The sequence below is a fragment of the Pantoea sp. CTOTU46764 genome, assembly GCF_031974595.1.
Classification (GTDB): domain Bacteria; phylum Pseudomonadota; class Gammaproteobacteria; order Enterobacterales; family Enterobacteriaceae; genus Pantoea; species Pantoea trifolii.
In genome coordinates, this window is record NZ_DALYOQ010000019.1 from 1 (window position 1) to 57,480 (window position 57,480).

Annotated in this window: 51 protein-coding genes (1 of these 51 only partly in view); 29 read left to right on the top strand and 22 right to left on the bottom strand. The window is 56.7% G+C overall.

The window, feature by feature from the left end; all coding sequences use genetic code 11:
- Positions 1-18: 18 nt before the first annotated feature.
- Complete coding sequence (gene sbmA, locus RTM06_RS09170; protein ID WP_312181596.1) at positions 19-1,254, bottom strand: peptide antibiotic transporter SbmA; 1,236 nt, start codon at positions 1,252-1,254, stop codon at positions 19-21.
- A gap of 297 nt (positions 1,255-1,551) precedes the next feature.
- Between sbmA and RTM06_RS09175 the strand changes: the two genes are divergently transcribed.
- The 3 genes from RTM06_RS09175 to RTM06_RS09185 are packed head-to-tail and all read left to right on the top strand — an operon-like array spanning position 1,552 to position 5,404.
- On the top strand, positions 1,552-2,286 hold the full coding sequence (locus RTM06_RS09175; RefSeq protein WP_101762365.1) for a gluconate 2-dehydrogenase subunit 3 family protein: 735 nt from the start codon (positions 1,552-1,554) through the stop codon (positions 2,284-2,286).
- Positions 2,287-2,288: 2 nt separating this feature from the next.
- Positions 2,289-4,073 carry a GMC family oxidoreductase gene (locus RTM06_RS09180; RefSeq protein ID WP_256698180.1) on the top strand — a complete coding sequence of 595 codons (1,785 nt, stop codon included), beginning with the start codon at positions 2,289-2,291 and terminating at the stop codon, positions 4,071-4,073.
- Between the two features lie 11 nt (positions 4,074-4,084).
- Positions 4,085-5,404, top strand: a complete 1,320-nt coding sequence (locus tag RTM06_RS09185) for a cytochrome c (RefSeq protein WP_312181601.1) — start codon at positions 4,085-4,087, stop codon at positions 5,402-5,404.
- 176 nt (positions 5,405-5,580) lie between these two features.
- Here RTM06_RS09185 and RTM06_RS09190 read toward each other — a convergent pair whose 3' ends face one another.
- The 4 genes from RTM06_RS09190 to RTM06_RS09205 all read right to left on the bottom strand — a co-directional run bounded on the left by RTM06_RS09190 (position 5,581) and on the right by RTM06_RS09205 (position 11,630).
- Positions 5,581-7,008, bottom strand: a complete 1,428-nt coding sequence (locus tag RTM06_RS09190) for an MFS transporter (protein ID WP_312181603.1) — start codon at positions 7,006-7,008, stop codon at positions 5,581-5,583.
- Between the two features lie 190 nt (positions 7,009-7,198).
- Entirely contained in the window at positions 7,199-8,719 is a 1,521-nt protein-coding gene (gene abgT, locus RTM06_RS09195; RefSeq protein WP_256698186.1) for a p-aminobenzoyl-glutamate transporter, read from the bottom strand.
- 158 nt (positions 8,720-8,877) lie between these two features.
- Positions 8,878-10,320 (bottom strand): M20 family metallopeptidase, encoded by a 1,443-nt coding sequence (locus RTM06_RS09200; protein WP_312181605.1) that lies wholly within the window; start codon positions 10,318-10,320, stop codon positions 8,878-8,880.
- Complete coding sequence (locus RTM06_RS09205; protein ID WP_312181608.1) at positions 10,317-11,630, bottom strand: amidohydrolase; 1,314 nt, start codon at positions 11,628-11,630, stop codon at positions 10,317-10,319. Before RTM06_RS09205 ends, RTM06_RS09200 begins: the two co-directional genes overlap by 4 nt.
- Positions 11,631-11,743: 113 nt before the next feature.
- On the opposite strand from RTM06_RS09205, the gene RTM06_RS09210 reads away from it, so the two are divergent.
- Together RTM06_RS09210 and yjdN are read left to right on the top strand one after the other, a co-directional pair.
- Positions 11,744-12,646, top strand: a complete 903-nt coding sequence (locus RTM06_RS09210) for a LysR family transcriptional regulator (RefSeq protein ID WP_258144392.1) — start codon at positions 11,744-11,746, stop codon at positions 12,644-12,646.
- Between the two features lie 78 nt (positions 12,647-12,724).
- Entirely contained in the window at positions 12,725-13,156 is a 432-nt protein-coding gene (gene yjdN, locus RTM06_RS09215) for a VOC family metalloprotein YjdN (protein WP_312181610.1), read from the top strand.
- Positions 13,157-13,311: 155 nt separating this feature from the next.
- Here the strand turns inward: yjdN and RTM06_RS09220 are convergent, their stop codons facing one another.
- From RTM06_RS09220 to RTM06_RS09230, 3 genes are all read right to left on the bottom strand, one after another.
- Positions 13,312-14,178, bottom strand: a complete 867-nt coding sequence (locus tag RTM06_RS09220; RefSeq protein WP_008105602.1) for a nucleoside-specific channel-forming protein Tsx — start codon at positions 14,176-14,178, stop codon at positions 13,312-13,314.
- A 334-nt stretch (positions 14,179-14,512) separates the two neighbouring features.
- The gene (locus RTM06_RS09225) at positions 14,513-15,871 is read right to left on the bottom strand and encodes a sensor histidine kinase (protein ID WP_008105600.1); all 1,359 of its coding nucleotides are present in this window, start codon (positions 15,869-15,871) and stop codon (positions 14,513-14,515) included.
- A complete protein-coding gene (locus RTM06_RS09230) occupies positions 15,868-16,527 on the bottom strand; it encodes a response regulator transcription factor (RefSeq protein ID WP_008105599.1) in 660 nt (219 codons plus the stop codon). Before RTM06_RS09230 ends, RTM06_RS09225 begins: the two co-directional genes overlap by 4 nt.
- Before the next feature lie 165 nt (positions 16,528-16,692).
- Between RTM06_RS09230 and RTM06_RS09235 the strand changes: the two genes are divergently transcribed.
- The 3 genes from RTM06_RS09235 to RTM06_RS09245 all read left to right on the top strand — a co-directional run bounded on the left by RTM06_RS09235 (position 16,693) and on the right by RTM06_RS09245 (position 19,349).
- On the top strand, positions 16,693-17,058 hold the full coding sequence (locus tag RTM06_RS09235; protein ID WP_008105596.1) for a helix-turn-helix domain-containing protein: 366 nt from the start codon (positions 16,693-16,695) through the stop codon (positions 17,056-17,058).
- 76 nt (positions 17,059-17,134) lie between these two features.
- Positions 17,135-18,025: a LysR family transcriptional regulator gene (locus RTM06_RS09240; RefSeq protein WP_312181614.1), complete on the top strand. Its 891-nt coding sequence runs from the start codon at positions 17,135-17,137 to the stop codon at positions 18,023-18,025.
- 112 nt (positions 18,026-18,137) lie between these two features.
- Positions 18,138-19,349 (top strand): MFS transporter, encoded by a 1,212-nt coding sequence (locus tag RTM06_RS09245; RefSeq protein ID WP_312181616.1) that lies wholly within the window; start codon positions 18,138-18,140, stop codon positions 19,347-19,349.
- A gap of 136 nt (positions 19,350-19,485) precedes the next feature.
- Here RTM06_RS09245 and RTM06_RS09250 read toward each other — a convergent pair whose 3' ends face one another.
- Both RTM06_RS09250 and RTM06_RS09255 read right to left on the bottom strand, forming a co-directional pair.
- Positions 19,486-21,876 (bottom strand): glucose/quinate/shikimate family membrane-bound PQQ-dependent dehydrogenase, encoded by a 2,391-nt coding sequence (locus RTM06_RS09250; RefSeq protein WP_312181618.1) that lies wholly within the window; start codon positions 21,874-21,876, stop codon positions 19,486-19,488.
- Positions 21,877-22,160: 284 nt separating this feature from the next.
- Positions 22,161-22,760 carry a hypothetical protein gene (locus tag RTM06_RS09255; protein ID WP_312181620.1) on the bottom strand — a complete coding sequence of 200 codons (600 nt, stop codon included), beginning with the start codon at positions 22,758-22,760 and terminating at the stop codon, positions 22,161-22,163.
- Between the two features lie 409 nt (positions 22,761-23,169).
- Here RTM06_RS09255 and RTM06_RS09260 point away from each other — a divergent pair, with 409 nt between their 5' ends.
- Positions 23,170-24,408, top strand: a complete 1,239-nt coding sequence (locus tag RTM06_RS09260; RefSeq protein ID WP_312181622.1) for an MFS transporter — start codon at positions 23,170-23,172, stop codon at positions 24,406-24,408.
- Positions 24,409-24,524: 116 nt separating this feature from the next.
- Here the strand turns inward: RTM06_RS09260 and RTM06_RS09265 are convergent, their stop codons facing one another.
- Entirely contained in the window at positions 24,525-25,685 is a 1,161-nt protein-coding gene (locus tag RTM06_RS09265; protein WP_312181624.1) for a Gfo/Idh/MocA family oxidoreductase, read from the bottom strand.
- A gap of 279 nt (positions 25,686-25,964) precedes the next feature.
- On the opposite strand from RTM06_RS09265, the gene RTM06_RS09270 reads away from it, so the two are divergent.
- Positions 25,965-26,831: a BadF/BadG/BcrA/BcrD ATPase family protein gene (locus tag RTM06_RS09270; RefSeq protein ID WP_312181680.1), complete on the top strand. Its 867-nt coding sequence runs from the start codon at positions 25,965-25,967 to the stop codon at positions 26,829-26,831.
- An 18-nt stretch (positions 26,832-26,849) separates the two neighbouring features.
- Positions 26,850-27,968, top strand: a complete 1,119-nt coding sequence (locus RTM06_RS09275) for an ROK family transcriptional regulator (RefSeq protein ID WP_312181626.1) — start codon at positions 26,850-26,852, stop codon at positions 27,966-27,968.
- 47 nt (positions 27,969-28,015) lie between these two features.
- Here RTM06_RS09275 and RTM06_RS09280 read toward each other — a convergent pair whose 3' ends face one another.
- Both RTM06_RS09280 and RTM06_RS09285 read right to left on the bottom strand, forming a co-directional pair.
- On the bottom strand, positions 28,016-29,107 hold the full coding sequence (locus RTM06_RS09280; protein WP_312181628.1) for a sn-glycerol-3-phosphate ABC transporter ATP-binding protein UgpC: 1,092 nt from the start codon (positions 29,105-29,107) through the stop codon (positions 28,016-28,018).
- Positions 29,108-29,120: 13 nt separating this feature from the next.
- Entirely contained in the window at positions 29,121-29,720 is a 600-nt protein-coding gene (locus RTM06_RS09285; RefSeq protein WP_256698200.1) for a GNAT family N-acetyltransferase, read from the bottom strand.
- Between the two features lie 527 nt (positions 29,721-30,247).
- On the opposite strand from RTM06_RS09285, the gene RTM06_RS09290 reads away from it, so the two are divergent.
- The 4 genes from RTM06_RS09290 (at position 30,248) to RTM06_RS09305 (ending at position 34,746) form a co-directional block, all read left to right on the top strand.
- Entirely contained in the window at positions 30,248-31,591 is a 1,344-nt protein-coding gene (locus tag RTM06_RS09290; RefSeq protein ID WP_008105576.1) for an ABC transporter substrate-binding protein, read from the top strand.
- Between the two features lie 59 nt (positions 31,592-31,650).
- On the top strand, positions 31,651-32,523 hold the full coding sequence (locus tag RTM06_RS09295) for a carbohydrate ABC transporter permease (protein WP_061718332.1): 873 nt from the start codon (positions 31,651-31,653) through the stop codon (positions 32,521-32,523).
- Complete coding sequence (locus RTM06_RS09300; protein ID WP_256698201.1) at positions 32,523-33,338, top strand: carbohydrate ABC transporter permease; 816 nt, start codon at positions 32,523-32,525, stop codon at positions 33,336-33,338. Before RTM06_RS09295 ends, RTM06_RS09300 begins: the two co-directional genes overlap by 1 nt.
- A gap of 79 nt (positions 33,339-33,417) precedes the next feature.
- A complete protein-coding gene (locus tag RTM06_RS09305; protein ID WP_312181632.1) occupies positions 33,418-34,746 on the top strand; it encodes a glycoside hydrolase family 28 protein in 1,329 nt (442 codons plus the stop codon).
- A 26-nt stretch (positions 34,747-34,772) separates the two neighbouring features.
- Here the strand turns inward: RTM06_RS09305 and RTM06_RS09310 are convergent, their stop codons facing one another.
- The gene (locus tag RTM06_RS09310; RefSeq protein WP_312181634.1) at positions 34,773-35,843 is read right to left on the bottom strand and encodes a tartrate dehydrogenase; all 1,071 of its coding nucleotides are present in this window, start codon (positions 35,841-35,843) and stop codon (positions 34,773-34,775) included.
- Between the two features lie 85 nt (positions 35,844-35,928).
- Here RTM06_RS09310 and RTM06_RS09315 point away from each other — a divergent pair, with 85 nt between their 5' ends.
- The 4 genes from RTM06_RS09315 (at position 35,929) to RTM06_RS09330 (ending at position 40,379) form a co-directional block, all read left to right on the top strand.
- A complete protein-coding gene (locus RTM06_RS09315; RefSeq protein ID WP_179452016.1) occupies positions 35,929-36,834 on the top strand; it encodes a LysR family transcriptional regulator in 906 nt (301 codons plus the stop codon).
- A gap of 254 nt (positions 36,835-37,088) precedes the next feature.
- Complete coding sequence (locus tag RTM06_RS09320; RefSeq protein ID WP_154154614.1) at positions 37,089-38,510, top strand: sodium:solute symporter family protein; 1,422 nt, start codon at positions 37,089-37,091, stop codon at positions 38,508-38,510.
- Position 38,511: 1 nt separating this feature from the next.
- A complete protein-coding gene (locus RTM06_RS09325; RefSeq protein ID WP_312181637.1) occupies positions 38,512-39,699 on the top strand; it encodes a sialidase family protein in 1,188 nt (395 codons plus the stop codon).
- Positions 39,696-40,379, top strand: coding sequence for an SDR family oxidoreductase (locus RTM06_RS09330; protein ID WP_312181639.1), 684 nt, complete (start codon positions 39,696-39,698; stop codon positions 40,377-40,379). The genes RTM06_RS09325 and RTM06_RS09330 overlap by 4 nt, the downstream gene beginning before the upstream one ends.
- 109 nt (positions 40,380-40,488) lie before the next feature.
- Here RTM06_RS09330 and RTM06_RS09335 read toward each other — a convergent pair whose 3' ends face one another.
- Complete coding sequence (locus RTM06_RS09335) at positions 40,489-42,444, bottom strand: sigma-54-dependent Fis family transcriptional regulator (RefSeq protein ID WP_312181640.1); 1,956 nt, start codon at positions 42,442-42,444, stop codon at positions 40,489-40,491.
- Positions 42,445-42,641: 197 nt separating this feature from the next.
- Between RTM06_RS09335 and RTM06_RS09340 the strand changes: the two genes are divergently transcribed.
- The 5 genes from RTM06_RS09340 to RTM06_RS09360 all read left to right on the top strand — a co-directional run bounded on the left by RTM06_RS09340 (position 42,642) and on the right by RTM06_RS09360 (position 47,855).
- Positions 42,642-43,661, top strand: coding sequence for a Gfo/Idh/MocA family oxidoreductase (locus RTM06_RS09340; RefSeq protein ID WP_312181642.1), 1,020 nt, complete (start codon positions 42,642-42,644; stop codon positions 43,659-43,661).
- The gene (locus RTM06_RS09345; protein WP_312181644.1) at positions 43,661-44,440 is read left to right on the top strand and encodes a TIM barrel protein; all 780 of its coding nucleotides are present in this window, start codon (positions 43,661-43,663) and stop codon (positions 44,438-44,440) included. Before RTM06_RS09340 ends, RTM06_RS09345 begins: the two co-directional genes overlap by 1 nt.
- A gap of 85 nt (positions 44,441-44,525) precedes the next feature.
- Positions 44,526-45,440: a substrate-binding domain-containing protein gene (locus tag RTM06_RS09350; RefSeq protein ID WP_312181646.1), complete on the top strand. Its 915-nt coding sequence runs from the start codon at positions 44,526-44,528 to the stop codon at positions 45,438-45,440.
- A gap of 198 nt (positions 45,441-45,638) precedes the next feature.
- On the top strand, positions 45,639-46,607 hold the full coding sequence (locus RTM06_RS09355) for a glycosyltransferase family 8 protein (protein WP_312181647.1): 969 nt from the start codon (positions 45,639-45,641) through the stop codon (positions 46,605-46,607).
- Positions 46,608-47,855 (top strand): O-antigen ligase family protein, encoded by a 1,248-nt coding sequence (locus RTM06_RS09360; protein ID WP_312181649.1) that lies wholly within the window; start codon positions 46,608-46,610, stop codon positions 47,853-47,855.
- A 44-nt stretch (positions 47,856-47,899) separates the two neighbouring features.
- Here RTM06_RS09360 and RTM06_RS09365 read toward each other — a convergent pair whose 3' ends face one another.
- Entirely contained in the window at positions 47,900-48,829 is a 930-nt protein-coding gene (locus tag RTM06_RS09365) for a glycosyltransferase family 2 protein (RefSeq protein ID WP_312181651.1), read from the bottom strand.
- 231 nt (positions 48,830-49,060) lie between these two features.
- Between RTM06_RS09365 and RTM06_RS09370 the strand changes: the two genes are divergently transcribed.
- Positions 49,061-49,294: a hypothetical protein gene (locus RTM06_RS09370; protein ID WP_312181653.1), complete on the top strand. Its 234-nt coding sequence runs from the start codon at positions 49,061-49,063 to the stop codon at positions 49,292-49,294.
- 87 nt (positions 49,295-49,381) lie between these two features.
- Entirely contained in the window at positions 49,382-49,615 is a 234-nt protein-coding gene (locus tag RTM06_RS09375) for a hypothetical protein (protein ID WP_312181655.1), read from the top strand.
- A 45-nt stretch (positions 49,616-49,660) separates the two neighbouring features.
- Here the strand turns inward: RTM06_RS09375 and RTM06_RS09380 are convergent, their stop codons facing one another.
- From RTM06_RS09380 to RTM06_RS09395, 4 genes are all read right to left on the bottom strand, one after another.
- Positions 49,661-49,951: a DUF1330 domain-containing protein gene (locus RTM06_RS09380; protein WP_265300767.1), complete on the bottom strand. Its 291-nt coding sequence runs from the start codon at positions 49,949-49,951 to the stop codon at positions 49,661-49,663.
- Positions 49,951-50,832 (bottom strand): glutathione-dependent disulfide-bond oxidoreductase, encoded by an 882-nt coding sequence (gene yghU / locus RTM06_RS09385; RefSeq protein WP_256698219.1) that lies wholly within the window; start codon positions 50,830-50,832, stop codon positions 49,951-49,953. Before yghU ends, RTM06_RS09380 begins: the two co-directional genes overlap by 1 nt.
- A 101-nt stretch (positions 50,833-50,933) precedes the next feature.
- Positions 50,934-51,953, bottom strand: a complete 1,020-nt coding sequence (locus tag RTM06_RS09390) for a LacI family DNA-binding transcriptional regulator (RefSeq protein WP_312181659.1) — start codon at positions 51,951-51,953, stop codon at positions 50,934-50,936.
- A gap of 123 nt (positions 51,954-52,076) precedes the next feature.
- Positions 52,077-52,958, bottom strand: coding sequence for a sugar phosphate isomerase/epimerase family protein (locus RTM06_RS09395; protein ID WP_256698220.1), 882 nt, complete (start codon positions 52,956-52,958; stop codon positions 52,077-52,079).
- A 319-nt stretch (positions 52,959-53,277) separates the two neighbouring features.
- On the opposite strand from RTM06_RS09395, the gene RTM06_RS09400 reads away from it, so the two are divergent.
- The 3 genes from RTM06_RS09400 to RTM06_RS09410 all read left to right on the top strand — a co-directional run bounded on the left by RTM06_RS09400 (position 53,278) and on the right by RTM06_RS09410 (position 56,557).
- The gene (locus tag RTM06_RS09400) at positions 53,278-54,306 is read left to right on the top strand and encodes a LacI family DNA-binding transcriptional regulator (RefSeq protein ID WP_179451866.1); all 1,029 of its coding nucleotides are present in this window, start codon (positions 53,278-53,280) and stop codon (positions 54,304-54,306) included.
- Between the two features lie 147 nt (positions 54,307-54,453).
- Positions 54,454-55,377 (top strand): TIM barrel protein, encoded by a 924-nt coding sequence (locus RTM06_RS09405; RefSeq protein ID WP_312181663.1) that lies wholly within the window; start codon positions 54,454-54,456, stop codon positions 55,375-55,377.
- A 10-nt stretch (positions 55,378-55,387) separates the two neighbouring features.
- On the top strand, positions 55,388-56,557 hold the full coding sequence (locus tag RTM06_RS09410; protein ID WP_312181665.1) for a Gfo/Idh/MocA family oxidoreductase: 1,170 nt from the start codon (positions 55,388-55,390) through the stop codon (positions 56,555-56,557).
- 95 nt (positions 56,558-56,652) lie between these two features.
- Here RTM06_RS09410 and RTM06_RS09415 read toward each other — a convergent pair whose 3' ends face one another.
- Both RTM06_RS09415 and RTM06_RS09420 read right to left on the bottom strand, forming a co-directional pair.
- Positions 56,653-57,390: an amino acid ABC transporter ATP-binding protein gene (locus tag RTM06_RS09415; RefSeq protein WP_008106948.1), complete on the bottom strand. Its 738-nt coding sequence runs from the start codon at positions 57,388-57,390 to the stop codon at positions 56,653-56,655.
- 9 nt (positions 57,391-57,399) lie between these two features.
- A protein-coding gene (locus tag RTM06_RS09420) for an amino acid ABC transporter permease (protein WP_154193197.1) crosses the window boundary here: on the bottom strand, positions 57,400-57,480 show its end. It continues 675 nt past the right edge of the window; only the last 81 of its 756 coding nucleotides appear in the window; its start codon lies off the right edge, out of view; the stop codon is at positions 57,400-57,402.

The following is a 57,480-nucleotide window of genomic DNA, read 5'->3' on the forward strand; positions in this document are numbered from 1 at the left end:
AGGGCATCAGACCGCACCTTACTCCGCCGCTTCGCGCATCATCTCTTCGTGCGGAATATCCTGCAAAATCTGCTCGAAACTGCGCAGACGTTTGTAGATCGACATCAGCGTAATCAGCGTTGACCACGAGGTGATCAAATACTGGAACGACGAACGCACCTGATCAAACACGTTGGTAATCTGGTTCAACAGGCCGAGCGTAATGGTGCCCGCCACAATCGACGGGAACAGCACAAACAGCCCGAACACGTTATCCACCTGCAGATACATAATGCGGGTGATGTTGAAGTACAAATAGTGGAAATAGAGGCGGAAATAGTTCTGACGCACGCGGCTAAACAGCTCATGTACCGTCGGCGGTGAAGCGCGTTCGGGATCGTCTTCGCCGTACACCAGCTCTTTACGATAGGCCGCTTCCACCCGCTGATTACGGAACTCCAGCCCCGGCAGTTTAATCCCCACCAACGCCAGCAGCGCGGTACCAAACAGCGACCACAGCAGCGCGGCAATCACCAATGCATACGGAATGCTGCCGAGAATCGGCACCTCTTTGACATGGTGCGACAGCGTGACCAGCACCGGCAGAAACGCCACCAGCGTCATAATCGCCTGAATAAAGTTGATGCCCCAATCCTGCAACGTACCCGCGAAGCGCATGGTGTCTTCCTGCACACGCTGTGCCGCACCCTCAACCAGACGCAGACGCTGCCAGTTGTGCATGTAGTAATTGTTCATCGCAGTACGCCAGCGGAACACCCAATGGCTGACGAAGAACGAGTTCATCACGCCAATCACCACCGCGATCAGCGCGATACCGAGAAACGCCAGCACTTGCACATAGAACTGGTGGATGGCGACGGAACCGGCTTTGGTCAGTGCCTGCTGAATCATGTCGTAGAACGGGCCATACCAGGCGTTGACGCCCACGCCGACCTGCACACCAAACCAGGTGACAAAGATGATCAGAATCGATCCCCAAACCGACCAGCGCTGCCACGGATGGTTATCAATCACACGCCAGGTGAGCGCGAAGATGCCGGCAATAATCCAGTAATAGGCGTAAAACCACAGTTGGCTGATATGAATAAAACGGCTGGCATTGGTTGGCAAAGGTTCGTGCATCGCCGCCTGGAGCGCAGGCCAGCGCGCCGGGAAATCACTGAAAAAGCCGAACCAGGCAAAAATTGCTACTAAACTCCAAATCGCAGCTGAGCTGAAAAACAGCGTTGGCCGCGGAAAAAAGGACTTAAACATAGGCACTCCGCTGTTGTGTGTACTCTTTTATACCGCTTCAGACCTCTATCTGTCTGTTGTCGGTTGTATCTGACGATGACAGCTTCGCCGCTGCGATGTAAAGCGACAGCGGCAATTGTTAAGTAATTAGTGCGAATTTGTTTCTAAGAACTAAATTATCCACAGCAATGGTGTTACAATATTTGCACTGTTACCGGTAACAGTGCTGCTGTATCCCTTAAGCTATCAATTAAAAAAACAATACAACGCAACTACTTAACTTTCATGCCGCATTATATGTGGTACTGAGGCAATGTCATGTCAGAACAAAAAAATGGTCACACTCGCAGGGATTTTCTGCTGAGAACCATCACCCTGGCGCCGGCAATGGCGGTGGGCAGTACGGCGATGGGCGCGCTGGTGGCACCGATGGCCGCTGGGGCAGCAGAACAAAACGCATCACCACAACAGGCGCGTAGCTACCAGCCCACCTGGTTCACCGCCGAAGAGTTTGCCTTTATCACCGCGGCCGTGGCGCGCCTGATTCCCAACGATGAACGCGGTCCTGGCGCACTTGAAGCTGGCGTGCCGGAGTTTATCGATCGTCAAATGAACACGCCGTATGCCACCGGTAACAACTGGTATATGCAAGGCCCGTTCAATCCCGATCTGCCGAAAGAGTTGGGTTATCAGCTGCCGCTGGTGCCGCAGCAGATCTACCGTCTCGGCCTCGCCGATGCCGATGGCTGGAGCAAAAAGCAGCATGGCAAAGTGTTTGCTGAGCTGACGGGCGAGCAGCAGGACGCGCTGCTGACCGCGTTTGAAAGCGGCACCGCCGAATTCCCGCAGCTGCCAGCGAAAACCTTCTTCTCCTTCCTGCTGCAAAACACCCGCGAGGGTTATTTCAGCGATCCCATCCACGGCGGCAACCAGGGCATGGTGGGCTGGAAGCTGATTGGCTTCCCCGGCGCGCGCGCTGACTTTATGGATTGGGTGGAACGCGGTGAACGTTATCCGTTCCCGTCAGTGGATATTCGCGGGGAGAGGACGTAAGCGTGGCAAATGAATTGAAAAAAGTGGATGCGGTCGTCGTCGGTTTCGGCTGGGCGGGCGCCATTATGGCGAAAGAGCTGACTGAAGCGGGCCTGAATGTGGTGGCGCTGGAGCGCGGTCCGCATCGCGATACCTATCCGGATGGATCTTATCCGCAGTCGATTGACGAACTGACCTATAACATCCGCAAAAAGCTGTTCCAGGATCTGTCGAAAAGCACCGTCACCATCCGTCACGATGCCTCGCAAACCGCCGTACCTTATCGCCAGCTGGCGGCGTTCCTGCCTGGCACCGGCACCGGCGGCGCCGGTCTGCACTGGTCAGGCGTGCATTTCCGCGTTGACCCGGTTGAGCTGAACCTGCGTAGCCATTACGAGCAGCGTTACGGTAAAAATTTCATTCCGGAAGGCATGACGATTCAGGATTTCGGCGTCAATTATGACGAGCTGGAACCCTTCTTCGATCAGGCCGAGAAAGTGTTCGGCACCTCGGGCAGCGCCTGGTCAATTAAAGGCAAGCTGCTGGGCAAAGAGAAGGGCGGCAACCCATACGCGCCGGATCGTTCCAGCGACTTCCCGCTGCCGGCGCAGAAGCGCACCTACTCGGCACAGCTGTTCGCGCAAGCGGCGGAATCCGTGGGTTATCACCCTTATGATATGCCGTCGGCCAACACCTCTGGCCCGTACACCAACACGTACGGCGCACAGATGGGCCCGTGCAACTTCTGCGGTTTCTGCAGCGGTTACGCCTGCTACATGTATTCCAAAGCCTCGCCGAACGTCAACATCCTGCCCGCGCTGCGCCAGGAACCGAAGTTCGAGCTGCGCAACAACGCCTACGTGCTGCGCGTTAATCTCACCGACGATAAAAAGCGCGCCACCGGCGTGACCTATCTCGATGGTCAGGGCCGAGAAGTGGTACAACCTGCGGATCTGGTGATTCTGTCGGCATTCCAGTTCCACAACGTGCACCTGATGCTGCTCTCCGGCATCGGCAAGCCGTATAACCCGATTTCCAACGAAGGTGTGGTCGGTCGTAACTTCGCCTATCAGAACATTTCGACGCTGAAAGCGCTGTTCGACAAAAACACCACCACCAACCCGTTTATCGGTGCCGGTGGCGCAGGTGTGGCGGTGGATGATTTCAACGCCGATAACTTCGATCACGGCCCGCACGGCTTCGTTGGCGGTTCGCCATTCTGGGTCAATCAGGCCGGTACCAAGCCAATCTCGGGTTTGCCAACGCCGAAAGGCACGCCAAACTGGGGCAGCCAGTGGAAATCCGCGGTCGCGGATACCTACAATCATCACATCTCGATGGATGCGCACGGCGCGCACCAGTCGTATCGCGCCAACTATCTCGATCTCGATCCGAACTACAAAGATGCCTACGGCCAGCCGCTGCTGCGTATGACCTTTGACTGGCAGGATAACGACATCAAGATGGCGCAGTTCATGATCGGCAAAATGCGCAAAATCACCGAAGCGATGAACCCGAAAATGATCATCGGCGGCGCGAAAGGACCGGGCTCGCACTTCGATACCACCGTCTATCAAACCACGCACATGAGCGGCGGCGCGATCATGGGTGAAGATCCGAAAACCAGCGCGGTGAACCGTTATCTGCAGAGCTGGGATGTGTCGAACGTGTTTGTGCCAGGCGCTTCGGCGTTCCCGCAGGGACTCGGCTACAACCCAACGGGCATGGTCGCCGCGTTGACCTATTGGTCTGCCAAAGCGATTCGTGAACAGTATCTGAAAAACCCCGGCCCGCTGGTACAGGCATAAGGAACACGGCGATGATCAAAAGCATTTTAGCCCTGTTTCTGGGCACGATGACGTTCGCCGCAGTGGCGGACGAAGCAGGTTCGGACGCGCTGGTGAAGCGCGGTGAGTATCTGGCGCGCGCGGGCGACTGCGTGGCCTGTCACAGCACCGAAGGCGGTAAACCCTTTGCCGGTGGACTGCCGATGGCGACGCCGATCGGCACCATCTACTCCACCAACATCACGCCGGACAAAGCCAACGGGATTGGTGATTACAGCTATGACGACTTCCAGAAAGCGGTGCGTCACGGCGTAGCGAAAAACGGCGACACGCTCTATCCGGCGATGCCGTATCCGTCTTACGCGGTGGTCAGCGATGACGACATGAAGGCGCTATACGCCTACTTCATGCACGGCGTGCAGCCGGTGGCGCAGGCGAACAAAGAGAGCGACATTCCGTGGCCGCTGTCAATGCGTTGGCCGTTAGCCATCTGGCGCGGCATCTTTGCGCCGGACGTGAAAGCGTTCAAGCCGGCGGCACAGGAAGATCCCCAGTTGGCACGCGGTCGCTATCTGGTGGAAGGTCTCGGCCACTGTGGTGCTTGCCATACGCCGCGTAGCATCACCATGCAGGAAAAAGCGCTCAACAACGGCGAAGGCAACAACTATCTTTCCGGCAGCAGCGCGCCGATTGATGGCTGGACCGCCAGCAACCTGCGTGGCGACAACCGCGATGGTTTAGGCCGCTGGAGCGAAGAGGATCTCAAGCAGTTCCTGCGCTTTGGCCGCAACGATCACACCGCGGTGTTTGGTGGCATGACCGATGTGGTGCAGCACAGCCTGCAGTATCTGAGCGATGACGATATCAGCGCGATTGCTAAATATCTGAAATCCCTCGGCGCGAAAGATCCAAATCAGGCGGTGTTTAAGCAGGATGATGCGGTGTCTCAGGCGTTGTGGAAAGGTGACGACAGCCAGCCTGGCGCATCGACCTATGTCGATAGCTGTGCGGCGTGCCACAAAACCGACGGCAGCGGCTATCAGCGCTTCTATCCCGCGCTGCGCGGCAATCCGGTGGTGATGGCGGACGATCCAACCTCGCTGATTCATATCGTATTGGTCGGCGGCACTTTACCTGGCGTCAAAGGCGCACCCACGGCGATCACCATGCCGGCGTTCGGCTGGCGCCTGAACGATCAGCAGGTGGCGGATGTGGTGAACTTTATCCGTGGCAGCTGGGGCAATGGCGTGAAGTCGAGCGTGTCGGCGAAAGATGTGGCCGAACTGCGTAAAGACGAAACCGTGCAGCCGAAGCAGGGTAATGCGGATATTAAGGTGTTGGAAGGGCAGTAACCCGTTCTGTGCTCGCTGTCCCCCATCCCGGCCTTCCCCCGCTAGCGGGGGAAGGAGACGCTGCCACATGCAGTATCAGTACTCACATTTTGCAGCATCTTCCTCCCCCACTCGTGGGGGAGGACCGAGGAGGGGGGCAGCCAGCACGATCTGGGGTAAAGCCAGCACGGTCAGTACTAAATATTCTCCAAATCCATCCCACGGGTTTTCGGCCCGTAAATTCCCACCGATAGCATCACCATCAGCATACTCAGCACGATAAAGGCGATCACGCCCTGGCTGCCGGCATACTGCAAAATAATGCCAATCAAAATACTGCTGAACACCGTCGACAGGCGGCTAAACGAGTAGCAGAAACCCACCGCGCGGGCGCGAATGTGCGTCGGGAAAATCTCGGTCTGATAAGCGTGATAGCTGAAAGTCAGCCATGCGTTGCTGTAGGTGATCAGGAAGCCGCAGATGATCATCAGCACCGGATTGGTCATAAACGCAAACAGCGTGCCGAACACCACCGTCATCAGCGATGAAAACACGATCTGCCATTTATTCTCGAGCTTGTCGGCGTAGCGACTGCAAATCAGCGAGCCGAGCGGGTAGGCCAGCGTAATGAAAAACGCATACAGCAGGCTATGCGTGACGGTCGCGCCTTTGCCCGACAGCAGCGCGGGCAGCCAGTTGCCGAAGCCAAAAAAGCCAATCGCCTGAAAGAAGTTCATCACCACCAGCATCAGCGTGCGCTTGCGATAGGCGGGTGCCCAAATCTCACTGAAACGCCCTTGCTTAGGTTGCTCAGGTGCGAACTGTCCCCCATCCCGGCCTTCCCCCACCAGTGGGGGAAGGGGAGAAGAAATACCACAGCGCTTTTCCATTGCGCTCAAAACCTGATGCGCTTCCTGATGCCGTCCTTGTTGCGCCAGCCAGCGCACGGATTCCGGCAGGTTTTTACGAATCAGCCAGATCACCAGCGAGCAAACCGCACCGGCAATCACCACCCAGCGCCAGCCTTCAAGGCTGAGAATGGTTTGCGGCACCAGCCACCACGACATCAGCGCCACCGCCGGTACCGACAGGAACTGGATAAAGAAGGAGAAGGCGAACGCGCGGCTGCGCAGATGCGCCGGTACCCATTCGGAAAGATAGGTATCGATGGTCACCAGCTCAACGCCAAGGCCAATGCCGACCAGGAAGCGGAACAGGATGATCATCTCCGCGCTTTGCTGGAACGCCATTAGCAGCGAAAACGCGCCGTACCACGCCAGCGCACACATAAAGGTCAGGCGGCGGCCAAAGCGGTCGGCGTAGGGCGCAAGCAAACTCGCGCCGACAAACAGGCCAAGGAAAGTCGCGGAGGCAAATGCCGCCTGATCGGCGACGCCGAACACGCCGGCAGAACCGGTATGAAACACGCCCGCTGCCACCAGGCCGGAGCTGATGTAGCCGGTTTCAAACAGATCGTAGAGCTCAAAGAAGCCGCCCAGCGCCAGTAGCGTGATAAAGCGCCACAGACCGGCAGAAGAGGGCAGCGCATCAATGCGCCCGGCTAAGGTGCGGCGATCCGCACTGATGTGGTCGTTCGCCATCCCTGTCGACGTGATTGTTGTCATTGTTGTGTAAACCTCGGTGTTTGCAGAACCCGCTGACGGCTGAGATGGGTTTTAAAAATAATTAACCGTTAGCAAGCGAAGGAATAGCAGGATAATAAATTCGCTGAGCGTTGCCGAGAGGCGGGACGGTGACATTTTGGCAACATACGTTGCAGTTCACAGAAAAGGAGTCGCCATCCGTGGCGCAGGCTTAGTGCAGGCTCGGATAGACGCCCGGACCGATCGGTAAACCGAGCGCGTACCACGCCAGCAGCAGCACAATCCAGGTGGTGAAGAACACCAGCGGATAGGGGAAGATCAGCACGTAATAGGTGCCCAGCTGTGCATCTTTTTGATAGCGCTGCAGGAAGCCGAGGAACAGTGGGAGGAACGGCGACATCGGTGCCAGCGGCAACACCGCAGAATCGGCGATGCGGAAAATCATCTGCGCAAACGCCGGATGGAAGCCCAGCAGCATAAACATCGGCACAAATACCGGTGCCAGAATCGACCAGATGGCTGAGCCGCTGGCGATAAACATGCACAGGAACGCCGAGAGGAACATCAAGCCCATAAACGCCGGTGCACCGCTAATGCCCGCGCTTTCCAGCACATCGGTCAGGCCGATAGCCATGAACTTGCCCATGTTGCTCCAGTTGAAGAAGGCAACAAACTGCGACAGCGGAAACACCATCACAATAAAGCCCGCCATGCTCTTCATCGGATCCACCAGCAGCTGCGGGATATCATCCGCGTGGCGAATCTGCTTTGTCACCGCGCCATAGGCAATCGCTACCACAAAGAAGAACAGGATGATGATCGGCACAATGCCCTGAATAAACGGCGACGGAATGATACCGCCGGTTTTCGGATTGCGCAGCGGCGCGTGTTCCGGCACCACCAGCAGCGCCATCAGCGCGATAAACACTAGCGCGGCGATACCGGCAGCTTTCAGGCCACGATTCTCCAGCGCAGTGAGCGGCGGCAGGCGATCATTGTTGCCGCCGTTCCACGCGGGCAGGCGCGGCTCGACAAATTTGTCGGTCAGCAGCGCACCGGCGATGGTCAGCACAATCACCGAGCTGGCCATAAAGTACCAGTTGTCGATCACGCTAACGTGGACGGTATCGCTCACCGCTTTGGCGGCTTCGCTACTGATGCCGGACAGCAGCACATCGGTGGTGACAATCAGCAGGTTGGCGGTAAAACCGGACGCCACGCCGGCAATCGCAGCCATCAATCCCGCCACCGGATGACGTCCCACCGCGAGGAAGATCAGCGCGCCGAGCGGCGGCATCACCACCAGCGCGGCATCGGACGAAATGTGGCTGAAGAAGGCGATAAACAGCACCATGTAGCTGGCGTAGCGACGACTCACACGCGACGCCATTTTCACCATCAGTGATTGCAGCAGGCCGACTTTTTCCGCCAGGCCCGCACCAATCACCAGCGCCAGAATCGATCCCAACGGCGTAAAGCCGCTGAAGTTTTTGATGATGTTGGGCAGGATCCACTGAATCCCGGCGACGCTTAGCAGGTTGTTTACCCGCACCAGTTCGCCGTTGGCCGGATTTTTCACCGCCACGTCGAGGCTGCTGAGTATGGCGGTGGCCACCATCAGCACCACGATCAAATAGACGAACAGTAAGAATGGATTCGGCACTTTGTTGCCGACGCGTTCAATCCAGCTAAACAGCTTTCCGGGGCTGCGGTTCTCCGTGGTCACTTCCATTGCAGGTCCTCATCTCGTCTTGTTATGTTTGCATGCCCGTTGGGGGCTATATTTTTTGTATTTTTTTGGTATTCCAGTGGTCGCCATAAATGGCGATTTGTTTCGTGCGTTCATGGTGACGGTCGCCATTCATGCGCACCGTGTTACGAATCGCACGATTACTTCAACTTCGACGGTGTGACATCCGCTGGAATCGGGCAGACGTAAGGCTGCTCGCGGCGCACGCGCTGGAACTCATCGCGGCAGCGCGCCAGCGCCTCGTCATCCTGCAACAAGGTTAACGCTGTTGCAGCCATCACTTTGGCGGCCAGACACATGCCCTTGTGCGCAATGGACGTGCGGCCCTGCGCCACCAGCTGCCAGGTGTGCAGCGGCGTGCCGAAGGCGAAGCAGGGCGCAAAACACTGCGCGGTGGGCGTCACCCAACTCACATCGCCGACGTCGGTTGAGCCGTAAAGGATCTCGCGCGTCACCGCATAAGGCGCTACTTCATCCATCAAAATCTTGTCGCCTAACGCTTCGGTCCAGGCAACGCCCGCTTCACCGCCGGTGCGCGCTGCATTGAGACGCGCGTTGCGCAGATCGTCTTTGCTTAGCGTGGATCGCATCTCGGCGGCAAACGCCTGTTCCGCTTCACTGTAATCGGGCAAACCAAACTGATGCAAATAGCGCTCCATCACGCTTTCCAACGCGCGATTCGGCACGTAATTGGAGCAGGCTTTATCGAAGCGCACCGTCATCTGCGTATCGGTCATCAGGGCCGCGCCTTTGGCGATGTTAATGACGCGCTGATAGATATCCTGCGCCTGATCGAGCTGTGGCGCGCGAATCAGGTACAGCACTTCGGCGTCGGCTTGCACCACATTGGGGGAGACGCCGCCGGCATTGGTCACCGCGTAGTGCAGACGCGCTTCCTGCACGATGTGCTCGCGCAGGAAGTTGGCGCCGGTGTTCATCAGCGTCACCGTATCCAGCGCGCTGCGTCCTAAATGCGGTGAGTTGGCCGCGTGCGCCGCCACGCCTTTGAAGCGGAAGGCGGCCTGAATATTGGCCAGCGTGCTGAGGTTGAACATGCCGCTGAAACCTTCGGGATGCCAGGTCACGGCCGCATCAACATCGTCGAATAAGCCTTCGCGCACCATAAAGGTTTTGCCGGAGCCGCCTTCTTCACCCGGACAGCCGTAGAAGCGCAGCGTGCCGCGTTGGCCGTGCTCGGCCCACCAGGCTTTGATGGCGAAGGCGGCAGCCAAACCGGCGGTGCCGAGCAGATTGTGGCCGCAGCCGTGGCCGTTGCCGTTTTCCACCAGCGGCTGCGGCGTGGCGCACCCCGATTGCTGGCTCAAACCGGCCAGCGCATCGAACTCGCCGAGAATGGCGATCACCGGTTTGCCGCTGCCAATGCTGGCGATAAACGCGGTGTCGATGTTGCCGACGCCGCGCTCAACGCGAAAACCTTCTTGCTCCAGCGCATCGGCCAGCAGCGCGGAAGACTTTGTCTCTTCAAAGCGGGTTTCCGGTACGTCCCAGATGGCATCGCTGAGGGCGGTAAAACGCGGCTGGTTTTGGTTGATGTAGTGATCGATAAATTCGCTGTGGCTCATCGCTGGCCTCCAAACTGCGCTTGATTGAGGGCCAGCGTCGCCAGCGTCTGTACGGCGGTCGCCATGATCGCTTCGTCGAAATCGAACTTCGCGTTGTGATGGCCTGCCGCCAGATCGCAACCGAAAATCACGTAGGAGGATTGGCCGCCGCGCTGCTGCACGCGCTCCAGCATGTAGGTGGCATCTTCCGAGCCCGCCGCCTGCTGTTTGGTATCGATCACCGAGTTGAAAATGCCCAGCCCCTCGGCCTGCTGGTGGATGAATTCCACCCACGGCGGGCTCGGCGTGCAGCTGCGCGCGCCGCCCATCAGCTTGACGTCATACTCCACGCCGTACATCGCTGCCGCACCGGCAATCACACGCAGCGCCTGCTGATAGATATCGTCGTTAACCTGATTGCTGACGCCGCGCGTTTCCACCTTCATCAGCGCGCAGTCGGGCACCACGTTGCGTCCGGTTCCGGCTTGCAATACGCCGACGTTAACGCGCGCCACGCCGCCGCTGTGCTGCGGCAGATTGTGCAGCGCCAGCGTAGCCTGCGCCGCGGCCAGCAGGGCGTTGCGACCCTCTTCCGGTTTGCCACCGGCGTGCGCGCCGACGCCGGTGAAATTGACGTCGAGTTTGGTGGTGGCGAGGAAGCTATCGCTGCCACAGACGATTTCTCCAGCGGGCACGCCAGTACCAAGATGGATGGCGGTGAACAGATCGACATCATCCACCACACCGGCCCCGACCATCGCTTTCGCCCCGCGCACGCCTTCTTCGGCGGGCTGGAAAATGAGTTTGATGGTGCCGCTCAGCTGCGCTTGCATCTCCATCAACACGCCCGCCAGCGCCAAGCCGATAGTGGTGTGGCCGTCGTGGCCGCAGGCGTGCATCATGCCGGGATTGCAGGAGGCAAAGCCTTCGCGCGTTGGCAGATGATCGGCGGCGCGGCTTTCGTTCTGATCGAGCGCATCCATATCCACGCGAAAACCCATCACCGGGCCCGGACGACCGGTTTCCAGCGTGGCGACCACGCCACAAAATCCGCCGGAGAAGTGCTTAATCCATTGCGGCAGCGCGCCTTGCGCCAGCGCGCGCGCTTCCTGCTGCACCAGCACCTCAGCAGAGGGCAATCCCATGCGCGAGTCGGCATCGATCACCTCGCGGCCCAGTTTGAGTTGATAACCAAGACGATGCAGCTCTTCAGCCACCAACGTGGCGGTGCGGAACTCCAGCCAGCCCGATTCGGCAAAGTGGTGCAGATCGCGTCGCCAGGCCTGCATCTGCGGGATGCGCGCGTTGACGAGGTCAGAAAGGGTTTTCATCGGCATGTCCTTAGTGTTGGTTTTTTATGCATTCATCCGAATCTACACATTGGTTTTGCCGCGCATAAGATGCGAATATCTTGCTACTGATAAACAACGGTTATCATCAAACTATGTCTGCCAATCTTAAACTTCATCAACTGCGTGCGTTTGTTGACGTGGCGCGCCAGGGCAGTATTCGCGCCGCCAGCCGCTTGTCCGGGCTTTCACAGCCTGCGCTGACCAAAGCGATTCAGGAACTGGAGCTGGCGCTGGGCGCGCGGCTGTTCGAGCGGCGACAGCAGGGCGTTACGCTGACCGATATCGGTGATAACTTTTTTAAGCATGCCAGCCTGGTACTGGAAGAGTTGCGGGTGGCGCAGGAGGATATTCAGCAGCGGCTGGGATTGGCTGGCGGGCGCGTCAACATCGGCGTGGGCGGCAGTATTGCGCGCACCGTCATGCCGCAGGTGATTAACCAGTTTCATCGCGAGTATCCGTTGGTCAAGGTGCGAATTGTTGAAGGTCAGCTGGTTTCGATGGTGCATGAACTGCGCCAGGGCGAGCTGGATTTCACCATCAATACCTACGATAAAAACCATCTCGATCAGGAATTGGTGTTTGAACGGCTGATGGAGCGTGATTATCAGGTGGTGATGCGCAAAGGACATCCGATGGCGCACGCGCGCACGCTGGCTGAGTTGCAGCACTGCGACTGGACCATGCCGACGCCGCAGGGCAGCTATTATCGGCTGCTGCACGATCTGTTTGGTGAGCGCGGCATGGCGCCGAAAATCGTCGTCACCTGCGAGACCTTTATGGCCTGCACCAGCCTGGTGGCGCAGAGCGATTTCGTCAGCATTATTTCTCGCGATGTGATTGAAGACCCGACGCACGGCGGCCAGCTGATCTCCCTCGAACTCGACGAACCCTTACCGAAAGCCACTTTCTACCTTATCCAGCGTAAAGACACCGCGCTGACACCGATGAGCGCCTACATGGCGCAGCTGTTTCGGCGCTACTGTCAGCAAAGGTAAGAGTGCGGCCTGGCTCGCAACGGTATAAATAATGCGCACTACACTTGCTGGGGACGTTCCCTTTATGGAGTGCAGACCATGCAAGTTACCCCGTATGTGTTTTACAGCGGTCGCTGCGAAGAGGCGATTACCTTCTACCTCGACGCCACCGACGGCGAGCTGCTGTTCAAGATGACTTATGGCGATATGCCGGATGAAACGCCGGTGGAGGACGAAGGTTGTATCTCGGGCGTGAGCTTTTCGCCGGAGCAGATTATGCATGCCCACCTGCGCATCGGTCAGGGCGAATTGATGATGAGCGATGGCGCACCGCAGGCGGCGTATGGCGGTTTTGCCGTGAGTTTATCCACGCCGGATGAGGCGCAAGGCAAGCGTTGGTTTGAGGCGTTGTCAGCGGGCGGTGAAGTGACGAAAAGCTGGGCACCGACGTTCTGGGCCAATGGCTTTGGCATGTTGACCGATAAGTTCGGCGTACCGTGGATGGTGAATGCGTATAAGCCGCAAATTTAGGTGGGTGCGGTGTTCAACCAGATGCGCATAAATGCGTTGGATTTGGTCACCGTCATTAAAACGGTGCGCATTAATGCGCACCCTACACCGTAGGGTCGCCATTCATGGCGACCGTTTCACCAACCACACCATCCCATGGCGACCGTTTCACTCGATTAGAAGTTGTAACCCACCACCAAATAATAACCCCATCCAGTCGATTTCACTTCAAACGGACCGTTACCGAAGTTCACCTCCTGGCCGTCAGCCCACTGGCCGCCGTTGTGGAAATAACGCGCCACGGTTGAAACATGCCAGTGATCGTAGTTCAGCGACAGAATGTGGCTCGATGCAATCGAGTTGCTGGTGCGTGAACGATCGGACTTATCACGCAGATCGGAACCCCAGTCGAAGTTGGTGAAGCCGATGTAGCTCAGCTTGCCGCCCCACAGATCGGTAATCGGCACAAAGTATTTCACCTTGAAGCGGTAACCATCCCAGCTGTTTTCGTTCGCCGCACCGTAGTTTTCCCACTGGTATTTCGCGTAAACGTTCAGCGACAGGCCGATATCGCTGTGCGTATCGATGTCAGTGCCGAGACCCATGTACCAGGTGTTCTGACGGCTATCGCTGTTGCGACCCATGTCATAGATGTAGTTGTTGGCAAAGTACCACTCTTTAAACGGACCGAAAGAGAGGTCGGTGCCGGTCAGCTTATCGATGGAGAAACGTGGCTCAATTTCCATGAACATCGGCGAACCGTGGTCGAACACGCCGTTAGCGTTGCTGTTGCCCACGCCGAAGAAGTTGGTCAGATCGAGGTAGCCGTAGAAATCGAACCAATCCTTTTTAGCAAAGGCTTCGTATTCCAGATACACGTCGTTGTTGAACTGGGGTCCAAAACGGGTGTGGTAGCTGCCCACCACGTTCACGCTCTGATGCCACCAGTCAGAAACGTACTGCGGATCGCTGTCTGCCGCTTGTGCCGCACCAGTCCAGCTGCTGGCCAATAAGGCCCCTGCTATCAACGCTTTATATTTCATTATTGTTAACCACATGCTTTTGATCGCCGGGCCGTCGCCGCGATCGGGTGAAATTGATCCCAGGGGATGGGCAGTGAGTTGTCGTATCCGGTCTGCATCGCCAGATTTTCAAGCTTGCGTAATGTGCCTGTAACAGAGGCATAGAAAATAGATTTTGGTCACGTTTGTCAAAAAGTGTTGCAGTTTGATTCACTGGAAATGTGATCGTTATCACATAAATACCGTGAGGCGAACGGAACCCCGCAACCGTTTACGTGTCGCGTTCGTCGGGAAAAAGGGGTTGAGAGAATGGTGCGATAGGTTACAAGGTCGCCATGAATGGCGACCCTACGGGTTATGGGAGGGTAACGCGTACCTGCAGGCCGGCAATCTGGCCCTGTTGATCGTGGCGGTTCGACAGCGCAACCTGCATCTGATGCTTTTGCGCCACACTGCGCACAATCGATAAGCCCAAGCCGCTGCCTTGCGCCTGCACGTCCGGCGAACGGGTGAAGCGGTCAAAGGCGCGTTCGATAAAGGATTCCGCCATGCCGGGCCCGTTATCGACAATATCCACCACGGTGTGATTGCCGACGCGATGCAGCAGCACGTCAACCAAACTGCCTTCCGGCGTATGCAGCATCGCATTGCCGATCAAATTATCAAACAGGCTTCGCAGATCGGAGCGGCTGGCGTGCAGGCGATAATGGGTGGTGCCGTTAAAGCCGATATCAATGCCGCGCTTATCTGCCACCACCATCAACTGCTCAATGCTCTCTTTCAGCAGGTCGTCCAGCTCGATGCTTTCCACCGTGGCGACCACCGATTGATCTTCCTGACGCGAGATATTCAGCAGCTGCGTCACCAGATGGCGCGTGCGCGTTACACCCGCTTCCAGCTGATCGAACTGGCGGCTGGCTTCTCCGGGTTGAATATGTTGCCGCAGATTCTCCAGCTGCAAGGTCACTGCGGTGACCGGCGTACGCAGCTCATGCGCCGCATCTTCGAGGAACTGACGCTGCGATGACCAGGCCGCGCGCAGTCTATCCAGCAAGGCGTTGTAAGCTGCCACCAGCGGCAGCACTTCATCCGGCAAGCCATCAGGTGAAACGCTATGCGGATGCAGGGTTTCCTGGGCTGCGATATGGCGCGACGCCACGCGTAAATCGCGCGTTATCGCCCGTACCACCAGCCATATCACGATCAGTGAGAGCGGCATCATCAGTACCAACGGAATGATGGCGGAGAGCGCTCGCTTGACCATGATACTTTTCATGTAGCCGATATTATGCAGCACCTGAATATTGCCGATTTCACTGCCCAGCTCGCCGGGCCGCGTGTAAACACGCCATTCGCAGTCGTCGCCACAGTCACCGACTTTCAAATCGGTCCAGCCTTTTTTCAGCTGCAATGGCGCATGCAGGCCCGGCCACGAGCTGGCGCGCAGATGGTTGCTTTCGTCCCACAGCTGAACGATATAGGTGCTTTTGAGTTTCTCTTCATGCATCACCATCGGCATCAGCGCCGGCATGCGTTGGCTGCTGGCCCAGGCATCGGCGATCTTGGCGAGCTGATCGTCCTTCATGGTGCCCATCATGTCGCCGTAGCAGTGATAGAAATACCAGGTGACGCCGCCAATCATCGCCAGATGCAGAATCACCAGCGTGGCGAGCAGTTTGTTACGCAGCGAGCGCATAAAGGTGAAAGGTTTCATATTGCCGGTACCCGCCAGCCAAGTCCGCGTACGTTGCGGATCACTTCGTTATCCAGTTTGCGACGCATACCGTGAATCAGTACATCCACCGCGTTGCTGCTGACCTCTTCGCCCCAGCCGTAAATGCGGTTTTCTAACTGTTCGCGTGAAAGGATGGCGCCGGGCCGCTCCAGCAAGGCGTAGAGCAGGGCATATTCGCGTGCGGTGAGCTGTTCGCGCTGGCCTTTATACAACACTTCGCGCGTCATGATGTCGATCTGCACGTCGCCGCTGCCGAGCAGAGAATCTGCCGCACCGTGGCGACGGCGGGTAATGGCGCGCATACGTGCCAGCACCTCTTGCAGATCAAAGGGTTTCAGCAAATAGTCATCCGCGCCGCTGTCCAACCCCTGAATGCGCTGCTGCACGGTATCGCGGGCGGTGAGCACCAGCACCGGCGTCATGTCGCCGCGCGTGCGCGCTCGTCGCAGCACCTGCAAGCCATCTTCACGCGGCAAGCCAAGATCCAGCAACACGCAGGTATAGCCGCCTTCGGCCCAGGCATTGCTGGCATAGACGCCGTCGCGTACCCAATCCACTGACCAACCTGCCGCTTCCAGCGCTTGCTGCAGATTCGCGCCAATCATTTCGTCATCTTCTACCAGCAGCACACGCATGATGCCCTCCAACTTAACTGAACGCAGTGTAGCGACAGATAATTAGGCCAGAATTATACCCGTTTTCCCGCTTGCTAATTCTGCGCTAATTTTCTGCTAATTAAGGGATAAATTTAACGCGCTATTGTGGCGGCACTGGACACATTGCCAACGCAGGAGAATCCCATGAATCAGCGCGAATTTATCCGTAGTTTGCTGGACTGGATAGAGAATAACTTAGGGCACGATCTTCATCTGGATGAAGTAGCACGCCGCTCGGGATACTCCCGCTGGCATCTGCAACGTCTGTTCCGTCAGCACACCGGTTTTTCGCTGGCCGAATACATTCGCCAGCGCCGCTTAACCGAATCGGCATTGACGCTGATTAACAGCGATGAGGCGATTTTGCAGGTGGCGATGAGTTACGGCTTCGATACGCAGCAGGCTTATACTCGCACCTTCAAAAACTACTTCATGGTTACGCCAGGCCAGCTGCGTCGCCAGCGTCGCGTCGAGCCGGATCGTTTATTGTTCCCATTAGCCGTCGCGTAGGGTCGCCATTTATGGCGACCAGGATCGGGGAATTTGTTATAAGCTTCTGTTCTCACTCTCTTAACTGCCAGAGAACATGGACAACAGCGACAATCTCTCCGCCATGATGCTGTTTGCACGCGTAGTGGAACGGCAAAGCTTTAGCGAAGCCGCACGCACCTTAGGCGTTTCCAAATCCCACGTCAGCCGCGAAGTGGCGCGACTGGAAGTGCGGCTCGGCATCAAACTGCTGCAGCGCACCACGCGCAAAGTGGTGCTGACCGAGCTCGGCCAGGCTTACTATCCGTTCTGCGTGCGCATGCTGGAAGAGATGCATCGCGCCGACGCCTTTGTACAGCAGGTGCATCAACTGCCCGCAGGCAACGTGCGCTTGCAGGCGCCGGTCACCTACGGCTGCCAATGCGTGGTGCCCACGCTGAATGACTTTATCCGCCGCCATATTCACATCAACGTTGATCTCGAACTCACCACTAGCGATGACCCGCAACCCAGCGCCGACGTGGCGATTGTCATCCGCGCACGTGCGCCCGATGCCGCTAACTATCGTGAACTCGCCAGCATTGATTGGGGCTTGTACGCTACGCCGGATTATCTGGCGGCGCATGCGGCCATCGATCATCCCGACCGCCTGACGCGCCACGACTTGCTGCTGTTTCACGGTCCGGCGCACACCGCCGCGCTGCCGTTTCGCCGTGATAAACAGCGGCTGGCGCTGGATGTACATAGCCGTTTCCGCGCTAACAACAGCATGGCGCTGCTCAATGCGGCGCTGGCGGGGACCGGCATCGCTTATCTGCCTGCTTATATGACGCAGGACGCTTTAGCGCGCGGCGAAATCCAGCAGGTGCTACCAGAGTGGCAAATGGATCGCCTGCACAGCTATCTGTTGCTGAAAGAGCAGCCGCAACCCTCTTCGCCGGTGACATTGCTGTGCGATGCCTTAATCAAGGCGCTCGGCATGGCGTAATTGTTGTTATCTGGCAACAATGCTACGCCGCCTGGCAATTATCATAACAACCCTGTTTTCTCTGATTGCTCGCTGTTAGCCTGCTAAAAAAGCAAAAAACAGGGATATCACCATGCAGCAACCTCCACTCGCGTTAGCGCCCGAACAGCAACACTGGAAGCGAAATTTATGTGTCTGCGTGCTGGGTTCGTTCAGCACCATCGTGGCGATGACACTACTGTTGCCGTTTCTGCCGCTCTACGTGCAGCAACTCGGCGTGCAGGAACCGGCGGCGATTGCGCGCTGGTCGGGTGCAGCCTACGGCGCCACCTTCCTCAGCGCCGCCCTGACCGCGCCGTTGTGGGGCAAACTGGCCGATCGCTATGGCCGCAAACTGATGTTGATTCGCGCCAGCCTCGGCATGGCAATTGCGATGTCGCTGATTGGCATGGCCACCGCGCCGTGGCAACTGGTGGCGCTGCGTTTGCTGGCGGGTTTGCTCGGCGGTTACGCCTCGGGATCGACCATTCTGGTGGCGGCGCAAACGCCGAAAGAGCAAACCGGCTGGGCGCTCGGCGTGCTGTCGTCCGGCATCATGGCGGGCAACGTGGTGGGGCCGCTGCTGGGCGGCGTGTTGCCGCCGCTGATTGGTATTCGTCACACCTTTTGGCTGACCGGCGCGGTGATTTTCCTTGCCTTTCTCGCAACTACTTTTCTGCTGAAAGAGGTGCCGCGCTCCTCCGGTAAGAAAACCGTGCAAAGCAGTGCAGCCGATGAGGCACCGCCGAATCTGCCGGTGGTGCGCCTGATGTGGCTGTCGGGCATGCTGCTGATTTTCGCCAATATGTCGATTGAGCCGATCATCACGCTCTATATCGGCCAGTTTGTCAGCGGCGATCGCGCCATCACCGTCACCGCCGGTTTGGTGATGGCCGCCGCCGCGCTCGGCAGCATTCTCTCCGCACCGCGTCTGGGACGGCTGGCCGATCGCGTTGGGCATGGTCGCGTGCTGATTTACGGATTGATAGCCTGCGCGTTGCTGTTGATCCCGCAGGCGTTTATCAGCGAAGCGTGGCAATTGGTGGTGCTGCGTTTTCTGATGGGCATGGCGCTGGGTGGATTGATGCCGTGCGTCACGGCGCTGATTCGTCACAGCGTGCCGCAGTCGCAGGTGGGTAAGATGCTGGGGTATTCCACTTCGGCGCAGTATGTCGGCCAGGTTTCAGGTCCGCTGTTTGGTGGCTTTGTTGGCGGCGCGTTTGGTATGCGTCCGGTGTTTCTGGCCACCTGCATAATTATGGCGCTGTGCGCGCTGTTAAACGCCCGCGTGCTGCGTAACCGCTAACTCGTAGGGTCGCCATTCATGGCGACCTTCATGATGGGCGCACCGCAAGTTTGTGCGGTTTTTGCAAAGGTCGCCATAAATGGCGACCCTACGAAAAAGCGGGCCTAAGCCCGCTTTATTACTTCAACGCAAAAACTTACTTCGCATCTGGCAGTGCATAAGCAATCACATAATCACCCAGCTTGGTACCAAACGAACCGTGACCACCTGCCGCGATAACAACGTACTGCTTGCCATCCACTTCATAGGTCAGCGGCGTAGCCTGGCCGCCCGCTGGCAGTCGTGCTTGCCAGAGCATTTCACCGGTATTGGTATCGAATGCACGCAGATAGTTATCTGCGGTAGCACCAATGAAGAACACGTTACCTGCAGTGGTGATTGGGCCGCCCAGCATTGGCATACCCATTTTGAACGGCAGTGGAACTGGCGCGCTATCGCGAACCGTACCAATGCGTTTTTTCCACACGGTTTCGTTGGTCTTCAGGTCAACCGCTGAGACATAGCCCCACGCCGGTTGTTTACATGGCAGACCAAACGGTGACAGGAACGGATTCAGCTCCACGCCGTACGGTACGCCGTACTGTGGCTGGATGCCGGTTTCAGTACCTGAACCGCCTTTGTCGTCAGCCGGTGGCTCGATCGGGTTGCCCGGACCGCGCGGAACCAGCTTGGAAACAAACGGCAGCGCCATTGGGTTAGCAATCGCAATCTGACGATGTGGATCCACCGCGATACCGCCCCATTCGAACATGCCGAGGTTGCCTGGGAAGACCAGCGTACCTTGCTCAGACGGCGGGGTGAACGGACCTTCATAGCGCAGACGCTTGAAGATCACGCGGCACACCAGCTGGTCGTACATCGTCGCGCCCCACATGTCCTTGTCCGTCAGATTCTGTTTCGGACGGAAGGTCAGTTCGGAGTACGGCTGAGTTGGTGAAACGTGGTCACCTTTGGCGGCGCCCTGTGGAACCGGGGTTTCCGGCGCAGGGACAACCGGCTCGCCGGTGCGACGATCCAGTACAAAGATGTTACCGGTTTTCGCCGGTGCATAAATCACCGGAACGGTTTTGCCATCTTTGGTGGTGATATCGGCCAGCGTCGGCTGCGACGGCAGGTCCATATCCCACAGATCGTGATGCACGGTCTGATACGACCACACCAGCTTACCGGTAGTGGCGTTCAGTGCCAGTACGCTGCTCGCATAACGTTCCTGCTCTGCGGTGCGGTTGCCACCCCAGATATCCGGCGTTGACACACCCATTGGCAGGTAAACGATATCCAGCTTCGGATCGTACACCGCCGGTGCCCATGAGTTCGGTGAATTCATGGTGAAGGTGTGTTCATCCTGTGGAATCGCGTTTGGATCTTTCGCGCCCGGATCGAACACCCACAACAGTTTGCCGGTGTTGACGTCGAAGCCACGGATGGCGCCAGACGGCTCACGGGTTGAGTAGTTATCGGTGACCGCGCCCGCTACCACGATGGTAGTGTCGGTGATGACCGGCGGTGAGGTTGGCTCGTACTGACCTGGAGTCAATACGGGCTGCTTGTGCTGCAGATCCAGTTCACCGTTGTTGCCAAAGGCAGCGCAACGTTCACCGGTTTCCGCATCCAGCGCGAACATGCGGCCATCATTTACCGGCAGGTAAATACGGCGTGAGCACAGCGCAGGTTGGGGATTGGCCGCATCAGCTGCAGCAGGGACTTCGTGATAAGAAACGCCACGGCAGGTCACGTGCTGGAAGGTTGGATTCGGCTTCAGGCCCGGATCAAATTTCCACTTCTGCTTGCCAGTTTTGGCATCCAGCGCAAACAGAATCTGATGCGGTGAGCACAGATACAGGGTGTCGCGGATTTTGATTGGCGTGACTTCATCGGTGATTTCGCCCGGATCGTTTGGCGTCTTCAAATCGCCGGTCTGGAACTGCCAGGCAACCTGCAGCTCTTTAACGTTACCGGTGTTGATCTGCTTCAGCGGCGAGAAGCGGGTGCCTTGCTGGTCACGTGCATAGGCAGGCCAGTCAGCATCATTGATGTTGCTCAGCGGCTGCGCCTGCGGAGCATTAGAGGCTGCCGCTGGAATTTCACCGTTCAGCTCTTGTGGATCGTGGAACACTGCCCACGCCAGCACCAGCACGCTAGCAAGCAGCGCCACTGACAACAGCGCCAGAGCGCCTTTGCCGGCATTATTCAGACCGCGATACACAAACGGCAGAACCAGCCAGATGCCGAAGATCACCAGCACATCGGTACGCGGTGCCAGCGCCCAGAAGTCGAAACCGACTTCCCACACGCCCCACACCAGCGTTGCCAACAGCAGCAATGCGTACAGCAGTAATGCTGAGCCGCTACGGCGCCACAGCAGAATAGCGGTGATCAACATGACCACACCGCCAATAACGTAGTACCAGGAACCACCAATGGCGGCTAACCAAACGCCACCAACCAGCATAAACGCGCCCGTCAGCAGTGCAAAAAGCACTGTGAGAAAACGGATTACGCCAAAAGATGAGGAAGCTTTCCCCATAATATTGACCTCTTTCTTTGCCATTAAAAACTAAAAAGGAAACAACGCGTTGGGCTGCTTCCCGACATAGAGTACGAAATAACGAAACGGTTCGAACGACGCTTTCCATGCGGCGAGATGTTCCCTTTGCGTTAAATTTTATCTTAAAAACGTTAAAGGGTTTGATATTTTTAGTGCTTTGCACGCGTGGAGAGGAAGTAGTGCGACATTTTATGGGGGAATAACGGTGTTATGTCCGGTTAGATCGGGCCATAACACCTAAGAGCAACACTTTGTGTAAACGTTTACCCTTCGAGCAGTATGCTGCTGGTACGTTGCTCTTGCCAGCCGCTCAAATTAAGTTGCGCATAATGTTCAGCAGGCAGCGTTAACTGCTGGGTACGTAATATTACCTCCGCTTCTCTTTCGCGACAGGACTCCAGCAGAAAAGGAAAGCTGAACTTGAGGTAATTATCGTTAAAAAACTCATCGGTCAGCACAATACCGCGAAAAGGAAAGGTGGATATATTCTTCCAGCAAGTGCCGGGTGGTGCCAAATCATATAGCCAAAATGAGAAACGCTCTGCGGCCTGGCGTAATGCACTATCTTGCTGAACTAAGTCGGCATAATCGATCGCCAGTTGTACATTCTCATTCTGCAGGCAGGAATAATTATCCGTTGCCTGTAAAAAACGCACAAGGTTATTTCCCGTTAACGGGATGATTATTAATTCGGGTGCATCCGGCAACTGGTTATGCAGCGAAATTATGTTGCCTCCATTAAGTGTTGTCGTGCTTTCCTGTTCGCAATGCATAAAAGGTGCTGAATAACACACGCCAGCTAGCGCACCGTCGAAACGGCGAATGCGCTCAGTAACATAAGGATTATAAGATCTGTTTTCCATTTATCTCTGTGAATAAATTAATTGGATGCAACGTCTTAATTATTATAAGAACGGGCGACTGGTGAAATCTTAACCCCGACAATATAAACCCTTTGCTGAATAAAGTTGATCTTTTTTAATTTTCTCTGATAGAGAGATATTAAGTGAAGCGGTAGCGATAATTCGCCATCATCTTATGTGTGTTGATATTTTCAAACTACAACCATCAGCCCGCTAATATTAAGAGCGCTATGCTTAGCTTAATTCTGGATAAGCTTCTGTTTTTAAACAGCACGGCTAGCCATTGCCTGGCTCAACAAGATGCCGCACTCTGTGGCCTGAAAAAATAAAGCGGAAGCCATGATGTGGCTTTTCACCAGGTTGGTGCAACGACGCTAACCGATGTAATGATTTAGGATGGGATAAAACTATGGGTTCTCCAGTATCCGCAGCAGAGGATTCATTGCTGCGGCACAGGTCGTTTGTCGCCTTTTGGCTGGCGCGCACCTGTTCATCGTTTGGTTTTCAAATGTTCTCGGTCGCGGTCAGCTGGCAAATCTACGCGCTGACCCACAGTGCGATGGCGCTGGGCATGATCGGTCTGATGCAATTTCTGCCTTCCGTGCTGTTGGCGCTGCCCGCCGGACATCTGGCGGATCAGCTCGATCGTCGCCGCATCGTGTTGCTCGGGCAATGCATTGAGTGGTTGGCGCTGCTGGGGCTGGTTGCGCTCACGCTGATGAACTGGGCAGGCAAGATTGAGATTTGGGGATTGGTGTTCCTGATCTCCGTCGCCAAGGCGCTTGAGTGGCCAGCGATTACCTCGATGCTGCCCGCGCTGGTGCCGCCGCCGATTCTGGCACGCGCCATGGCCGCCAGTTCGGTGGGCGGACAGGCGGCGGTGATTATCGGCCCAACGCTTGGCGGCTTCCTTTATGTTGCGGGGCCGGAAGTGGTGTATGGCGTCTCGGCACTGTTCTATCTGTTCTCCATCGTGCTGGTGAGTCGACTGCGCTATGAGCGGCCGCCGCAGGCGCGCTTGCCGATGAATCTGCCAAACCTGTTTGCCGGCGTGCGCTTTATCCGCGATCGCAAAGATGTGCTCGGTGTGATTTCACTCGACCTGTTCGCGGTGCTGTTGGGCGGCGCGACTGCGCTACTACCGATCTTCGCGCAGGATATTCTGCATACCGGGCCTTGGGGATTGGGCATCCTGCGCGGCGCGCCATCGGTCGGCGCGCTGCTGGTTGGCGTGTGGCTGAGTCGTCACAAGCTGGAAAAGAACGTCGGTATGATCATGTTCGGTTCGGTGGCGGGTTTTGGCGTGGCGACGTTGGTGTTCGCGCTCTCCACCCAGCTTTGGCTGTCGGTGATCGCGCTGGCAGCGCTTGGCGGCTTCGATATGGTCAGCATGGTGATTCGCGGCGCGCTGGTGCAGTTGGATACGCCGGATGACATGCGCGGCCGCGTCAATGCGGTCAACGCCATTTTCATTAATACCTCGAATCAGCTCGGCGAGTTTGAGTCAGGTTTGCTGGCCGCGTGGATGGGCGCAGTGCCCGCAGCGGCAATTGGCGGCATCGGCACGCTGATCGTCGTGGGGGTGTGGATGACGATTTTCCCGCATCTGCGTAAGCGGCAGAAGCTGGAAAACGAAACCGTGGTTTGATGGATTGGCTGTCATGACTTCGTTCGTCCATTTTGACGGTCGCCATGAATGGCGACCCTACGGCGTAAGGTGCGCATTTATGCGCACCGTTTCACAACCCGCACGATCCCCCAACATCACACGTTGATTGCTTTCCCCAGGCTAGCATCAAAGGTTTTCCAGCTCTCGGTCATATCCACCACGGTTTTCGATTTTTGCGCTTCATCGATTTTGATCGCGGTAAGTCCCGCTTCCAGCGCATCCACCACGGAAACCTTCAGCGGCGTTCCTTGCGTAATGTGTTTCACAATCTCTTCTGCCATCAGCGCATCGGCGCCGTAATGGCCGTCATAAGCGTTGCCGTCATACTCGGTATCCACTTCGCGCTCGCCGGTGCGGGCGTTGTGCACGCGGAAGTAGTTACGCACAAAGTCACCTTCGGCCATGCCATCGGTGCCCATCACGCAGAAGCGGCGGAACTCATCCGGCACGTTAAGGTTGGCGTGGAAGGCGAGGGTGGCGCCACCGGCATACTCAATCAGCGCGGTTTGGTAATCGACGATATCGGCATCGCCGTCAAACACCGCATCGGTGCTCGACCAGCCGCTCGGCTTAACGTGATATACCTCAGACTGCGGCGTTACCGCACCTTTAGGCGCATGCTGCGGCGTGAAGTTTTTGCGTCCGCCGAAGCTGGCAACGCGCACCGGACGCTCGCCGACCAAACCCTGATAGAGATCGATATCGTGGCAGCATTTTTCCAGAATGTACGGACCAGCGTACTTCTCCAGACGACGCCAGTCGCGCTGGAAGAACGCACCGTGATAGGGCTTGATGTGTTCGGTGGCTTCAATTGAGGTGATTTCGCCGAGGCGATTTTCATCGCGCGCGGTGAGCAGGTCGCGATAGAGCGGCGAGTAGCGCAGCACCAGGCCGACCAGAATGCGCTCGTGACCATATTGCTGTACCAGCTGTGCCATCGCCATGGTCTGCTCTTCGTTGATCACCACCGGCTTCTCGGTGAATACCGTGTAGCCCGCCGCTAAGCCCTGACGAATATGTTCAAGGTGCATAAAGTTCGGCGAACCGACCAGCAGCAGATCAAAGCCGCCGTGTTGTAGCAGCGCATCCACGCTGTCAAACGCGGTGCCCGCATCGATGCCAAAGCTGTGCAGGTTCGGTAATCCTGCCGGAGCCGGATCGACATAACCCACCACGGAAAACGCTGTGTCGGCTTTGTTGAACTCTTTCACCACATGGGAAAGACGAAAGCCCAGACCAATAATGCCCACTTTCATGTTGTACCCCTGAAGCCCGTTGCCTGTAAGCCGCCCGACCCGTCAGGCTGCTGATAATCTGACCGCTAACTTATTACGACAGAAAAACTAATGTCAATCCGTGTGGCGGATCTCAATTGGTGAAAAATTGTTATTTGTATGATTTATATCTATTTTAATTAACTATACGGATTGCCTATTTATTTGTTATTGCGATTTAAGTTTTTTTCCCCTATCTTTCGCACATCTATAAGCGTCATACCGTTTCGGGCTGGCAGGAGGAAGCGCGTGCATTCACTAATGCTGGGTATTGATGGCGGTGGTACGCACTGTCGTGGACGCCTGACCGACAGCGCCGGACGGCTGCTGGCGGAAGCCAAAGGCGGTCCTGCTAACGTCTGGTCGCAGTTTGATGCCGCCATTGCGGCCATCGAGCAGGTGATCGACGATCTGTTTGCGCAGGCGAATTTACCCGCTGAAGCGCGCGACCGCACGGTGATCGTCGCCGGGCTGGCGGGCGCGAACGTCGCCTCAGTGCAAACCCGTCTCGCCAGCTGGCAGCCACGCTGCCAGGCGCGCTATCTATTTACCGATGTCGAAATCGCCTGTGCCGGTGCGCACGCCGGTGCGCCGGGTGCGGTGTTTATTATTGGCACTGGCAGCCAGGGCGCGGCCTGGGATGGCGCGCACTTCACGCTGCTCGGCGGCTGGGGTTTTGCCCTGTCAGATGCCGGTTCGGGTGCGATTCTCGGCCAACGCGCGCTGCGGCTGGCGCTGCTGGCGCACGAAGAGATTGTGCCCGCCTCGGCGTTAATGCAGCGCATCATGGCAAGCTATCAAAACAGCCCGGAACAGCTGCTGATGTGGTCGAAACAGGCGACGCCCGCTGATTGGGGCCGCGTGGTGCCTGAGGTTTTCGCTGCCGCGCAGCAGGGCGATGTGCACGGCACAGCGCTGGTGCAGCAATGCGCCGCGGATATCGTGCAGATGGTACAGCCGCTGCTGGCGCGCAGCCACGGCAAGCTGGCCTTGATGGGCGGATTAGCCGAGCCCATTCAGGCGTGGCTGCCGGCGGATATCGCTGCGCTGCTGGTGCCGCCGCAGGGCGATGCGCTGAGCGGTGCGATTCGCCTCGCCACGCAGTTCAGCCTGACACTTCCCGCTTAACTTCAGATAAAGAGGCTCATGAGCGCTCCCAACGTAACCGCGCGCATTCTGCGGCTGATTGTCGAAAATGCGCCTATTAGTCAATCCGATCTCAAAGTGCGCAGCGGCCTGAGCATGTCGACGGTGTCGCAAGCCACCAATCGTCTGCTGACCGGCGGCATCGTGCAGGAGTTGGGGCTGCGCCGCGTCTCGATGGGGCGACCCAAAACGCTGCTTGGCCTCAATCCGGATCACGCCAGCGTGGTGGGGATTCAGCTTAACGCCGAACGCAATCTGATGGTGCTGACCGATCTCAGCGGCAACATCATCGGCGAGCAGCAGATTCCTTCCGGCGCGATGACGCCTAAGCAGCTCGGCGATGCGCTGGCGAAGTTTTTGCGCGGCGTTGAAGGCAAAAAGGTGGGGGCGATTGGTCTGGCGCTATCGGGTTTAGTCGATGCCAGCAACGGCGTTTGCGTGCTGTCGCGCGCGCTGGGCTGGGATAACGTGCCGATTGCCCGGCTGCTGGAAGAGCGTTTCTCGCTGCCGGTATTTATTGAAAATGATGCTAACGCGTTGGCAATGGCGGCGCTGGTGTTTGGTCAGCTCGGTCACGCGCAGTCGGCGGTGATTGCTACCTTCGGCAAAGGCATCGGCGCGGGGATTCTGCTCGATCGCCAGCTCTATCGCGGTCGTCACGGCAAAGCCGGTGAGATTGGCGTGTCGCTGCTGGGCGATGGTTCTGAGCGTTTGCTGGAGGATGTGGCATCGTCGCAGGCGATTTTACAGCGCGTGGCGGCCACCGCGAAAGAAGAGGCGCCGCTCACGCTGCGCGATCTCGATGTGCGTCCAACGCCAGAGGTGCTGAGTGCGCTGGCCGAGGCCGGGCAGCATTTAGGGATGTCGCTGGCGAATCTGTCGGTGGCTTACGATCCGGACGTGGTGTATCTGGCGATGGAGCCGCAAATGGCCTCGCGCATTTTGCTTGATCACATTACGCAGAGTTTCCAGACCTACCGTTTGAAGCTGACGCCGCACATGACGCCGCTGCAATTCCTCACCGAATCCAACCGCATGTGGGCGCAGGGCGCTGCCGGGTTCGCGGTGAATAAGTTGCTGGATTTGTTGGCCGCGCAGGCCGATGAGGATATTGCGTAGTAGGGTCGCCATTTATGGCGACCGCCACCATGAACGCACCGCACCCCTTAACGTAACCGCAAACCCTGCTCATCAAACAGCAAACAATGCTCGGCGCGCAGCTGGTAACTCATCCTCTCGCCAATCGCGTGTTCCGCCACGTTACGCTCTTCAATCACCAGCAGCTTCTCTTCGCCGATATCGAGATAGAGATAATTGGTGTGTCCCAGCATCTCGCTAAACGACAATTCGCCGCTGAAACTCACGGCATCTTCATTGCTGCTCACCGGCTGGAAATGCTCCGGACGCACGCCCAGCGTGATTTTCTGCCCTTCGCGGCACGACGCAGCGATCGGCAGCGTAAGCTGATTGATGCCCAGCGCTGGCACGCGCAGCTGCACCGCGCCCGGCGCGATCGCCGCCACTTCGGCACTGAGGAAATTCATCTTCGGCGAGCCAATAAAACCGGCGACAAACAGGTTGTCGGGATCGCGATACAGCGCCATCGGTGCGCCAACCTGCTCAATACGGCCCTGACGCAGCACCACAATGCGATCCGCCAGCGTCATCGCTTCCAGCTGATCGTGCGTCACGTAGATCATGGTGTTGCCCAGCGAGGCATGCAGGCGAGCAATCTCAATGCGCATCTGCAAACGCAGCTCAGCATCGAGGTTCGACAGCGGCTCATCAAACAGGAATATACGCGGATGGCGGATAATCGCGCGGCCAATTGCCACGCGCTGCCGCTGCCCGCCGGACAATGCACGCGGTAAACGGTCAAGGAATTCAGTGAGATGCAGACGTGCCGCCGTCTTTTGTATCGCCTGCTCAATTTCCGCTTTCGGGCGCTTCATCACCTCCAGCGGATAGGCCAGATTGCCGCGCACCGTCATGTTCGGGTAGAGCGCATAGGACTGAAACACCATGGCGATGCCGCGCTCGGTGGCGTGCTGATCGGTCATGTCGGCACCTTCAATCAGCAACTTACCGTCGGTGATCTCCTCCAGTCCGGCAATCATGCGCAGCAGCGTGGATTTCCCGCAGCCGGAAGGGCCGACAAACACCACGAATTCGCCGCTGTTAATGGTGAGATCGATGCCGTGAATCACGTTCACATTCTCGTAGGACTTCTTAACGTTTTGCAGATGCAGGCTGGTCATGCGATGCCTCGAATCAGAGAAGTTGGCCCATATAAATGGCGTTGCTGCGCATAATCGGCGTGAAGCCGAGGCGCTGATAGAAACCGCACACCTGCTCATTCTGCAGGCTGACGCCGAGGTACACGCCCGGCACGCCTGCGGCACGCAGATCGTTTAGCAGCTGTTCAATCAGCTTGCGCCCCCAGCCGCCTTGTTGTGCGGCTGGCAGCAGATTGATGTGCAGATGCGCAGGCCACTGTGTCACCAGCTGATCCGCCGCCGCATCGGGCTGATGAATCGCTTCCAGCACTTTGCTGTCGAGCGCCGCCTGCGGCGCGTAATCGCGATACTGCTGTTGCAGCTGTGGCCACCAATCGCTATTCAGCTTTGCTTCGAAGGCGCGCGTATCGGGCGCGGCGACCGCGTAACCCACCACCTCGCCATGCTGTTCCAGCACATAAGCAAATTCGGGCGCAAAGCGCGCGTAGGGAATGACAAAGCGCAGGCCGGGCAGTGCGGGATCGGAGTAGAGCGCACTGGCATCGGTCCCGGCATTGGCGGTCTCTAAGCAGATGCGCGACAAGGCGGGGAAATCAGCCTCGCTGGCGCGACGAATAACACCTTCAGCCGTCATGGTGGAGCCTCTTGGTCAGGAGATGAACAGATTTTACGGTAAAGAAAGCCGACTTAGTTTTCAAGGTGTAATAATTGCGCTGGCGCACAAAGCTGATGCGAACTATAACCACAATGCATGACGGCGCGCCTGACAAACTCACACGCCACGCCGGTTTACGCGCCAGATGACAACACATTGCCTTTGGCTCTCGCAGCGTAATGATAATAACGATAGGATTTTCATATGCTCTATCAGTAAGTTAAAGCGCTTCACTTGCCTGAGTGATTTATACTGATGCTCAGGCTTTAATCCTCAGTGCCGTCTTGTTTGCGCGCGGAATCGCAGCATCCTCTGCTGTTCCAGTGGCTTTTCTTCTTACTCTTTGCACTGTATCACAGAGCAAAAATTCCGCAGTGGCGATGTTTGACTTTCTTTTGTGCATAAAGTAAGTATGAATTATGTACGTTGTCGCTGCTGAATCAACCTGCCGGGAATCGCAGGTGTCGAGATGAAGGGATGCCAGTCATCTGTTGGAGAAACCGAGCATGATGTGTGATTCAACCAATCGTCCTTCCCGTTTGCAAAGCTCACTGCGCACCGTGTCGCGTCTGGTATCCGCCGGGATTTTGCTCGGTGCGACCATGGCAGCTGCGCAGGCCGTCACCCTGAATGAGTGGGACATTTACAACTATCCGCAGCAGACCGAAGCGGTGGATGAAGCGGTAAAAGCGTTCCAGCAAAAGAATCCGGGCATTGTGATTCAGCGTTCGGTGCACTCCTTCGAAGACACGCGCATTCCGCTTAAGCTGGCGCTGACCGCCGGTGACGGCCCGCAAATCGCCCAGGTGAATCAGGGCGGCGGCGATATGGGCTCGCTGGTGAAAGACAAGCTGCTGTGGCCGCTGGATGATTACGCCAAAACTTACGGCTGGACCACGCGCTTCCCGGATTCAATCCTGAAACGTAACCGCTGGTCAGATAAACAAGATTTCGGCAGCGGCAAACTCTACGGCGTAGCGAGCCTCGGCGAGATGGTGGGTTTGTACTACAACAAAGCGCTGCTGGATAAAGCCGGTGTCGCGGTGCCTAAAACCCTGCCGGAACTCGAACAGGCGATGGAGAAACTCAAAGCCGCTGGCACACCGCCGATGATGCTCGGCCTGCTCGACGGCAACATGGGCCAGCAGCTACTCAGCACCTTGTGGGAAGCGCAGATTGAGAGCAGCGACCGGAAAAAACTCGACGATCTGATTTACGACGTGGGCGGCACGTTCAAAGACGACAAGCTGGTGAAAGCCGCCAACCTGATGAAGGGCTGGAACGACAAAGGCTATCTGTTCCCCGGCTTCCAGGGCATTGGGCATGACGATGCGGCGACCCTGTTCCAGAACGGTCAGGCAGCGTTCCTGGTGAGCGGAACCTGGTATCTCGGCCAGTTTAAAGACAACAAAGATCTGCACTTCGCCGCGATGCCAGCGGGCGAAGGCGTGCAGCATCCACTGATGGTGGGTGGCACCGATCTGGCGTTCTCCATCACCAGCACCGCCAAAGACAAAGCGCAGCAGGATGCCGCAGCGAAGTTCATCGATTACATCGTCTCAGATGAGATGGCGAACCGCTGGCTGAAAGTGGGCTTCCTGCCGGCCGGCACCAGCAAAAATGCGCAGATTCCGGCGGATAACCCGCTGCTGGCGGAAGCCTATCAGGTGTGGGTGACGCTGAATGACAACGATGGTCTCGGCCATTATCTCGACTGGGCCACGCCAACCATGAACGCCGAGCTGAATCAGAATGTGCAGCTGCTGCTGGCGGGACGTCAAACCGCCGACCAGATGGTGATCAACTTCGATAACAACTATCAACGTTACCTGAAAACCCTCAAGCACTGATGACGTACGGCCCGGCGCAAGTGGCCGGGCCGCGAACAGGCCCGCAAGCGAGTACGGTTATGCTGAATAAATCTGCCTGGCGCAATGCGCTCTATCTTCTGCCCGCGGTGCTGGTGTATGCGGTGTTTCTGCTGCTGCCGCTGTTGGCCTCGTTAGGGATCAGCTTCACCGAATGGGACGGTACCTCGTGGCCGATTTTCATCGGCATGGGTAACTATCTGCGCATGTTCCAGGATCCGGTGTTCTGGGTGGCGCTCGGCAATAATGCCTTGCTGATGCTGTTCTACACGCTGTTTCCGATTGGCGTTGGACTGCTGCTGTGCAGCTTCCTGTATGAGACGCGTAATAACAAAGAGCGCAGCGTGCTGCGTATCCTCTTCTTCCTGCCGTACATCATGCCGATGGCGGTGCTCGGCGTGGTGTGGCGCTGGCTGTATAACCCGGCGTTTGGCCCTATCGATCAATTCCTGCGCGCCGTGGGTTTGCCGCAGCTGGCGAAGTCGTGGCTGGGTGATTTTACCTGGGCGCTGCCCGCGGTCGGCTTTGTCGCCACCTGGTACTTCTTCGGTTTCTGCCTGGTGCTGTTTATGGCCGGCTTGCAGCGCATGGATCCCTCGCTGCTGGAAGCGGCCGATCTCGATGGTTCATCACGCCGGCAGAAATTTATGCGCATTACGCTGCCGTCGCTGCGTCCCGAACTGCGTATCGCGCTGCTGCTGACGGTAATCGCCAGCCTGAAAGCTTTCGATCTGGTTTACGTGATGACGCAGGGCGGACCGGGCACGTCAACCATGGTGACCAACATCTTTATGTATAAGCAGGGCTTTGATCTGCACTACTTCGGCTACGCCTCCGCCGTGGCGGTGTTCAGTATGCTGATTGTGTTAATGATCAACGGCTTAATTCATCTTTGTTTACGGGAGCGTCACTGATGCGCGGCACGCCAACTGTCTCACGCGCGCTGATCTGGATTGTCGCGCTGATGACCATTCTGCCGTTTTTAATGGCGCTGATGACCTCGTTCAAAACGCAGATGGAGCTTTTTCAGGGCGTATTCACCTTGCCCTCGTCGCTGAATTTTAAAAACTACGTCACCGCGTGGCAGCAGGGACATTTCAACGTCTACTTCATGAACTCGGTGCTGGTGGTGATTCCGGTGGTGATCTGCAGCATCCTGCTTGGCATTCTGGCGGGATTCGGTTTTGCCTGGCTGAAGATCCCCGGCAAAACGGTGGTTGCCGCGCTGCTGGGCCTTGGCATGGTGCTGCCGAGTGAAGCCTTTATTATTCCCCTCTATCACGAGCTGCGCTGGATGGGCCTCACCAATACCTATCTGGCGCTGATTCTGCCGCAAATTGCCCTATCGCTGCCGTTCACTACGCTGATGATCGCCACCGCGTTGCAGCAGGTGCCGCGCGAGCTGGTGGAAGCGGCGGTGATGGATGGCGCTTCGCGCCGTAAAATTCTCTGGGGTTTGCTGGTGCCAGCAATCTGGCCGACGCTGTCCACGCTGGCGCTGCTGCTGTTTATCTGGACGTGGAACGAGTTCCTTATTCCGTTGATTCTGGTGAATAAAGACGAGCTGCGCACCTTGCCGATCGGCATGATGTTTTTCCAGAACAAAAATACCATCGATATTCCGGTGCTGATGGCGGGCGCGATGATTGTCATTCTGCCGCTGGTGGCGGTGTTCCTGGTGTTCCAGCGCAAATTTATCAGCGGCGTCACCGAAGGCGCGGTGAAATAAACACGTTGTCCACCAGCAAAAGGTTTTGGTCATGCGGCGCGTGCTGCAATAGCGCATCGCCGCTATTCAGGAGAACCGCATGCACGTTTCACTGGCTGATTTCTATCCCATCGCCGATGGCGAAACGCTGGATACTTACTGCTTCCAGCGCGCACTTAATCATCTGGCATCGCGCGGCGGCGGCACGTTGTCGGTGCCGCCCGGTCGCTATCATCTCGGCACCTTAACGCTGGGTTCCAACATCAATCTGCATCTCGAAGCGGGCGCCACGCTGCTCGCCAGTTCGCGCGTCGAGGATTATCAGCAGCAGCTGGCGCAGAGCCAGGCTGAACTGTCGCAGCATGTGCTGATCTACGCCGTCGGACAGCGCAATATCCGCATCAGTGGTAAAGGCGTGATCGACGGTAACGGCGATGCCTGGTTTGCCGCAGAAAAGGACGATCAGGGATATCGCCTGCCGCGTCCGCAGCGCCCGCGCATCGTGGTGTTTGAGGATTGCGAGCAGGTAACGCTGGAAGATTTCACCATCATTCAGGCACCGATGTGGACGGTACATCTGGTGAGTTGCCGTCATGTGCACGTCGATCACCTCACCATCGATAACAGCATGAGCATGCCGAACACCGATGCGCTGGATATCGACAGCTGTGAAGCGGTGTTTGTCAGTAACAGCTACCTGAGCGCGGCCGATGACGCCATCTGCATCAAAACCACTCAAAAACCCGCGCATCTGCGCCGAGCCGCGCGACAAATCATGATCAGCAACTGCCTGCTGCGTTCTTACAGCTGCGCGTTCAAAATCGGTACCGAAACCTTCGACGACGTGGAAGATGTCACCGTCTCCGGCTGTACCATCTTTGATTCCAATCGCGCAATTGGCTTGCTATCGCGCGATGGCGGCCAGTTCCGCCGTTTACTGTTCAGCAATATCACGCTGGCCTGCCGCCATGCGCCGCCGTGCCATTGGGGTAAAGCCGATGCGCTGTTTGTTTCAGTACGCGCGCGCGATCCGGCGATCGCGCCGGGCAGCATTGAGCAGCTGCAATTCAGCAACGTCAGCGGTGTGATGGAAGGGGCAATTAACCTGCATGCGGAACAACCGGGACAGATTCGTGATGTGATGCTGGCGAATGTGCAGCTGCGGCAAGTGGTGGCGGCAGGCGCGGATCAAGGGCATTACGATGTGCGCCCGCCGTGTAATCCCGAATCGCCAACCGGCATGGGCCTCGATAATGCGTACAAACTGGATAGCGCATCGGGTTTAGCGTACGGCGTTGCCGCCTATCCGGATGGCTTGCCGGGCGTGTTTGCGCGCGGTGTGGAGAACCTGCAGTTGCATAACGTGGTAATTGCGCGCCCGCAACCGTTGCCGCACGGCTGGCATGCGGAAACGGTGCAGATTTTGTAGGGTGCGCATTGATGCGCACCTGGATGTTACAGCGCCTGCGCGATAGCCGCGCCCAGTTCCTCGGTTGATGCGCTGCCGCCGAGGTCGCGCGTCAGGCTGTTGCCTGCTGCCAGCGTGCGTTCGATGGCATCTAACACCGCCGCGCCCGCTTCCGCGTAACCGAGATGCTCCAGCATCATTGCGCCACACCAAATCTGGCCAATCGGATTAGCAACGCCTTTACCGGCGATATCGGGCGCTGAACCATGCACTGGCTCAAACAGGCTAGGGAATTTGCCTTCCGGATTGATGTTGGCTGAAGGCGCAATGCCGATGGTGCCGGTACACGCTGGGCCGAGATCCGACAGGATGTCGCCAAACAGGTTGCTGGCGACCACCACATCGAACCAATCCGGATGCAGCACAAAGTTAGCGGTGAGAATATCGATATGATATTTATCGACTTTCACATCAGGATAGCTCGGTGCCATCGCTTCCACACGGCTGTCCCAATACGGCATGGTAATGGCGATGCCGTTGGATTTAGTCGCGGACGTGAGGTGTTTTTTCGGGCGCTTCTGCGCCAGATCGTAGGCAAATTTCAGGATGCGATCGACGCCAACCCGCGTCATTACCGTTTCCTGAATCACTACTTCGCGATCGGTGCCGGGGAACATGGTGCCGCCCACTGACGAATATTCGCCCTCGGTATTTTCACGCACCACGTAGAAATCGATATCGCCGGGCTGACGATTGGCCAGCGGCGCTTTAACGCCCGGCATCAGGCGCACCGGGCGCAGATTGACGTACTGATCAAACTCGCGACGGAACTGCAGCAGAGATCCCCACAGCGACACGTGATCCGGCACCACATCTGGCCAGCCCACCGCGCCAAAGTAGATGGCATCGAACTGGCTGAGCGTGGTGAACCAGTCATCGGGCAGCATTTTGCCGTGCTGCTGCCAATATTCGGCGCTGGCGAAATCAAACCATTGCCACTCCAGCGCAATATCAAATTTCTTTGCCGCTGCATCCATCACGCGGATGCCTTCAGGCATCACTTCTTTGCCAATGCCATCGCCAGGGATGACGGCGATTTTATAGTTTTTGCCGCTCATAGGGTTTCTCGCAGGTTGCTGTTGATGTTCTGTACGCAGTATAACCATGCATCTGTGGGAAATAATTAGCCTGAGCGATAAGCCAATGTTGAATAAAAGTAGAGAATCGCGCACTTCAACCGACGATCTGGCGTTCTTCGTGCGCGTGGCGGCGCTGGACAGCTTAACCGCCGCCGCACGTGAACTTGGCTTATCGCTTCCGGCGGTGAGCAAGCGCCTGAGCCAGCTGGAGCAGCGCTTAGGCGTGCAGCTGCTCAAGCGCACCACGCGGCGGCTGGAGCTGACGGCGGAGGGCAAACGCTATCTGGAGGGCGCGCGTCCGCTACTGGATCAGCTGGCGGAGCTGGAAGAATCGGTGAGCAGCCAAACCTCGGTGCTGCGTGGCTCGCTCAACATCAACGCCTCTTTCGGCTTTGGACGGCGTCACGTCGCCCCTTGTGTGTCGCGCTTTGCCGCGCTGCATCCCGAATTAGCCATGAGTTTGCAGCTCAGCAGCCAGCCGCTCAATTTTCTCGATGCGCGCGTGGACATCGACATCCGCGTCGGTGAACCGCCCGATGCGCGACTGATTGCGCGTAAGCTGCGCACCAATCCGCGCGTGCTGTGCTGCTCACCTGCTTACGCCGCGCGCCACGGCATGCCAGCAAGCATCGCTGCGCTGGCGCAGCACAACTGCATTTTACTGCGCCAGTTCGACAGTGATTTCGCGCTGTGGCGCCTGGGCGACGGTACACAGCAGCTGACGCAAAAGGTGCGCGGCAGCTTAATCACCAACGATGGCGAAGTGGCGATGCAGATGGCGCTAGATGGGCATGGCATTCTGCTGCGTTCGTGGTGGGATGCGCAGCACAGCATCAAACGCGGTGAACTGCTGCATGTGCTGCCAGAGTGGAGCGCCGCCGATGGCGACATTTTTGCCGTCTGGCAGCCGCAGCGTCAGCTGCCGGTACGCATCAGCGCGTTTGTTGATTTCCTGCAAACGGAGCTGTAATTAATAAGTCTATTTTGATTATTTATAATCATCATTGATGATTTGTGAGCAGCTTCAAACAAATTCAGCCCGGTTTACCCTATAAATTGCCCCTATTATGCGTAAATTCATTCTTGTTTGAGCGAAATGAATCATAAGCGTAAGTGGGGTGGCGAAGTGCAGAGACACGCAGTAATAACAACATTGGCCACCTCATCAACGGAACGCGTGAAGCCCAGCGCGTTCCACGACCCTACGTTATCGATGAGGCTGAAATGAAACAATTCTCTACAGAAGGGATGGTGATTATCGTCGGGATTGTCATTGCGTACATCCTGTTCACCACCTGGCTCACCTGGCGCCTGCGCAGTAAAAACAGCGGTGACTTTATGGCCGGCTCCAATGTGATGCCGGCTTTTGTGGTGGGCGTGATGCTGATGTCGGAATACATCGGCGCTAAATCCACCATCGGTACGGCTCAGGCGGCCTTCGAGGATGGCTTTGCCGCGTCATGGTCGGTGATTGGTGCCGCCATCGGTTTCCCGCTGTTTGGCTTTCTGCTGGTCAAACGCATCTACAACACCGGCAAAATCACCATCTCTGCGGCGATCGCTGAACGTTATGGCAACTCCACCAAAAACATCATCTCGCTGATCATGATCTATGCACTGCTGCTGGTTAACGTCGGTAACTACGTTAGCGGTGCGGCGGCGATCTCCACGGTGCTCAACCTCGATCTCACCACCGCAGCGGTGATCACCGCGATCGTCAGTACGTTCTACTTTATGTTCGGCGGCATGAAAGGCATCGCCTGGGTCACGCTGCTGCATAGCGGACTGAAATATATCGGGATTCTGATCATTCTTGGCGTGGCGTTGCACATGACCGGCGGCGTTAGCCCGATGATCAAAGAGATGCCGCATTTCTACTGGACGTGGGATGGCAATGTCGGCGGCAGCACCATCTTCGCCTGGATGATTGGTACCATCGGCTCGATCTTCTGTACGCAGTTTGTAATTCAAGCGATTGCCTCGACCAAAAGTGCCGAGTCCGCCAAACGTGCGACCTGGGTGGCGTTCTTCTTCTGCATGCCGATTGCCATTGCCATCGCGCTGATTGGCGTGGCGGCGAAATACCTGCATCCCGATATCAAAAGTCTTTATGCGTTGCCGGTGTTCCTGCAGGACATGAGCCCGTGGCTGGCGGGGATTGTCACCACCTCATTAGTGGCGTCGATCTTTGTCAGCGTCAGCACCGTAGCGCTGGCGATTGCCTCGCTGGTGGTGAAAGATTTCTACGTGCCCTATCGCAATCCGACGCCGGAGCGCGAGTTCCGCATGACGCGCTGGCTGTCGCTGCTGATCGGTTTCCTGCCGCTGATTTTCGTGTTGTTCGTGCCGGAAGTGTTGAAGCTCTCATTCTTCACCCGCGCCATTCGTCTGTCGATTTCAGTGGTGGCAATCATCGCCTTCTATCTGCCGTTCTTTAAAAGCACGCGCGGCGCTAATGCCGGCCTGATTGGTGCCTGCGTCATGACCTCGGTGTGGTATCTGCTCGGCGATCCTTTTGGTATCAACAACATGTATGTGGCGCTTGTCACGCCTGCGGTGATCATGGTGATTGACCGCCTGATCCCGTCAAGCCAAACCGATGAAAAAAAAGCCCCGAAATCTTCAATGCAAAACAGTGGAGCCTGAAATGAGTGATGTAACCCTTACCGTTGAACGCAGCGGTAACCTCTCTCCGCACGCACAGGATGCGCAACAGCTCACGGCGATGCTGCCTTCGGTCTGCCCGCAGAACCACGCGGCGAATCTGCTGCCGCTGCCCAATGGCGACCTGCTGTGCGTATGGTTTGGTGGCACGCAGGAGGGGATCGCCGATATTTCTGTGTGGTGCTCGCGGCTGGAAAACGGCAGCACGCAGTGGAGCGAGGCGCAAAAGCTGTCGGACGATCCCACGCGATCCGAGCAGAATCCGGTGCTATTCCTCGATCCCGACCAGGTGCTTTGGCTGCTGTGGACAGCGCAGAAATCTGGCAATCAGGACACCGCGATTGTGCGCTATCGCCAGTCACGTGATTTCGGCCGCAGCTGGGGCGCAATCGACACTTTGCTCGATCAGCCCGGCACCTTTATTCGCCAGCCGATTGTGGTGCTGCCAAACGGTAACTGGCTGCTGCCGGTGTTTTATTGCCGCACGCAGCCAGGCGTGAAATGGGTGGGTAACGATGATATCAGCGCGGTGAAAATTTCCAGCGATAAAGGCCAAAGCTGGCGCGATGTGGCGGTGCCGGACAGCCTGGGCTGCGTGCATATGAACATTACGCTGCTGCAGGATGGCAGCTTGCTGGCGCTGTATCGCAGCCGTTGGGCTGATTTCATCTATCAAAGCCGTTCAACCGACGGTGGCGAAAGCTGGAGCGCGCCGCTGGCGACTGACCTGCCAAACAACAATTCGTCGATTCAGGTCACGACGCTGCACAACGGCCATCTGGCGCTGGTGTTTAACGCCATGAGCGCCAAAGATGCCAGCGAGCGCCGCTTATCGCTGTATGACGAAATCGAAGATGAAGAGGATGATGGCGATGTGGCGGTGGCGGCTGAGCCGGTGGTGCACAGCGGACGCACCGCATTTTGGGGCGCACCCCGCGCGCCAATGACGCTGGCGATTTCCGCCGATGGCGGCAACAGCTGGCCGTGGCAACGTAATCTCGACGAGGGCGACGGCTATTGCATGACCAATAATTCGCAGCAAAAGCTTAACCGCGAGTTCTCCTATCCGAGCATTAAACAGAGTGACGATGGTGCGCTGCATGTGGCTTACACCTATTTTCGTCAGGCGATTAAATACGTGCGCGTCGATGAAAGCTGGGTGAAAGGATGAGCAGGCCGCGACACGCGCTGGTGACGGGCGTCAGCTCTGGCATTGGCGCGGCCATCGCCGATCACCTGTTGCAACAAGGTTGGCAGGTGACCGGTTTTAGCCGCACGCCGGTGCAGAAAGATCATCCGGCGTTCACCTCGGTCAGCGTGGATTTGCTGGATGCCAATCTGCTGAAGCAGGCGCTACTGGCGATGCCAAAGATGGATGCGCTGGTGCACGCTGCGGGCATGATGGCGGCTGCGCCGCTTGGTGAGCTGGATGAGGAGCAGAGCGCGCGTTTGTGGTACTTGCACGTGCAGGTGGCACAGATCATGGCGAATGCTTTGCTGCCACAGATGGCGCAGGGCGATCGTATCTTGCTGATTGGCAGCCGTACGTCACGTGGCGCGGCGAATCGCAGCCAGTACGTGAGCACCAAAGCGGCCATGGTGGGCATGGCGCGCAGCTGGGCGGCGGAACTGGCACCCAAAGGCATTACGGTAAATGTGATTGCGCCGGGCGCGACGGAGACGCCCATGCTGCAGCAGCCTGGCCGCACCAGTTCACCGCCAAAGTTGCCGCCGATGGGGCGCTATATCAAGCCAGAGGAAGTGGCGGCGCTGGCGGGATTTGTGCTGTCGCCCGCCGCCGATGCGATTACCGGGCAGGAGTTGGTGATTTGTGGTGGGGCGTCGTTGTAGTTTTTTCCCTCACCCTAACCCTCTCCCAAAGGGAGAGGGAATTGAATAGTGCACCGGTTTGCTCCCTCTCCCTGTGGGAGAGGGCTGGGGTGAGGGCAACAAGCCGCACCTACCCGCGCCGCAATCCCGCCACATCCACCTGCCACTGATTCAGCTTGTTATACAGCGCGGTGCGTGAAATCCCTAGTAGCTGCGCGGACTGGCGCAGATTGCCTTTCTGCTCGCGCACCACCTGCATCACATGCTGGCGCTCATTCTCCTGTAGCGAGCTCAATTCGCTGGCGACAGGCGCGTTACGCAGCACCATCTCTTCCGGCAGATCGTGGCGATCAATCTCCAGCCCTTCACACAGATTCACCATGCGCTCGACCAGATTCTCCAGCTCGCGCACGTTGCCGGGCCAGTGCCACGCCTGTAAACAGCTCATCGCCTCGGCGGAGAGCTGCGGCGCGATGCGCTTTAGCCGGGTGCAGAGCGCCTGAATAAAGGTATTCACCAGGCCGGGAATATCCTCCTGACGCTCGCGCAGCGGCGGGATCTCCAGCGAAATCACATTCAGGCGATAGTAGAGATCGCGGCGGAACGCGCCTTTCTCCACCGCATCCAGCAGATTGCAGTGGGTGGCGGCGATGATGCGCACGTTGACCTTGATGGGATGCGCCGCGCCGATTCTCACCACTTCGCCTTCCTGCAGCACGCGCAGCAGGCTGGTTTGCGCCTCGAGCGGCATTTCGCCAATCTCATCGAGGAACAAGGTGCCGCCATCCGCCAGCTCAAACTTGCCCGCCGAGCCGCCGCGCATCGATCCGGTAAAAGCACCATCGACATAACCAAACAGTTCGCTCTGCACCAAATCACGCGGCAGCGCGCCGCAGTTGAGCGCGATAAAGGCTTCCTGCTGGCGCGGGCTGGCGTTGTGAATCGCCTGCGCGAACAGCTCTTTGCCGGTGCCGCTTTCGCCGGTTAATAACACGGTGCTGTCGGAGCGACTGCTGGCGCGCGCTTTCTGAATCGCTTGCAGCACGCGCGGCGCGTGCCCGCGAATCATCTCAAAGGTGTAGCTGGCGCCCACGCCCATCACGCGGCGCGTAATGGCGCGGATACGCTGGTTCTCGCGCAGCGACAGCACGCGGCCGCCGTCGGGCGCGGGCATCAGCGAAATCAGGCAGGAAAGGGGATGGACGCCATCCGGCATAAATTGCAGCTCACGATCATTGCAGAACGGCATGGTGAGCAGCGATCCGCCTTGCGGTTGCAGCAGCACATCGATCGGCCCAGCGTGGGGATCGAGGCCGCTAAAGATCTGGCGGGCATAGCGATTCAGCGTTTTGATGCGACCGTGGCGATCGCAGACGATCACGCCTTCGTTCAGGGTTTCGAGGATCGACTGCTGCTCGGCCAGCAAACGGCGCAGCATCAGCTGCTGACCGACCGCTTCCGCTGCCGCCTGCACCGTGCCGAGCGTGTGCGCATTGAAGTTGTCGGGCGTGGCGGTCAGCGTGAGTACGCCAAGCAGCTGGCCGGTGGCATCGCGCACCGGCGCGGCGGCGCACTGGCGATAGCGTTTGCGCAGATCGAGCTTCCAGTTTTCGCCGCTCAGCACATACACCAGCCGCTGCTCAATCAGGCAGCGTGCGGTGCAGTTGGTGCCGAGTACCTCTTCGCGCAGGATGCTGCCGACCGGCGTTAGATCCGCGCCGCAGAAATGCAGCGTCACACCTTGCGCATCGGTCAGGTTGATGTGGCCATCCGGGTTATACGCCAGCAGGTTTTCCATGATGCTGCGCGCTGCGAGGATCAACTCGGCGTTGTGCTCAAGGATCGCCGCCAGTTCCGTCGCGGGCGGCGAGACATAGGCAAAGGTGGCGGGATCGATCGCGCGCTGCTGCGATCGCTGCCACGACTGCAAAATGCTGTGCCGCATCCAGCCGGGCTGTTCACCGCGTTCGAAGCTGTGCCAGCCCTGCCACAACAACGTATCCCATTCACCCACCTCCGCGCTGTCCGGCAAGCTGAAGATCGGATCGCTTTCATCTTTAAACGGCAAACGCTCACTGGCACGCATGTCACACTCCTGACCAAGGTGGAATGTCCATTTTATTGACATGTGAAGTTGACATGTAAATTTTGTTGCCAGATTGTGAGCTATATCTGTGTTATGCCTCACATAAAGCGGCGGATTGCAGTTGGCATCGCCTTTGCACTACAGATTGCACATCCCTGCGCTCGAATGAGCACATCCAAAACAAAAAGGAATAGGTCATGACATTTCATCTTAAGCCAGTACGCGTCGGCCTGATTGGCGCCGGACGCATGGGCAGTTTCCACGCGGAAAACCTGGCCTGGCGCGTGCCGGGAGCGATCCTGGCGGCGGTGGCCGATCCGCAACCGGGCGCCGCCGACGCGCTGACCAACAAGCTGGGCGTCGCCCAAGCCTATAGCGATCTGCATGCGCTGCTGCAGGATCCCGACATTGAAGCGGTGGCGATTGCCGCACCGGCGCGCACGCACGCCGAATGGGTGATCGCCGCCGCGAATGCCGGCAAGCATGTGTTCTGCGAAAAGCCGATGGCGGTGACGCTGGATGAGGCGGATCGCGCGATTGCTGCCGCGAAAGCGGCTGGCGTAGTATTGCAGGTCGGTTTTAACCGCCGCTTTGATTCCGGCTTTGCTGCAGCGATCGCCGCGGTGAAAGCGGGTGAGAATGGCACCACGCAGCTGAGCCGATCGCTGACGCGCGATCCCGGCCTGCACGATCCTTCGCGCATCCCGCAGTGGACGATCTTCCTCGAAACGCTGATCCACGATTTTGACACGCTGCTGCATTTCAACCCCGGCGCGAAGCCGGTGGAAGTCTATGCGCTGGCCGATGCGCTGGTGCGTCCGGATTTTAAAGACAAAGGCTTGCTCGATACTTCGGTGGTCACTATTCGCTTTGATAACGGCGCGATTGCCACCGCTGAAGCCAACTTCCAGGCGGTATACGGCTACGACGTGCGCGGCGAAGTGTTCGGCAGCAAAGGCATGCTGCAGGCGGGCCACATCAACGTTAACAACTGCGTGCGCTATCACCAGGATGGCATCGCGATTGAAACCTCACGCATGGATTCCGACCTGCTGCGCGAAGCCTATGTGGCGGAGATGGCGGAATTTGCCCGCTGCATTCGCCGTGGCGAAACGCCGCGCGCCACCGGTGAAGATGCGCGTAACGCGCTGGAGATCGCGCTGGCCTGTATCGACTCGGTGCAGCAGCAGCAGCCGATCAATCTGGGAGGTCGCTAATGGCCGGTTATCAGCTATCGGTTTGTGCCGAAATGGTGTTTCTCGATCTGCCTTTTGTCGAGCGCGTGAAACGCATTCATGAACTGGGCTTTGGCGTCGAAATCTGGGGCTGGGCCGACAAAGATATCGATGCGCTGGCAGCAACCGGCGCGCGTTTCACCTCAATGACCGGCTACCTCAGCGGCAACCTGACCGACGATAACGAGATCCAGCAGCTGCTGCAAAGTGCCGAAGCGTCGCTGGCGGTGGCCGAGCGGCTCAACTGTCCGGCGTTAAACCTGCACGGCACCGGGCTGGATGACATAGGGTTGCCGGTCAAACCGGTGGAAGTGGTGACCGGCGCGATGTGGCTGAAAGCGGCCGATACGCTGCGCAAAGTGGCGCAACTGGGCGAGCGCGCCGGACGCGTTTTCACGCTGGAGAACCTTAACTTGCCGGTTGATCATCCCGGCACGCCGTTCGCGCTGGCCGCCGACACGCTGGCGCTGGTGGAAGCGGTAAACAGTCCAGCGCTCAAGATGAACCTCGACCTGTATCACGCGCAGATCGGCGAAGGCAATTTGATCGAATTGATTCGCCGCTGTGGTTCGGCGATTGGGGAGGTTCAGGTGGCGGATGTGCCGGGGCGTCAGCAGCCGGGGACCGGTGAAATTAACTATCGCGCGATCGCCCGCGCGCTGCACGAAGTCGGCTATCAGGGCACCGTGGCGCTGGAAGGCTGGGCCAGCGGCGAAAGTGGTGCCGCGCTGCAGCAGTTCCGCGATCACTTCACGCTTTAACGGTTCCTCCGCCGGGTATTTGCCTGTTGCCCGGCGTTAACTCGATGAAATAAATAATAATATCTCAACCCTACAGGACTAACCCATGAACATCAGAAATGTGATGCTGTGCCTCTGCGCATTGCTGCTCAGCCTGAGCGCGAGCGCTAAAACCTTCACCGTCGGCGTCGCGCTGGCGAACTTCGATCTCAACTTCGTTTCGATTCTGCGCACCCAGATGCAGGAGGAACTGAAAGCCAATCAGCTCAACAGCCAGTTTGTCGATGCCAAAGGCGATGTGGCGCTGCAGGTGCAGCAGGTGGATGATTTTGTTAACCAGGGCGTCGATGCCATCATCCTCAATCCGGTCGACACTCAGGGCGTATTGCCGATGATTACCGCAGCGAAAAACGCCGGTATTCCGCTGATCTTCGTCAACCGTAAACCGGAAGTGAAGCTGGCCACCGACATGGCGTATGTCGGTTCTGACTCGACGTTGGGCGGCGAAATGCAGATGGAAGCGCTGGCGAAGAAGATGAACTACAAAGGCAACGTGGCGATTCTGATGGGGGCGCTGTCGAACGAAGAAGCGCGCGAACGCACCCGCGCGGTGGAAGCGGTGATCGCCAAATATAAAGATATGAAGGTGATTGAGAAGCAGAGCGCCAAATGGCAGCGCAACGAAGCGGTGGATGTGGTGTCGAGCTGGCTGCTGAATCAGCGACCGATTGACGCTATCGCGGCGAATAATGATGAGATGGCGATTGGTGCCATCATGGCGCTCAGTCAGGCGAAGAATGAGAAGATTTTGGTCGCCGGTATCGACGGCACGCCAGATGGTCAGCAGTTCGTGAAGAACGGTAAAATGACACTGACCATTTTCCAGGATGCAAAAGGGCAGGCGACCGGCGCGGTGCAGGTGGCGAAAGCGCTACTGGAGAAGCAGAAAGTGCAGGCGTTTAACTGGATTCCTTATCAAACCATTACGCCTGAGAACTACGCGCAGTTCGCCGCGAAATAACTTTTTTAGCTGACGAAAACTCTCCTGCTTGCAGGGGAGTTTTACGCCGGAAACCCGATTTATTTCCCCTCCACTTCGCTTTATTTGCCTAACTCTGACTGATAAACTCCGGCTGCAACCAGAATCGCTTCTGGTTAATAATTACTCAGGCATGATGCATTGACAGAACGCACGTGTTCACCCGGAGAAAAGTGCAGGATGGATAAAGACATTCTCAAGACCATTAATTCTCAGCACCTTTTCCCCGCGCAAAGCGACCGGCATATCTTTTTTGGTGTTGATGGTAAATTCATCGCCCACTCGCTGATTACCATCATGTCGATAATCAAGCATGCCGCTGATACGCGTTATCACTTTCATCTTATCTCTTCGGAAATCTCCGCAATTAATACGGCGCGTCTGGAAAAAATATTCGCCGGACAGTCACATGGATTAACGCTACATCATATTCAGGACAGTCTGTTTAGTGCTTTCCCCACTACAGAGTTGTTCACTCGCGCGACCTATTATCGTTTTCTCGCTCCGCTTATATTGCCTCATGCCGATAAACTGCTTTATCTCGATGCGGATATGGTTTGTCTGAATTCTCTCGACGAATTATGGCAAATTGCCATGCCATCCGAGGTGATTGCCCTGGTTGTTGGTGAGATTGCAGCACTGCAAGCGCAGTTGGCTGAAAATGTTGGCCTGCGTGGAAAACGCTACTTTAATGCTGGCATGATGCTGATTGATGTTCAAAAGTGGAACCGAGAGCAGGTGAGTGAACGCGCGTTTAATTTGCTTAGCGAAAAGGGAAAGCAGTTCCAGTATCTTGATCAGGATGCGTTAAATACGCTGCTTGAAGATCGTGTGATATTTACGGAAGCTCGCTTTAATACCATTAACATGCTCTCACACGATGATAACGGTTATACGCAGGATGTGCCGCATAATACCTGCTTATTGCATTACGCCGGTGCTGATAAACCCTGGCAACAGTGGAATCAACAGCACGTTGGCCATTACTATCGCGATCTTTATCAGATTTCGCCATTAGCCGACGTCTCTTTTGAAACACCGAAAAACGCGCAACAAGCGAAGAGAATGTACAAATTTTTGTTCCGTAGTCATCAATGGATGCCGGCACTCTATTGGCGCATTAAGTATTTTAAAATGAGGTATTTTTGAGTGCAGACTTTACGTTTAAAGCCGCTGTTAACCGAAAGCAATATTTATCAGCTGTGCTTTCTGTTGTTAACCCTGGCATTTGCGACCTCGTTAGTTATCCCCGCATATCCTAAGAAAACCTTCTATTTGGTGGGTTATTTAACGCTATTTTTTCTGCTGGCCCAGGGAATAAAAAGAAAATTCGTTCTGGATAAGAGTGCTTTCATCGTCGCCGTTCCCATTCTATTATTGGGCATAGTCAGGGTAATATGGTCGCGCATTTATGCCGATGCCTATTTTAGCGATGTAGTGGATAACTATTTTCAGGGCGGTAAACTTTTCATTATCTCCGCTTTTGTCAGCTATTTTTTCATTGCGTGGCGTCACTGTTTGTCAGCGAAAGTCCTTCGTATTAGCGTGTGCTTGTTAATTTTTGGCTTGCTGCTGACGCTGGGTGCCGGCTGGTACGAACATGCTCAGACGCAGCAACGCATTAAATTACTCACCGATTCAGCCGGTACCGTTTCATACCTGATGACGGCGTTAGCATTAACTGCCCTGTTTATTGTGAATAAGGTGATAGTTCGCCGCCTTAATCAAATTCTGCTGTTCACCGCTATCTTTGTGGTGAATATGCTGCTGATGTTCCTCACTGAGTCACGTGCGGCGGTATTGGTGCTGCCCGTTTTATACTTGCTCTGTTTTTATCTGGTTCATCGCTGGGCAGGAAAATATTCGCTGGTGATTTTAGTTCTTTGCATTGCGGGGGGGCTGTTCTTCATGCCCAGCTCCATTATGCATCGGTTGGACAACATCCAGAACGAAATAGACAGCTATCAGAAAAATAATGATACCTCAATTGGTGCGCGCTTCTCGATCTGGAAAAGTGGCTATCACAGCGTTTCCTGGTCGCTGCTGGGGCAAAGTCCGGATGACAGAACGGATAAAGCGCGCGTTTATATTAAAACCTATGAACGCGCTAATCCTGAGGCTTATAAAAATGTGATGTATCACTTGCACGATGATTTTTTAGAAACGCTTTCGCTGCAAGGTATCGCGGGTGCTGTCACCCTGATTCTTTTTTATGTGGGTTTAATTGTGGCGGCAATGCGTCGTCGGGCATTGGATGTCGCGCTGCTTCCTGTTTCCATTTTTATATTCGGTTTGACCGATACCGTATGGATACAAAGCAGTTCGGTGTTTATTCTGATGGCATCGATTATTATGAGTTATGCGCTGATGCAGCATAAATTCATAAACCATAAATAGACTTGGTAGGGTCGCCATTTATGGCGACCGCTTTCATCAACGCCTCAAGCCATTCCCCGCAACTTCATCTTAAGAAACTTTTTCTTCAGGCTAAATCTGACTTTACTGTCCATCATAAATGAAGCGAAAGGCACGTTTTCTATCGCCTGCTTCACCACACCTTTCTCATGTTCATCAATAATCAGCGGATAAAATTTATGCGCCAGATTGATCCAATGGCAAGCGAGCAGGTTGCGGTATTTTTCACCGAGCACATTATCCATCTGTTGCGTGGCTTTGATTAGCATCGATATTTTATTGGCATCCAGCGCGCTGGAGAGGCTTTGCCCTCGTTTAAAATAGAGATAAGGCCCGTACATTGCTAAAGAGATCTTTTCACTGGCTTTCAGGATAGAAGGGAATAAATACGCATCCTCGTAGCAGCTGAAGTCAGGAAAGTGGTTATCAACCAACAGCGATCGTCTAATAAACTGGCCGATGAAATGCGCCTGAATATCGCGGTGGATAAGGAATTTTTCAATCACCTGATGCTGCGATAAGGCAGTAACCTGCAAACCGTTCCACTTTAGCGGCTGCGGTTTACTTTCATAAACTTCATTCAGCGGTGCCAGCAGAATATCCGGTTTTTGCGCCTGCAAAAAAGGCACGATGTCAGCAAAAGAGTTATGAAGAAGCTGATCGTCACCATCCAGCATCGTAACGTAGTCGCCACTGCATTTGCTGACGCCAAAATTTCTTACCTTACCGATGTTACGGAACATCACGTCGAATATTTTCACCTGGCTGAATGAGGCGGCAAAAGTGTGCAGCAACTCACTGGTGTTATCTGTGGATGCGTCATTCACCAAAACAATCTCAACCGCATCCTCAATGCCCGTGCAGGCATTTTTAAGGCTGTTTAATGTCTCGGCAATATACTTTTCGCAATTATGAGCCGTGACCAGGACGCTGAGCGTGCAGTGTGAATCCATCATTAGCCTCTATCGGTTAGCAGCTTGTGTGGCGAACAAGTCTATCGTTTTCTGTGCTGAAGGGAATGAAATTGTGTTGCACGGCTTTGGTGATCATCCTCACAACTCCACACCTCATTTATTAGCGCAACTAAACTTTCTCACCGCTTCGCCGATATTTTTCACCACTGAGTCCGTGCGCTTTGCCCCACGATTTTGGGGCTCTACGATCAACTTCTGGTGTGGAAAAATGTCATGATCGCAACGCCCTTGTCAGGCCCGGCGGCTTCGCCGGTGGAGATGGTTTCGCTCAAACGTATCGCCCAGCGCGCGGATAGCCTGGCGGTGTTCCTCCGTTGGGCGCTGCTGGCGTGGCGCGATGTGCGCCCGCTATTGATGGGTGCTGCGGCGGCCGCCAGCGAAGTGGCGCAACTGGCGGCACACATCAATCAGCAAGCCGGTTATCTCACGCTGAGTGCCGATACCTAGCAGAGTGAAACGCTATTCGCGCGCAGCTTCAGCACTACGCTCGGCACCGAGCACGGCACCGTGCAGGTGGAGCATGCGGCACAAACCATGCGCGAGATTCATCGCAGTATCAGTGGGTTATCGCAGCTGGTGACGGAACTGTCGGAGATGAGTGAGCAGCAGAATTTGAGCATTGAGCAGATTCAGCAGAGCATCAATAGCATCGATCACAGCGTGCATCATAACGTGCAGCACGTGGCGGAAACGCTGCAGGTGGCGCAGCAACAGCAGCAGCAGGCCAATGCGCTGAAGCAGGCGATTTCGTTGTTTAGGTTGGGGTAAGTGCGGGCTTTGAGAAGGTCGCCATGAATGGCGACCTTACGTCAATTACGCGACGCCATTCACCAGCAGCACGCGGTACTTCGCGCCTTTCAGGCGATGCGCTTTGGCTTCCTGATACGCCGGGCTGAAATACCAGCCTTTCGCCGCTTCAGCATCCGGAAACTCCAGCACCACCACGCCTTCCGCTTCCGGACCTTCCAGCGTTTCCAGCTGGCCATAAAACGCCAGCGGGGTGATCGGGTGATCGCCGCGCGCCTGGCCAGCTTTCTCTGCGTAGGTTGCCAGCTCGTCTTTGTCTAAGGTTTCGTCCTTAATAAACACCACATATGCAGCCATTACTTCTCTCCTCGCGCCTGACGTTTGTCTTCAGTGTTGTTATCGAAATCGGCGGCATCATGGCGCTCCAGCAGCTGATCCTGCGGCTCGGCACCAAAGGCGCGATTCACTTTACGACCACGAATCACCGCCGGACGCTCAGCAATCTCTTTCGCCCAGCGCACCACATTTTTGTACGACTGCGCATCAAGGAATTCGCTGCCGCCATATTGGTTATTCAGCACCAGATTGCCGTACCACGGCCAGGTGGCAATGTCGGCGATGGTGTATTCATCACCGGCGAGGAAGCGATGGTCGGCCAGCTGGCGATCCAGCACGTCCAGTTGGCGTTTGGCTTCCAGCGTGAAGCGGTTGATGGCGTATTCGATTTTTTCTGGCGCGTAGTGATAGAAGTGACCAAAGCCGCCGCCGAGGTACGGTGCAGAGCCTTGCAGCCAGAACAGCCAGTTCAGGGTTTCGGTGCGGCCCGCCAGCGAGGTTGGCAGGAAGTGACCGAACTTCTCGGCCAGATAGAGCAGGATGTTGCCGGATTCGAACACGCGCTGTGGTGGCGTGACGGAATGGTCGCTCAGCGCCGGGATTTTCGAGTTCGGGTTGACATCGACAAATCCGCTGGAGAACTGATCGCCATCGCCAATACGGATCAGCCAGGCATCGTATTCGGCGTCTTTGGCACCGACCGCCAGCAACTCTTCCAGCAGGATGGTAATTTTCTGGCCGTTTGGCGTGCCGAGCGAGTAAAGCTGCAGCGGATGTTTGCCGACCGGCAGGGCTTTCTCGTGCGTCGGCCCGGCGGTTGGACGGTTGGTTTTCGCACCGTTACCTTTGGCTTCCGGGTCCCAGGTCCAGACTTTCGCGGGCTGATACTGATGTTCCGACATAGTGGTTTCGCCTTGTTGTGTTTGTATTTTTGCTGCTACTGAGTGTAGCAGCGCGTGATACAGGCGATTTAACCGCGCTGGCGGTGCGACGCAAAGTCCGATTATGTAAAGTTCTCTTGCGTAAACAGCATAAAGTCCACTTTACCGGGCTGATAAGTATCGGGAATCTCGCCCTCTTCCAGATGCCGCAGCATCAGCGTTAACGCGAGCTGGGCATGGCGCAGGGTATTTTGATCGAGGGTTAAGGTCAGCACCCGATCCTGCAATAGCCTGCGTGTGGTGCTGTACAACTCGTGCGTGACATACAGCACTTTGCCGTCGAGACGATGCCGCGCCAGCGCTTCGTGCACCTGTGTATTGCCAATGCCGGTGTTATACAACCCGACAATCGGCGGCGAGGCAGCCAGCGTTTTTTCTAGCAGACGGCTGATGCGTTCGCGTTCATCCTGACCGGCAAGAATCTCGCGCAGGCGCAGCTGCGGAAAGCGTTCGGTCAGCACCGCCTGAAACCCCTCAATGCGCTGGCGATGCGCGGCGTAATCGGCGCGTCCGCTCATCAACACCACTTCACCCGGCTGCGACAGCATGCTGCCGAGCATCAAACCGGCGGTGCGCCCGGCTTTGTATTGATCGATGCCGACGTGACACAACCGCGCGGCATCGGGCAGATCGGCGACCAGGGTGATCACCGGCACGCCACGCGCTTTACAGGCGGCGAGCGCATCGTAGATCAGCGGATTTTCATGGGCGAAGACGATCAGCGCGTCCATCTTTTTACTGCTGGCGGTAATGTGTGCGGCAAGTTTTTCCGGCGCGTTTTCCGGAATCAGCGTGCGATGCAGACGCAGGCGACGATAACCGAGTTCGTCGGCAAGTTTGGCAAAATCTTGCGCTAGTTGCTGGAAGAAGAAGGAGGCGTTGCCGCTGAGTAGCACTTCGATCTGCCACGGATGGCGATGCTCCTCGGGCAGAATGCGTTTCAAACCGGCGTCACGCGCTGCCTGCAGGATTTTTTTGCTCATGGCGGGCGATACGCCGCCGCGATCGTTGAGTACCCGGTCAACCGTGGCGACACCCACGCCCAGTTGTTTTGCCAGCTCGGCCAGCGTCACTGCTTTCATGTTGCGTGCATTCCATCAGAGCGGGCCCTCATCCTAACCTTCTCCCGCCAGCGGGAGAAGGGACTGTTTAGTTCCCTCTCCCTGTGGGAGAGGGCTAGGGTGAGGGCATCAGCGCCCACTTAACTAACCCAACAGCTCACGCTCAATCAGCTCACGGGTTTCCACCGCCTGATACTTCATCTTTTCCGGATAGCCAAACAGCGCCGCCGAGATAATCGACTCGCCGCCGACCTTAAAGGTACGGTTGGCGAAATTCATCTCGCGCAGCGCTTCAAACAGCGCATCGAAATTCACTTCGCCTTCACCGACCGCCACATGCTGGTGGATAGTCGCATCCACGCCAGGCGGGTTAACGATATAGCGGCAGTGTTTGGTATGGTTCATGGTATCGGCGATCAGCATATGCGACAGATCGTCACCGGCGTAATGCAGCATGTTCTTCACATCGCCCACGCCTTTGTCGTAGTAGAAGGTGTGCGGTGCGCTGTAGATGTACTTGACGTTTTCGCTGCGGAACGACTTCACAATGTCTGCGGTTTCGTTGTTCTGCTCGCAGAAATCCCACGGGTGCGCCTGTATCTCGACGCGGATACCTTCACGTTCGATGATCGGCAGCAGCTCTTCCATCGAGCGATAGAACATCTCTTCACAAATTTCCGGCTCGTTGGGATTGCCCGACAGCTCGGTGTTGATCACCTGCACGCCCATTTCGACGGCGATCTCGATCATGCGTTTCCAGTTCTTCACCGCCGCCTGACGACGCAGTTCATCCGGGCCAGACCAGCGATAAACGGTAATGAACGAGGAGATTTCCAGCCCGGTGGCATTCAGCGCATTTTTGTATTCGCGCATGATTTCACGGCTGGCTTTCGGATGTTTATAGAACGGATTGATCTGCGGGTGCGGCGACTGCTCGATGTACTTGTAGCCCCATTCCGCCACCTGATGCACCATGCGCGTAATGCCAAGATCCCTGATTACATCCACATCAAAAGCGATTTTCATTGTTTTCTCCTGAGCGTTAAGCGGTGTGGACTTTGATGATGACCATACGGATCTTTTTCCACGCTTCATCACTTTTTCTGATGCAAAACCATCAGCCTAAACCGCCTTTAATGCGCCAATAAATATCAAACATTTATTCTGAATGGTATGGAAATGAAATTTGTTATTCCGTTTTTGCGAGGGCGATCAAAATACTGAGAGATTCTCTATCACTCGATGCCGTTTAATGATGATTTCTGCGTTTGAGGATTGGTGATTTATTGCGGGTTAGGGCATTATTTTTGATAATTTATTATCATTTTTAATCCGGAAATAGCGTATGAGTAAAATCACCATGACCGCGATTGCCGCCGCTGCCGGTGTTGGCGTGGCGACCGTTGATCGTGTATTAAACCGTCGTGCGCCGGTGCGCGCCGCCACTGAACAGAAGGTGCTGGAAGCAGCCAATCGCCTCGGTTATCGCATCGGCAATGTGCCGCTGCTGAGCGGCATCGCGCCCGCCTCGAGCGTAACGCTGCGCATGGGCTTTATCCTGCTGTCAAAATCTTACTCGTTCTATCATTCCCTCACCGATGCGCTGCGCCAGCATACGCAGCCGTTTCATCCGGCAGGCAGCGAACCGCTGTTTACCTGGCACGACATTGATGATGTGGAAGCGGTGGTGGCCTCGCTGTATGCGCTGGCTGAGCAGGTGGATGCCATTGGCCTGGTCGCGCTGGATCACCCGCTGATTCGCCATGCGATAGAAAACATATCGCGTCAGGGTGTGCGGGTTTATGCGCTGTTTTCCAACTTTTCACCGTGCGGCCACGCCGGTTATGTCGGCCTGGATAACCAGAAAGCCGGGCGCACTGCCGCGTGGATTGCCACCCATCTGCTGCATCAGCCGGGCTCGGTCGGCGTGCTGGTGGGCGACCATCGCTTTATCTGTCAGGAGAGTAATGAGATCAGTTTCCGCTCCTATCTGCGCGAACAGGACAGCGCGCGGCGCGTGCTGGAGCCGCTGAAGACCAATGAATCGATTGATGGCGGTTACCGTTCCACGCGTCAGTTACTGGAAGAACATGCCGATTTGGCGCTGATCTTCGCGCCGTGCGGCGGCATTGAGGGCGTGATTCACGCCTTGCGCCAGCAGCCGCAGCGCAAGGTGGCGTTGATTTGTCATGGGCCGGTGAAAGAGGGCGAGCTGGCGCTGATTGATGGCACCATCACGGTGATGATCCGCAACCGCATCGACGAAATGGCCATGCGTCTGGCGCAGATGGTGCAGCAGCATCATGCGGAGCCGGGCGACCATTTCACCCAGATCATCCTGCCGTTCGATATCGTCACGCGTGAAAACCTGTAAAGCGCGTCATTGCTGGTTTTGATATTTTTTCTATCATTTTAATGATGCGAAATACTATGATCGCTATCAAAAAATGAATGTTTCATGGTTGTTGGTGATGAAATATTTATTTGATACTTGCGCTATCCACTACCGCAAGGAACGATCATGACTATTCATATTGCTAACGCGCCCTGTAGCTGGGGCGTTGATGACCCGAAAAATCCTTTCCTGCCGCCGTGGCAGAAAGTCCTGAGTGAAGCGTCGCAGGCCGGTTATAAAAGCATTGAGCTGGGCCCGTGGACCTATCTGCCGGTTGAACCTGCCGAACTGCGTCAGCAGCTGGAAGCGCACGACCTGTCGCTGGTGGCGGGCACCATTTTTGATGATTTGGTGAGCGAAGCCAATTTCCCGACGATGGTTGAGCTGACGCACAACATCTGTCGCAACTTGTCTTTGGTGCCAACCGCCGCTAAAACCCATGCGGACAACAAACCCGCGCCTTATCTGGTCATTATCGATTTCGGTAATCCAGAACGCGCCAAATACGCCGGTCAATCCGACAAGGCGCCGCGCCTGTCAGATGAGGAGTGGCAGCGCATGATGCAGCACATCACCACGCTGAGCCAGATTGCCTGGAACGAATATGGCGTGCGCGCGGTGATCCATCCGCATGCCGGTGGCTGTATTGAGTTCGCCGACGAGCTGCAACAGCTGGTGGAAGACATCCCGCACGAGGTTGCCGGTTTGTGCCTCGACACTGGACACTTGTACTACTCCGGCATGGATCCGATTCCTTACCTCAGCCGCTACTGGGATCGCATTGATTATCTGCACTTCAAAGACGTTAACGATGGGGTATGGCGCGACGTGATTGCACGCGGCGTCGATTTCTTCGCTGCCTGTGCAGAAGGCGTGATGTGCCCGATTGGCAAAGGGGCAATTGATTATCCGGCGGTGCGCGCCTTCCTGGCAGAGCGCAATTATCAGGGCTGGATCACCGTCGAGCAGGAGCGCGATCCGCGCGATGCCGACACCAGCCTGCGTGACGTCACCGCCAGCCTGCACTATTTGCAATCGGTCGGATTCTGAGGAGAACAGCATGATTAACGGCATTAAAGCTCTGGATCGCTCCCTGCGCTGGGGCATGGTTGGCGGCGGCGGCACCAGCCAGATTGGGTATATTCACCGTTCGGCGGCCACACGTGACAACAACTTTACGCTGCTGGCGGGCGCGTTCGATATCAACGCCGAGCGTGGCCGCGCCTTTGGCACCTCGCTGGGGATTGACGCCGAACGCTGCTATGCGGATTACGAAACTATGTTTGCGGCAGAAGCGGCGCGTCCGGACGGCATTGAAGCGGTGTCGATCGCCACGCCTAACAACACGCACTTCACCATCTGCCGCGCCGCGCTCAATGCGGGTTTGCATGTGGTGTGCGAAAAGCCACTGTGTTTCACCGCCGCTGAAGCCGATGAGCTGGAACAGCTGTGCGCCGAGAAGAAGAAAATCATCGGCGTGACCTACGGTTATGCCGGCCATCAGTTGATTCATCAGGCGCGCGAGATGATTGCGGAAGGTTTGTTGGGCGAAATCCGCATCATCAACATGCAGTTCGCACACGGCTTCCATAACCAAGCGGTGGAATTGCAGAACGAAAGCACCAAGTGGCGCGTCGATCCGCGCTTCGTCGGGCCGAGCTATGTGCTGGGCGATTTGGCGACGCATCCGCTGTTTATCGCTGAAACCATGGTGCCGCATCTGCAGGTGAAACGCCTGCTGTGCAGCCGCCAGAGCTTTGTCAAAACCCGTGCGCCGCTGGAGGATAACGCCTTCGTGATGATGGAGTACGACAACGGCGCGGTCGGCACCATGTGGGCATCGGCGGTGAACTGCGGTTCGATGCACGGCCAGAAAGTGCGGGTGATCGGCGAAAAAGCCAGCCTGGAGTGGTGGGACGAACAGCCGAATCAGCTGCGCTATGAAGTGCAGGGCGAGCCGGTGCAGATTCTTGAGCGCGGCATGGGTTATCTGCATCAAAGCGCGCTGGCTGACGATCGCATCGGCGGCGGGCATCCGGAAGGATTGTTTGAAGCCTGGTCCAATCTTTATCGCCGTTTTGCGCTGGCAATGGATGCCACCGATCGTGGCGATCGGGCGTTCCTCAAAGACTTCTGGTATCCAGGCGCGCATGCCGGTTTGATGGGCGTGCGTTGGGTGGAGCAGTGCGTGAAATCTGCCGATGCGGGAGCGGTGTGGGTGGATTGTTAAGATAGGTGCGGTAGTTGGCAAGGTCGCCATGAATGGCGACCCTACAAATGATCGGCTCGTTTTTCGTAGGGTCGCCATTTATGGCGACCTGAAATTCAGTGTGAACGCAAATCGCTGAGGAAGCGCTGTGCGCGCGGGTGCTGCGGTTGGGTGAAGAACTGTTCCGGCTGTGATTTTTCCAGAATCTGTCCCTGATCCATAAACCAGATGGTATCCGCCACTTCACGGGCAAAGTTCATCTCGTGGGTGACGCACATCATCGTCATTCCTTCCTGCGCCAGACCGCGCATCACCGACAACACTTCGCCGACCATCTCTGGATCGAGCGCCGAAGTCGGTTCATCGAACAGCATCACCGGCGGCTTCATCGCCAGCGCACGGGCAATCGCCACGCGCTGCTGCTGGCCGCCAGACAGCTGCGCCGGATAGGCATCGGCTTTATGCGCTAAGCCAACACGTTCCAGCAATTCACCGGCCTGACGACGTGCTTCGCTGCGCTTCACGCCCAGCACTTTCATCGGCGACATCATGATGTTTTCGGCTACCGACACATGCGGGAACAGGTTGAAGCTCTGAAACACAAAGCCGATGCGCGTGCGCAGTTGATTGAGGCGCGTGCTGCTGCCGTGAATATCGGTGCCATCAAACACGATCTGACCGTCATCGATCGGCTCCAGTCGGTTAACGGTGCGGATCAGCGTCGATTTGCCCGAGCCGGACGGGCCGCACACCACCACCACCTCGCCGGGATTAATCTCGGCGCTCAGGTTGGTCAGCGCCTGATACGCGCCGTACCATTTGTTGACCTGATTAAACATGATCATCGGTCCCATGCTGTTTCCTTATTGCGAAGATGTTTTAGTCAGCATCACCGCGGGCGCCACGCTGGGCGTTGGCTGCGGCGGTTGACGACGTTTCTGCGC

Bases quoted from the DNA above. Each gene is read 5' to 3' on its own strand.
- sbmA (WP_312181596.1), bottom strand. From the start codon at position 1,254: ATGTTTAAGTCCTTTTTTCCGCGGCCAACGCTGTTTTTCAGCTCAGCT.
- RTM06_RS09175 (WP_101762365.1), top strand. From the start codon at position 1,552: ATGTCAGAACAAAAAAATGGTCACACTCGCAGGGATTTTCTGCTGAGA.
- RTM06_RS09185 (WP_312181601.1), top strand. From the start codon at position 4,085: ATGATCAAAAGCATTTTAGCCCTGTTTCTGGGCACGATGACGTTCGCC.
- RTM06_RS09190 (WP_312181603.1), bottom strand. From the start codon at position 7,008: ATGACAACAATCACGTCGACAGGGATGGCGAACGACCACATCAGTGCG.
- abgT (WP_256698186.1), bottom strand. From the start codon at position 8,719: ATGGAAGTGACCACGGAGAACCGCAGCCCCGGAAAGCTGTTTAGCTGG.
- RTM06_RS09200 (WP_312181605.1), bottom strand. From the start codon at position 10,320: ATGAGCCACAGCGAATTTATCGATCACTACATCAACCAAAACCAGCCG.
- RTM06_RS09205 (WP_312181608.1), bottom strand. From the start codon at position 11,630: ATGAAAACCCTTTCTGACCTCGTCAACGCGCGCATCCCGCAGATGCAG.
- RTM06_RS09210 (WP_258144392.1), top strand. From the start codon at position 11,744: ATGTCTGCCAATCTTAAACTTCATCAACTGCGTGCGTTTGTTGACGTG.
- yjdN (WP_312181610.1), top strand. From the start codon at position 12,725: ATGCAAGTTACCCCGTATGTGTTTTACAGCGGTCGCTGCGAAGAGGCG.
- RTM06_RS09220 (WP_008105602.1), bottom strand. From the start codon at position 14,178: ATGAAATATAAAGCGTTGATAGCAGGGGCCTTATTGGCCAGCAGCTGG.
- RTM06_RS09225 (WP_008105600.1), bottom strand. From the start codon at position 15,871: ATGAAACCTTTCACCTTTATGCGCTCGCTGCGTAACAAACTGCTCGCC.
- RTM06_RS09230 (WP_008105599.1), bottom strand. From the start codon at position 16,527: ATGCGTGTGCTGCTGGTAGAAGATGACGAAATGATTGGCGCGAATCTG.
- RTM06_RS09235 (WP_008105596.1), top strand. From the start codon at position 16,693: ATGAATCAGCGCGAATTTATCCGTAGTTTGCTGGACTGGATAGAGAAT.
- RTM06_RS09240 (WP_312181614.1), top strand. From the start codon at position 17,135: ATGGACAACAGCGACAATCTCTCCGCCATGATGCTGTTTGCACGCGTA.
- RTM06_RS09245 (WP_312181616.1), top strand. From the start codon at position 18,138: ATGCAGCAACCTCCACTCGCGTTAGCGCCCGAACAGCAACACTGGAAG.
- RTM06_RS09250 (WP_312181618.1), bottom strand. From the start codon at position 21,876: ATGGGGAAAGCTTCCTCATCTTTTGGCGTAATCCGTTTTCTCACAGTG.
- RTM06_RS09255 (WP_312181620.1), bottom strand. From the start codon at position 22,760: ATGGAAAACAGATCTTATAATCCTTATGTTACTGAGCGCATTCGCCGT.
- RTM06_RS09260 (WP_312181622.1), top strand. From the start codon at position 23,170: ATGGGTTCTCCAGTATCCGCAGCAGAGGATTCATTGCTGCGGCACAGG.
- RTM06_RS09265 (WP_312181624.1), bottom strand. From the start codon at position 25,685: ATGAAAGTGGGCATTATTGGTCTGGGCTTTCGTCTTTCCCATGTGGTG.
- RTM06_RS09270 (WP_312181680.1), top strand. From the start codon at position 25,965: ATGCTGGGTATTGATGGCGGTGGTACGCACTGTCGTGGACGCCTGACC.
- RTM06_RS09275 (WP_312181626.1), top strand. From the start codon at position 26,850: ATGAGCGCTCCCAACGTAACCGCGCGCATTCTGCGGCTGATTGTCGAA.
- RTM06_RS09280 (WP_312181628.1), bottom strand. From the start codon at position 29,107: ATGACCAGCCTGCATCTGCAAAACGTTAAGAAGTCCTACGAGAATGTG.
- RTM06_RS09285 (WP_256698200.1), bottom strand. From the start codon at position 29,720: ATGACGGCTGAAGGTGTTATTCGTCGCGCCAGCGAGGCTGATTTCCCC.
- RTM06_RS09290 (WP_008105576.1), top strand. From the start codon at position 30,248: ATGATGTGTGATTCAACCAATCGTCCTTCCCGTTTGCAAAGCTCACTG.
- RTM06_RS09295 (WP_061718332.1), top strand. From the start codon at position 31,651: ATGCTGAATAAATCTGCCTGGCGCAATGCGCTCTATCTTCTGCCCGCG.
- RTM06_RS09300 (WP_256698201.1), top strand. From the start codon at position 32,523: ATGCGCGGCACGCCAACTGTCTCACGCGCGCTGATCTGGATTGTCGCG.
- RTM06_RS09305 (WP_312181632.1), top strand. From the start codon at position 33,418: ATGCACGTTTCACTGGCTGATTTCTATCCCATCGCCGATGGCGAAACG.
- RTM06_RS09310 (WP_312181634.1), bottom strand. From the start codon at position 35,843: ATGAGCGGCAAAAACTATAAAATCGCCGTCATCCCTGGCGATGGCATT.
- RTM06_RS09315 (WP_179452016.1), top strand. From the start codon at position 35,929: ATGTTGAATAAAAGTAGAGAATCGCGCACTTCAACCGACGATCTGGCG.
- RTM06_RS09320 (WP_154154614.1), top strand. From the start codon at position 37,089: ATGAAACAATTCTCTACAGAAGGGATGGTGATTATCGTCGGGATTGTC.
- RTM06_RS09325 (WP_312181637.1), top strand. From the start codon at position 38,512: ATGAGTGATGTAACCCTTACCGTTGAACGCAGCGGTAACCTCTCTCCG.
- RTM06_RS09330 (WP_312181639.1), top strand. From the start codon at position 39,696: ATGAGCAGGCCGCGACACGCGCTGGTGACGGGCGTCAGCTCTGGCATT.
- RTM06_RS09335 (WP_312181640.1), bottom strand. From the start codon at position 42,444: ATGCGTGCCAGTGAGCGTTTGCCGTTTAAAGATGAAAGCGATCCGATC.
- RTM06_RS09340 (WP_312181642.1), top strand. From the start codon at position 42,642: ATGACATTTCATCTTAAGCCAGTACGCGTCGGCCTGATTGGCGCCGGA.
- RTM06_RS09345 (WP_312181644.1), top strand. From the start codon at position 43,661: ATGGCCGGTTATCAGCTATCGGTTTGTGCCGAAATGGTGTTTCTCGAT.
- RTM06_RS09350 (WP_312181646.1), top strand. From the start codon at position 44,526: ATGAACATCAGAAATGTGATGCTGTGCCTCTGCGCATTGCTGCTCAGC.
- RTM06_RS09355 (WP_312181647.1), top strand. From the start codon at position 45,639: ATGGATAAAGACATTCTCAAGACCATTAATTCTCAGCACCTTTTCCCC.
- RTM06_RS09365 (WP_312181651.1), bottom strand. From the start codon at position 48,829: ATGATGGATTCACACTGCACGCTCAGCGTCCTGGTCACGGCTCATAAT.
- RTM06_RS09370 (WP_312181653.1), top strand. From the start codon at position 49,061: ATGATCGCAACGCCCTTGTCAGGCCCGGCGGCTTCGCCGGTGGAGATG.
- RTM06_RS09375 (WP_312181655.1), top strand. From the start codon at position 49,382: ATGCGCGAGATTCATCGCAGTATCAGTGGGTTATCGCAGCTGGTGACG.
- RTM06_RS09380 (WP_265300767.1), bottom strand. From the start codon at position 49,951: ATGGCTGCATATGTGGTGTTTATTAAGGACGAAACCTTAGACAAAGAC.
- yghU (WP_256698219.1), bottom strand. From the start codon at position 50,832: ATGTCGGAACATCAGTATCAGCCCGCGAAAGTCTGGACCTGGGACCCG.
- RTM06_RS09390 (WP_312181659.1), bottom strand. From the start codon at position 51,953: ATGAAAGCAGTGACGCTGGCCGAGCTGGCAAAACAACTGGGCGTGGGT.
- RTM06_RS09395 (WP_256698220.1), bottom strand. From the start codon at position 52,958: ATGAAAATCGCTTTTGATGTGGATGTAATCAGGGATCTTGGCATTACG.
- RTM06_RS09400 (WP_179451866.1), top strand. From the start codon at position 53,278: ATGAGTAAAATCACCATGACCGCGATTGCCGCCGCTGCCGGTGTTGGC.
- RTM06_RS09405 (WP_312181663.1), top strand. From the start codon at position 54,454: ATGACTATTCATATTGCTAACGCGCCCTGTAGCTGGGGCGTTGATGAC.
- RTM06_RS09410 (WP_312181665.1), top strand. From the start codon at position 55,388: ATGATTAACGGCATTAAAGCTCTGGATCGCTCCCTGCGCTGGGGCATG.
- RTM06_RS09415 (WP_008106948.1), bottom strand. From the start codon at position 57,390: ATGGGACCGATGATCATGTTTAATCAGGTCAACAAATGGTACGGCGCG.